Below are 57,508 nucleotides of genomic sequence, written 5' to 3'. Positions count from 1 at the left end.
CGGGATTTAAAGAATATAGGTTTTGACGATATCCAACCTTTTATTGTCAATTCTAGTTCTGATTCAGGAGCAAAAGTAAAAGATGCAGATGGAAATGTAGTATTTACACCATTATCGGGCAAAGCTCAAGAGGAATTACTTACTACTTCTAAGACTCTAGCTACTGAAAGTTTAGAATCGATAGAATGGCATAAAAGAATGGGTAAAAAATTACCTGACCCTGAAGCTACACCAACGGTAACCATTTATGAGAATATAGATTATTTACCAAGCGGATATGATATGGTTTTTACAACCTATAGTCAGGTTCAATCTGCTAGTTATTATAAACGTTCTTGGATAGAAAGTATATGTGAGAGTGGAATCGAAGGAAGTAAACGCTATAAAAAAGTAGTGTTCATTTTGGATGAATCGCATAGTGCTGGAGGATTTGATTCTATCATAGGAAATTGGATGCGTAGGGTACTTCCTAAAACATATTCTTGTTGTTTTTTAAGCGCAACTTTTGCCAAGTATCCAGAAGTAATGCCCTTCTATGGAAAAAAGACAGCTATTTCCGAAACAGGACTAAAGGATGGCGCATTTGTAACCTCTATGCGTACAGGAGGATTAGCCCTTCAAGAAATTGTAGCATCTAACCTTGCAGAAAGTGGTCAACTTATCAGAAGGCAGCGTTCCAACGAAGGTATTAAAGTTGAGTATATCACCTTAGATGAAGAACCAAGCCGAAGTAAGAATAGAGCAAGTGTAAATCGGATTATCAATTTGATGAATGAAGTGGTTCGATTTGAAGAAGAATATGTCGCTCCTGTACTGGCATTAATTCATGCAGATGCAAAAGCTCAAGGGGAGAGAATGGATAATAAACCTAAAGGCTTAGGTGTAAAACAAGCTCCTTATTTCTCAAGAGTATTCAATATAGTAGACCAGATGCTTTTTGCTTTGAAAGTCGAGGAAGTAGCAAAAAAAACAGTATCGCTTTTAAGAGAAGATAAGAAGGTAGTGATTGCTTTTAAATCCACTATGGGTGCTTTTCTAAAAGATTTGAATCTCTCAAGTGGAGATGTCATACCCAAAGAGGAACTGGATTTTGTACGAACCCTGATTAAAGGATTGGATAGTATTTTTTACTACAGCTATACAGCTATCGATGGTAAAAAAAGCAGGCAACGGATAGCCGTTGAGGAATTATCAAGAAAAGGGCAAGAAGAATATACCAGGATTAAAAAAGCGATGCTTTTAGAAAGTTCAGGACTAAGTATTTCACCTATTGACCAACTTATTCAGTTAATAGAGAATGAAAAGAAACCGTCCTATTTAGGAGGTCATGATGATGAGCATTTTAAAGTAGTCGAAGTTACAGGAAGAAATCAAAAAGTGCGCTATAATGGCGATGACGTAGTAGTGTCATCTTTTAGAAGTGATTCAGAGAAATCATTTCGATTGTTCAACTCTGGTGAGTATGATGTACTACTCATTAATCAAAGTGGAAGTACAGGACAATCCGCTCACGCTTCTGAAGATTTTGCAGATCAACGACAACGTGCAATGGTAATTCATCAGTTTGAGTTAGACATAAACATTGAAGTACAAAAGAGAGGGCGCATTAACAGAACTGGTCAGGTAAATTTACCTGAGTACTACTATATTACAAGTGACATCCCAACAGAGCGCAGATTGATGACGATGTTGAAGGCAAAATTAAAGTCTTTGGATGCGAATACTACAGGATCTCAAAATACCAATGATGATACTCTTAAAAGTGCGGATTTCTTAAATAAATACGGAGATAAAGTTGCTTGGCAATGGATCAATGAAAACCCTGAAATGATGTCAAAATTAGGGCATCCTACCTATCATAGAGTAACAGATAGAAAGACAGGCACAAAATACTATGAACGTAATGATGGCAAAGAAGGAGCTATAAGACAGCTTACAGGACGTGCAGGTTTACTGTTAGTAGAAGATCAGGATAATCTATACAATGTTTTATTGGAGCGCTATGATCACCAGATCAAGCTTGAAAAACAACAAGGAACGTATGATTTAGAAACGGAATTTCTTCCTTTAGATGCTGAGATTAAAAAAAGATACTTATTCAAACAAGGAAATGGTGGGAATACTCCATTTGGAAAAGATACCGTTCGAGAGGTAAGTATTGTGAATAATTTAAAACGTCCCTTAACCAAGCAAGATGTAGAAAATCGTATCACTAAAGCATTGGATGGAAGAAAACCGCAACAAGTACGTGCGGAACTTGTGAACGACATCAATGAGAAATTCCCATTACTCATAGAAGAACGCAGAGAGAAACGAATGGAAGTTGTTCATAAGCTTCGGGAAGAATTGAAGGATTTACCTGATATAGGAAGTGGAAAAGATGATGATGAAAATGAAAAAATAGCGAATGACCGAGAAAAGCTGCAAGAATTGATCGAAGAAAAATTAAGTGCAGTAAATGAATACCTACAAAAGTTAGAATATGTCAAAAAACAAATTGTAAAGTATGTAGGGTATTTTGATATCGGACAAGTATTGAAAATACCATTTTTGAATCCTACTAAAGAACCCTCTTGGGGCATGTTTTTAGGTATTTCGTTAGGTACATCTGCCAAAAATCCATACACCTACGGCAACATACAATTACGATTTGCAGTTGCAGATTCCCGTAGACTTATCTCATATTCATTGCAACCTGAAGAACACGCATATATAAGCTTGATTTATACACAGAGTAGTGATATTTCAGAAGAAGAACGTAAACAAATTCCAATAGAATGGAATGAACTGATAAAAAAGGCATCATCCAAACGAGAACAAAGGCACATTCTAACTGAAAATATTGTTGCTGCATCCCAAGCAATTGGAGGAGAAAACAAACTAGTTAAATACAATACAAAAACAGGTATCATTAAAAATGGTATTCTGATGGATAAGGAATTTGGTAAAGATGGTGTGAATAAAGCCTTGTTGCCTATTTCGGAAGCATTTAACATTATTGTTGGTCTTTCTACAGATGAGTTCTTTTCAGATCAAAAGGATCAGCTTCGCTTCAAACGTATTGGTGAGAATTATTTACAGGTATATATCCATAAAGTGGAGAATTATAAGATGGCAATAGATCCCAAATTACGTGAATTAATTCGAAGGGCGGAAGGTCAGACTGAGGATGAATTACCAGACTTTGTTCAAAATGGAGGTGAAATGACGGGAGTACTTCATCTGAAGAACTTAAGCGCATTTCTAAAACAATTGAATACTTATGGTTTACAATTTTTAGGCAAAGCGAAAGAGTTAGAAGATTGGGAAGTTGAAAATCAAAAAGATTGGGATCGAAATACAAAACAATCCGAAGGTAACTATTCCTATGAATTGGGCAGACCATACGGGCAAGGAAGCAATCCAATTACAGGATTCAAAGAGTACAAAGAACCAGGGGACACGAAGTATACTTTTGGTACTGTATCCTATACCCGACCCCTTAGTGATAAAGAGAAATACAACTATTCACTTATTCCCATTTTCAAGAATGTGGTGATTCCGTATAGAGCATGGAAGCAAGCAATTAGTGGTACTCCAGTAGAGAAAGAATTTGAGACTATCGTAGAAGAAGCATCAAAGCAAGCGCTATACGAAGCCAAAGATACTTTGGGATTCTTTATCACTAATAATCCCCACGAAGATGGCAATCCTGAATTTGTTTTTGGAAGGTATAACGAGGAGGATTTAGGTAGAACTGCCTATGAAGATATGATAGAGGAAATTAATGCTATTGATGAAGTACTGGATCAGTTAAGGCTATATCATAGTCTTCAAACCGCTTAAAGATTAGTAGCAAACAACAGTTAATAAAATGATATGAAAAGAAGAACATACACCTTAGATATTCCAGAGATCAAGCAGATCCCAAATTTTATGAAGGTATTGGATGATTTGAGTAGCGGAAACAATGTATTTCTGGTAGGAAGTGCCGGAACAGGTAAAACCACGTTGGGAGAAAAAGTAGCCTATGCCCTATTCGGAAGAACTGAAAATGATAAGAAAGCATTGCCTTTTGTAGTAGTGAATTGTAATCAATGGACATCACCAATTGATATTAAGGGCGGTCAGACAATTTCGGGATATAAAGAGGGTGCGCTTATTGAAGCTTGGAGGGATGGAAAAATAATAATCCTTGATGAGATGCCAAAATTAGATGCTAATACAGCAGGGTTGTTAAATGATGCATTGGCTAAGAGTTCAAAACCTGATGCAATCATTTTTAACGGTCTTAATGAGCCTATTGTAAAACATCATGACTTTGGCTGCATTGCAACTGGAAATGTCATTGGGAAAGGAGCAAGTGGGAATTATGTAGGCAACAATAAACAGGATGCATCCCTTTTAGATCGCTTTAGCGGATGCATCTATAGGATTGGGTTTAATGAAGTGTTAGAACGTCAATTAGTCTATGCTCCAGTAGCAGATATATGTATTAAAATACGTAAAGCCATATTATTCCATGAAGGAAAAGAATTAGGCGATGATGATACTGAAGATATAATGACTTTAAGAACAATGCTCAATATGGAACGAGCTTATGAGCTTGAGATGAAAAGAGCTACTGGACTAAAAGACGAACATGGCAAACCTTATCGCAAAGTCCCAAATGGTAAAACCTTAAAGGATGCTTTAGAAAGCTACTTTATGGTGATGAATCCTGATAAGGCGAAGAAAATCAAACTTGATGTGAATCTGGAAGGTTTTCTAAACTCATACAAAGGGGTTGTGATGTTAAATGAATTTAAGACTGAGTACAAAAAGAGGTTAGGATAAGCTTATGGGTTTAACTAAAATACATACTAAAAAACGAGGAAGAAGAACCACCTATTATTCTTATTTCGATAGCGTACAGGGATTTAATGACTTTGTAGATGCACAAGCTGCTTCCTTGAATGAAGATAATCGTGAGGTGTTGAAAAGGATGAATGAAACAACAGCTTCATCAATTAAAAGAGGTAGTAATTGGTATGGATCTCCAATCCCAAAAGATGTGAGTGAATTGAATGAACATAGATACTTTCTTGGAATGGAACTATTGCGGACAATTCAACCAAAGATCAAAGACAAGTTATCCGAGTACATAAAACTTATGGATAACCAAATCCTTTCAAAACCGAAAGTGGCATATAATGATAGAGGTTTAGGTGTTTTCTCATTTGATCGTGCAGCAATGGGATTATATCGATTACAACCTACGGGATCAAAAATTCCAATTGACAATGCCATTAGCCAACTCCAAATAGAATTAGATACCTCAAATAAAACGACTGCGGTAAAAAGTGTATTTGCCTATTTCAAAGATAGAAAATCTTCTTATCCAGCATTGAGCTTGTATCTAATGGCAGGAGGTAATGCCAACGTAAAAGGAGATGAACTTTTATATGTCGGTTTGGCGTGTGCTGAATTGGTGGAATTTATGGAGATACGAGGAGTGGCAGTAGAAGTGAATGCGCTATTAGGAACCTCATTTAAAGGCAACGTAGCTATGGGTGTCATTCGGATCAAACGATTTCAGGATAGGTTGGATAAAAACCAATTGTTATTGATGACAAGTGACCCAAGATATTTTCGCTATAGAGGATTTAAAGCACTTATAGCATTGAGTGATCATTTTGGTCTAAATATACCCGATGGGTTGGGATCATTAAAGGGGAATATGGGTAAAGATTTTGTAAAAGAAATACGAAAGGAGCAAGACCATTATGCTGTTTTTGAACAGAGTTATTCTATGAATGGAGCAGTTAATGAAGTCACTGAGGTTATAGAGGATTACACCGCACAAATCAATAAGAAATGAAAAAGAAGACCGCTAAGAAAATCCAAAATATTGAGAAACATATCATCAATGCTATTATGAATAGAGCTGTCGTGATTAATAAGGAATGCTTGGAACATTGTAGAGATTTCAGAATTATGGAATCACCAATGCATAAAAAAACCAGAATCCTAAGATGGACAACAATTGATATTAGCAATGTTGATCGCCCAATACAATGTTATCGTTACGAATGTTTTGATATGGATGGTACTCCTCAAAATTGTTCTATTCATTATTCGGATCAGGAAGAAGCGAATGATTTCTTTTTGAGTTTGACAACATTATATAAACAAGAATTTTCAATCGATCATACACTTTAAATTATGTACAAAACAAAAGACACAAAAGTAAAAGACCTGAAAACAGTTGAGATCCAGAATCAGGAAGAAATTTTGGTAAGAACCAAAAAAAAGCTTGATCCGCTTCAAGCCTTTGAAGTAATTAAAAATGAATCCAAAGGCTTTAGTAAAGCTGATGTAAAAGCGCAAGAAGCGGATGAGCTTCTATATCGATTATTGAATCGTGATGCTAAAAGTACTTCAGGAGATACTTCAAAGAAGAAATCGACTGTGAAAAAAGAACTATCCGTAGAAGAAATACGAATTCAGGAAAGAGAACGAGCAAGAGCGATAGAGCTATTAGAAGTAGAGATAGAGCTAGAATTGAATGCAAAAAGTGCGTAACCCTTAAAAACAAGTAAAATGGCAACAATACAGGATTTATTAAAACTAGACCTTTCTAAAGTAAGACCAGAAGCCCTTCAAAAATCGGTAAAAGGAATTATTGATGATTACAATGAGATAGGTGCTAAAGATGCTTTTGAAAAAGCAGCAGGAGATAATATTGATAAAATCTACAAAATGGTCACAAAAGTATCTCCAGATGCTATTGTAGAGACTCCTTGTGGAGATCCCATTGAGGAAGAAACTAAAACAAAATCTGTATCAAACAAAAAAGGAGCTACTACTTCTAAGAAGAGTGAAAAGACATCAAAAAAGAAAGAAAAAGAAACTAAAAAAGAGAGCCCTAAAAGGACAACTAACAAAAAGGATTTAGATGCAGTTCTTAATGAAATCAAACAATGTCGTGTCAAGATTAAAAAGTATAACGAGCAAAAAAGAAAAGAAGAAGGACCAAAACCAAAACCCTCGCCATACATAAAAATAAGAGGACATTTTATTGGGCTTGCAAATTTAATTCCAGAGAAGCTAGAGAATAATCTTGAAGTCCAAAAGGAGTCCAAAAAGTTACTTAAAAAAACGCATCGTAGTCTATTAAAAATATATGGGATGAATGCCTTAAGAGGACAAAATGATAATGATGAATTGCAAGAGAAGTTAGATAAGATAGAAGAAAAGTTGGAATCCTAATATATCCATAAAATAAGCAGAATGAAAATAGATAAAACAGTAGTCATAATTACAGGAGTAGGATTAGCGATTGGTTTTGCAGAAGCCTTAGTGTACTATAATCTAGGTACTAATGCAAATAGAAAAGGATTCAAATTTGGTGTTCCTAAAGGGAAGGAATTGGCAAAAAATTTAGGGGTTGTATTGGCAACATCTGCCTTAACAGCTCTTATTTCTTATCAAATTGAGAAATCAATAGAAGCAAAATCCGCAGGAAAGTTAATCCCTGTAAAATAGTTTTTTAACACTTAAACAGAAACAAAATGAAAAATAAGGTAATTGAATTCAAACAGTTTTTGAAAAATAACAACTTAAAGAAAAAAGAACTTCCGAAACCAATTCAGGAAATGATAGGAATCTATGATCAATTGTATGAATTAGTAGATACTATTGAAGAACCAAACCTTCAGGAGTTAACAGAGCAATTAGAGAAATTGGATATCGAAATCTTAGAGGATATTGAAGAAGAATATGAAGATCAGTTGACCAATAATAAGCGAGCCGAACTTCCAAAAAAACCAGAAGTTACAATCAAAAAATCACCACAAAAAACTGTTCCCACAAAGGAGAAAACGGATGAAATGATTTTGGATGAGTTGGTGAAGATGAAAAGAACTAAAGGTATTAAGAGGTCAAAATTGCGAGATATGGGATTAAAAACCAAGGTTGGAGGTGATACAATAATCGGTAAATATATACTCGAAAGGACTTCATTTTTTTATTATCGATATGACATAGTTTCAATGAAGTAAACTTTTAAAAGGGGATCTAGTATGGAAAAATCAAAAGGGAAAGATTATACCGATTTACAACAAGGTATCGATAGTCTTATTGGAAAGTTTGGAATGCCTAAGGCGATAAAAATTATACGTCAATTGTCGGGAACAGAAATGGTTCGGCAACACAAAAAACAACATTTGGAATTGATAACAGTTTTTGTGGTTTCCGAAGCATTTAAAGTTTTTGGTGTGAAACATAAAGAAATGGAAGGGAAGTTGACAAGAGAATTCAAACAGGCTCGTATGGCAGGATATCATATCCTTAGTCAGTATACAAGGCTGACATATAACGAGATGGGGAAGTATTTTGAGCAAGGAAAATTTGGGGCGTACTATCATATCAAAAAGTGTAAAGAAATCTTATCAGTTCCCCAGTTTAACAAATCCTTTGTTGGACGATACGAAGTTTTGGAAGAGAGCCTTATTCAGTTTATGGCTAAGATAAATTAAGATGATATGAAGAAAGAATTGGAGAAAGAAGTAGTAGATGTATTGAAAAACCCAAATGATATTGGTTTTGAGGATATTCAGGATGAAGTTTTGAGTCCATTAAATCAGGCAGTCATTGAAAAGGAAATAGCGGGTGTTACAAAACCTAACGATTGGAATATTTGGAAACCAGATAGACCAGGACAAAGGAATGATTTTAATGAAGCAGAAAAGAATTCAGGAAAAGCAATGGAACAAGAAACTTTTGATACAAGGGATGAAACACCTTTAGATGCACCAGAACAGGAAATTGGCAGTGGATTTGAAGATGATTCAAATATGAGTGAGGAGGACTCTAATACTAACAATGATAACGAGAAGGAAGAATTTGAGTTGCCAACGGATGCTGCTAAACAGGCTGCTGATAGCATTTTTGGAACGGTTAATAATTTGATCGATTTAGGAGGGGGTTATTTTGTAAAGATCAGAAAGCACAAGGAATTCTATGATTTTGATGAAATAATAGAACTCATTGATGTTCAGAATGACAAGAATGTAAAGCGGATAAAATTAGATAAGGAAGATAAGGCTTTATTAAAACCATTATTAATTCAGATTCTAAAAAGAAAGGCAAAAAAACTTACTCCAGAAAGACAATTGATGGCTGTTGTATTATCAATATTATTTAAAAAAGGTCGGGTGGTAATGGAGATCAAGGCAGAAAATGATCTTTTGGTCGAACGTATTCTGGATATCGTAAGAGAAGAAAAAGGGTATTCAGATATCGATTTAGAGGATGATGATTCAGAAGAAGATGTTCTTGATATGGCTTATGAAGAAATCAATGGGAAACCAGAGCCTAAAAAAGAAGAAATACCCTTAAAGGAAAAGGAAGTAGTAGATCCCGTAATAGTTCAAGAAGAATACGATGAAGAACCAAGAATGGAAAACGCAATTGTCGAAGTGGCAGAAGATCGCACAGAATGATGAAGGTATGTCAACACAATCAAAGACTAAGAAAAAATCTACTAAGGGTAGGAAACCTATTGTATATAGTAATGAAGATTTAGAACGTGATCCGTTTGTGATGCTTATCATTGGGGAAATGGGTGTTGGAAAAACTTTTCGTACCAATTTGGAGATCAAGTATTATATGAAGGATAATCCAGAAAAGGGTAAAAAAGGTAGAAAGGTCTTAGCTTTTGATACTAATGGACATGATTATCCGACATTCCGTACAGTAAGCCCAAATTATATAAAGGCACTAACAAAGGTTGCTGCTAGAAGAATCCTACCGTTTAAGAAAGGAGGTAAGGCAATGAGCAACATAGAAAAGAGAGAAGTGGCAGAAAAAATCGTAAATCACTTTAAGAATGGGCTTATAGTGTTGGATGATACGGATAGTTATATGACGGGTGCAAAAGGACAATCCCTTATAGGAGCTTTGACTACCGTTAGACATAAAGGAATTGATATTCTATTTTCACATCAATCTTTAGGTAAGGTAACAACAACACAGTTTCAAGCTTGCACTTGGATACGATTACACCATCAGGTTGATCCTGTTACAAAATACAAAGAGAGAATCCCTAATTACTCGATTGTTAGAATAGCACAACTCATAGTTAATGAACAATATGATTTATGCTCCAGAGCAATGGATGAAGGTAAGTTTAAAACTGAATCAGAATACAAAAAACAACGAAGCTTTTTTGTGTATATCGATATGCGGAGACGAAAAGTTAGTGGATGTACTAGAGCAGCCTATATTCGAGCGTGCAAACGATTTATTGATCAGGAAGAAAAATCTACTATACGAATGATGCTTAATGAGTTAGATTTTTATAGTAAACCAATTTATAAGGATCGTAATGCAGCAATTATTAAGTTGATTTCGGATTACCTACGTTATCACGATGATAAAATTCTAAGTCCAGTTTTAAATTAGAAGCGATGGAATACAACATTATTTCATTAGGAGCAGGAACACAATCCACGGATTTACTTTTACGAAGTCTTCGAGGAGAATTTGATAAGGTACCTGACCTTGCCATATTTTCTGATACTGGAAATGAACCAAAAGGAGTATACAAATATTTAGAGTGGTTGATAAAATACGTTGATCAGGAATACAATTTTACCATCGATGTGACTACTGGAGGTAACTTGTATCAAGATATGTTAGATTATCTTGATTCGAATCGCAAGCGACCTTCAGGAATACCACTTTTTATTAAGAACCCAACTACGGGAAAAAAATCAATGCTTAAAAGACAATGTACAGGAGATTATAAGATTAGACCTGTACGGAAGTTTATAAGGAGTGTAGTACAGAAAAAGAGCAAAGTGAATTTATGGCTAGGTATTAGTTATGATGAGTTACAGCGTATGAAGGAAGCTGATGTAAAATGGCTTAGTCATCGTTTTCCTTTGATTGAAAAAAGATATAAAAGAATTGATTGTATCAACAATTTTAAAGCACATTCTATCCCTGTTCCAGTTCGTTCCAGTTGCGTAGTATGCCCATATCATTCTGACAATTATTGGTTATGGATTTACGAAAATGACCCTGATAATTTCGAAGCAGCAACAATTTTAGATGAGAAACTTAGGAACTATCCAGGTATCAATGATGAATGTTTTATACATCGTTCCTGCAGACCACTTAAAGAGGTCATTATAGATATTCTAAAAGGTAAAGAATTATCATCAAAACAACTTAATATGTTTCCTGAATTGATTGATGAATGTGAAGGGGTTTGTGGAATTTAAGTTATTCCCACAAACCCCTTCACATTCATCAATTCTATGTTACTTTTTATTTTTCTTGACTTTGTTTTTCATTCTGATCAGAAATACTCACGTTAAAAATTCTATATCCAATCCCAAGACCAAACCATATATTTCCATTATTTTCCCAATCAAACTGCCTCTGATTATTAATATAATCTACTCCAATATAGATACCAAATTGTACTCTGTCATATTCCAGCATTAGACCTGTTAAACCTGTTAAGGTTGCCACATCTTGTGTTTTTGTTGATTCTACTAAGGAAGCATTGTTACTATCTAACCCAACACTACCGATACCAGCACCCATCTGAAAATTTAAACTTGTAGAACCTTCCTTTCCTCCTCCTAATCTAACATTTAGAGTAGAATTTAGGTTAAAATCAGTATCAAAACCCAAACTTCCAGATTGACCTTCTACGGTTGTTACTGGTCGTGCTTTAAATGGCAAAGACAATAGACCTACAGAATAAGCTCCACTTCCCTTTTTTTTCTGTTTTACATATTTGGTTGCATATTTATCAAATTCATCTTTATTAACGGTATATAATATATCATTGTATTTATTACCTATCCAGTCAGCTTTTTTACTACCAAATGTCCTTTTCCTCCAAGACCGTGTAAAATTTTGAGCCTTTAAAATTACCTTTTTATTGGTATCATCAATATCTATAACTTTAAACCTAACCCAAGAGCGTAAATATTTAGTTTCAGATATTTTAGGTCTATTTGTTGTTATGATTTGTTTTTCATAGGTAGTTTCATCACCTTCATTTTTTGGTGGTATTTCAACCAAAATTTCTTCTTGATATTCATAGGAAAGAATTTTGTCAATGAATGGCATATCAATGTTTAAAATAACAATATCGCTTTCTTTGATAACATCTTGTGCATAAAAGTTTACAGAAAAAAAAGTACAGACTAAAAATAGAAATTTGTTCATAATGTAATTTTGTTAAATTAATTAAATAAAAAACCCCATATCCAAGTATTTGGATATGGGGTTTTATGACTGTTTTTCGTTTCCTAAATGTAATAAAAATTCAGGGAATATTTAAACACTATGTTAATAGGTCATATTAATATTCTCATTCGATAGAATTCTCAGAAGACTAAATCTTTATATTCAAGCTTATTTGAAATGTTTTTAGTATTTCCTTTGTATTCTTTACCTCGCAATCGATCTACGGTATATGCATCCAATTCTTCTTCTGGATATTCTCGAATTAACTCTTGAATAGCTTTTTTATCCAACTCATCATTTATTGGGTTAAGCCAATTGTCTTCTAATTCTTCAGGTAGAATGACAGGCATACGAGGTTCTTTTAATTTGGGATTATTATGAATTTTACCCATTAAGGAATTAGCCGTCGTGGTTACAATGGCAAATGTGTAAAGAAGCTCACCAGTTTCTATATCTCTCCATTCACTCCACAAACCTGCAAGTGCGATTGGTTTTAGATCTTTTCTATATATGAAGAATGGATAAGTGTTATTATTATAGTGGTGATGCTCATAAAATCCGTCTATATATATAAGGCATCTTTTATCTTTTGCTGAATCCCGAAATGATGGCTTTTCAAAAATAGTCTCGCCACGAGCATTCAGTGTATTATTCCATAACTTCTTTTTTTGTTCCTGGTCTTTCACCCAATGTGGAACTAATCCCCAAGTAGAAACAATGGGTACATTAGGTGACTCATCAGTATAAATAAGAATTTGAGGGTGTTTAAATCCAGAAGAATGATATAATGGAAGATCCGTAAAAGGAGCTAGTTTTTCCGTGAGTTCAACAATTTTTTGTGAATCATTGTTGAGTTTAGCTCTTTGTAGTTGGGTTTCCAAACTTGTTTTAATATCGTAACACATACTCCAATTTGTTTATTACTAATTTAATGAATTGTTTCTAACAATTAATAAAACATAATTCCGTTTCAATTTTTAGAAGATAATATTGTAATAGGGAAAAATAATATTTATTCATTGTATGAAAAGAATTGGAATTGAAGATACATTACTGGAGTATCATAATGTAACAGGTAAAAATTGGAGTTACTCGATAAAATGTATTGATGCAATTCCTGACGATGCATTTAGTGCAAGAGCTGTTTGTATTAATGGTGCATACATTCAGTTTTATGAACAAATTAATATCAACGAATCAAGTAGTATTATTTTTTGGGCACTAGATTTTATGAAAAAAGAATTATCTATTTAATCACATAACTGCTCAACGATTTTAAGAGCTTTCTTAAAATTATAAGATTCTGATTTTGAAATGACGTGTCTATTTTTTGATTTATCGATCAACAAATTAATATAGAATAAGTCATCTCCAGAATCTTTTAACCTTGTATTAATTCGTTGCAATACACTTTGTACACCTTCGTATCCTTCATCGGAAACAGAAAGATTTGAAATATACGTTTGTGTAAACGTTTTACCAAAATTTCCTTCAAGACCTTCTGTTGGGCTTATATAAAAAACCTCATATAATTCTTCTATAATATCATAACTTTCTACGGCATCATAGTCATTGAATTTATTATCTGATAAAACTCTTAATAACCCTTTATCCACAACTTTTATCAATTCCCTGATAGCATCACTCTCTTTCCAATAAAACAATACTTTAATAGCATTTGATATAAAAATGTCTTTTCCGGAATCAAGGTACTCGTGTGCAAGTTGAATGCAAAGAACCTTTTCCTCTTTTCTTTCCACTAATATTTCTATTGCTGACCAACAAATGCTACTATGAATATTTGTACAACAATCCTTTAATACGCTGCTATCAGATGATCTTTCTAAATACAATTTGAGCTTCTTGCTTTCGTTATGATGGGCATCCAGATTGGTTAAATAGTCACGTATTTTTGGATAAGCTTGTTTCAAACTATTTTCCAAAGCATAGTCAACGTGCCTTGATAAGGCAAAAGAGGTTAGTCTTTTATGTTGAACATTATCAATTACTCTGGCATCAAATAAATCCTTATCATTGATTTTATTATATAGACTCTCAAAATTTTCATTGTCAAAATTTGATATTCCCATATTAAAAAATTGGACACAATCTAATAGAAAGGATTGATCCAGAATAAAACTAAAATGATCCAAATAGAAAAATATTACTTTTAATTTATCGAAATCTTCAGTTAGACCAAAACCTTTTGATTTCCCCCAAATAATAATTTTCTCTAGATCAATACTTTTACTTGTCCTTTCACACCATTCTGAAATAATTAACTTTTGCTTTTTTGAAACTGTATACTTTCGTTGATCTTTCTCATACCTCTGTATTACCGTCATAATTTCATCCATCCTGTAAAACTCATCGGATTCTAATTTTTCTCTTACTAGATCAAATTGATTTATTCCGTGCCTATTGGACAAATCTTGAAGTACAGCTAAAGGTTTAATCAATTCTCCTGCGTGACCATTTTCATTATACCATTTCATCGTCATATCATGAATTAGATTAGAGGTCATAGGAATATGATCGTTATCAATAAAAATTGCTTCAATTTCCGCAATGATTCTATCGGGCTGAAATAAAATATCAAAATTTGATTGTATTCTATTTAGAAAAGCAGTTTCTTGGTTTTGTTTATCTTCTTTAGAGTGTAATTTACTTTGGAAAACTATTCCTTTTTCACCCATTATATCTTCAAACCTTTGAGCTAATTCTCTATTACTATCATAGGCGATATTATTTCTGAAACGCTCAACAGTTTCACCTGTTAAACCTAGTTCAATCATTTTTTCACAAACAATATTCAACGAATCATAGTTCAATATAGAAGTTAAAATAAACGATATTCGATCAAATGTAAAATTATTCAAAAGATGCGAAATTGCTCTTTGATTAGTGCCACTCCTATTTATAATAGATTTTAAAATCGAGCGACGTGAATATAACAATGTATCATTCTTTATATAGGAAAGAATGTTATTAATAAAACTATTATCAATCTCAATTAGATTAATACATTTTTCAACAAAACTTTGTAATAATGAACTATGAGCTGTTAATATATTTTTGGATTCATAACTGAAAAGATGCTTCGCGATGGCTAGAAAATTTTCTGGTGCTTCTAATTTTAAAATAAGTCCTTTTACTTTATAATCATTCCTTCTATCTACTCCATCATCATTTGCTCTTGGTTGAATCCCTTCTGCTCTTAAAAATTCATTATAAATGAATTCAAAAAATCGATCTGGATTTGGATGATCCTCAATTAAATATAGTAAAATGCTATTGATTTCATTTCCAGAATCCTTAGTGAAAATTGCAAAAATGGAGTCAATATATTCATCGTCATTTTCACTTAATTTTTGTTTCGTAATACAATCAATAATTTGGGATTTTATAGAAATGTTATATTCTGGATCTCTAAGGCAGTCAATTAAAAAAGTTTTTAGTTTTGGAATCTCATTTCTTGGTATATCGAAAAATGCCAAAAGATTTATCGCAGAAATAATTACCCTATTATGATTTTTTTTGTCTTCTATTTCACCTAATAGGTATGTAAGGTTATTTGGAACACTCCCAAATATTGCAATTTCTGGGACACTAAAACTCCTTTTAGTACTGATCCAGAGCGTTTTTTCTTTACATTCTTTTTGAAAGTAATTTTTAAAAACCTTTTCCCTTATATCTGGAGATATCCTATCACCTTCCGCTTTAAATAGGAGTTCAGGTTCATTATCCAAAAACCATGTAATTAAAGGAACATATTTTTCATCAGTTTCATCTAATATATTAAGCAAAAAACTAATGGTATTAAATAGGGATGGGTTTGTTTTTCCTGTATTTTCAATCTGAATAATGTCGATAATATCATCGAATTCCATATCAGAAATAGTTAATGCTGCAAAATACTCTTGGATATTACGATGCACAAAATACCAATCTTCAGATGCAGGAACTTTATCCAACAAAGGATTCATCATAAACTCATTGCAATCAGAAGAACTATTCTTGGTTATTTTAAAAAGTTGATCTGGGTTAAAAACGTTGGACTTTCGCAATTCATTTATTAAAGAAATCTTTTTGGAATAACTCTTTATTAATGGTGTATTCAGATCAATTCTCTTAAACTTATTAGATGCATCATAAGATAGCCTGTCATCTATATAACTTTTCCATAATATAGCGGTATTTGATGGTAATTTATTATGAGTATTAATATATTCTGAAAGTCTCTTTATTTGAAACGGATTTCTTAGAAAGTTTAAATGGTTTTGATTAAAACTAAAATCATCTATTATAGACCCACTCCATATTTTTAACAATCTTTTACCTTGCAAATAAACTAACTCTTTTAGATAGAAAATTTTAAAACCAGATATACTCTTAGCAAGGCTTTCATATATATTAGTTCTGCAACTAATCACCATACTAAATATAGCATCTTCTCTTTCTAATGCTATTATAAAGTTTTGCAGTTTGGAAATAAAATCTTTTATGTCTTGTATTTCATCGATACCATCAAAAATAAATATGGCGTTATCAATAAGCTTCCATTTTTTATAAATAAATCCTTCTAATACATTTTGAGTAGTAAAGTTTTTAAAGTTACTATATATAGGTATTCGAGGATCAGACTTATCCTCCCATATCTCTAAAGCTAAATGCTTAAGTTCATGAGTTTTTCCTAGTCCTGCATTACCAAGTATCAATACTTTATTATTCCCTTTTTCTTTTGTAATAGAGGATAAATTTCGAAGACTTTCCTCATCATGGTGAAACCAACTCAACGGGGTCGTACTTGAAGGTTGGATACCGTAATCTCTATTAATATGAGTTTCGTGCGGTTTAAGATTACCTATAAATTTCGATTTATCACTATCGGAGATATTCTCTTTTGATAATTTTTTTTTGGATAAAATGCCCATGAGATCATCTTCCGTTGTAAAATGTAGGTTCTCGATGATTACTACATCCACATCCGAATTTTCAATCTCCTTAATTACTACTGTTGGGGTATTTGATTCGAAGAATTTGTATATCTTTTCTTTCATTTATTTCGTCTATATTTTATTCTGGAATTTCTTGATACTTCGGTGATTTTTACATCGCGCCCATCGCTAACTTCTTCAACATCGACGTCTGAATTATCAATTTTTGAAATAGAGCTACTATTTCGGGATATCCTTTTTTCAAAAAGAATAGTTAGTAATGTTCCTACCTGTGCAATCCCAACTACAATGGGTTCCGCATTCGGGTTTTCCGTATAATACCAAATAAAAATGGCTATCAGTCCAATTATATTTATTCCTATAAGAATGTATTTTATTATGTTTTTCATTATATTTTTAGTTTTATAATTTGTTATTCTTAATTAATATACTAGAATATTATACGATGTAAATAGAAAATGATTTTTTTTGTATAAATTATTTTCTATTTTTCTTTTATTGCCTAATTCAGTGCTTCTGCAAAAGGATGATGTATCGTATTTATGATACCTTTTTTACATTTTTAGTGTACTTACATCCATATTTATATCTAAAATTAGAACAGCCATAAAAAGAACGTGATTTTTCTTTGTTTTCTCTGAGTTGCAAAGTTCCAGATTTACATCTAGGACATTTCTTTACTTTCTTATTGTTGTTTTGATCTATTTCATTAATAAATCTTGATGCCCTATTTTCATTTGCTATACAAATTGTTCTTTCCTTTGCTCTGGTTAATGCTACATAAAATAGTCGACGTTCTTCACTATACGGATAGGGTTCTGAATTACTTAACAGCAACTCTATAATTGGATCATCACTCACTTCTGAAGGAAAGCCATAAAGCCCTGCATTGCAATTTAAGATAAATACAACATTGGCTTGCAATCCTTTAGATCTATGCATAGTCATAAATTCCATTTCAAAAGTTCTATTTAACAAAGAAACTCTTATTTTAATGTTATCTTTTTTATCCTTCTTTGGGATCACTGTTATTTTGTCATCGTCTTTATCAAGCCTATTAACATCGCGATTATTTCGTGCTAATATCAAGAATTTTTTTTGTTGTATTTCTTTTAGAAAATTATCAAATTCACCATTGTCTACTTTGGAAATCAAAGCTTTTGTTGAATACTTATTACCCGTTTTGACGTTCAGTTCATTAAAAATATACTTTAAAAACCCTAGTAAAAAAGCTTCGGTATCATCACTTCCTTCAGTTTTGGAATAACTTATTTTCAAATCGGTTACCTCGGTATTCGAAAAACTCTTTAGTTCCTTTTTTATCTGATTAGGGTTTTTGGATATAAAACCTCCGGAGATTTGTATCATAGGGTTTTTAAAACGATACGTGGTTTCAATTTTACTAGTACTTGTAACTCCGAAGAAGTTTTCATAGTTATTAAATAAACTTATATCACTTCCTGCAAATCGATAGATTGATTGCCAATCATCTCCTACGCAAAATAGTTTACAGCTTGGGTTTGTCGTTTTAAAAGCTTGTAGCAATTCGTAAGGGGCTTTAGAACTATCCTGAAATTCATCTACTATGATGTAATCATAGGTTTTAGTATAATGACCATCATTTATAAATCCAATAGCCTTATTAATCATATCATTAAAATCAAGCTCTTTTCTTTTTTTTAGCATTGCTTGATACTCATCATATACAGGAAAAAAAAGTTTTAGAAACTGGTTACTACGATCTTTAGGTAAGCCAAATTGTTTGTTCAATTTTTTTTCAATTTCATCTTTAGATGTATTATTGGATTTATATAAGGCTAGAAATTGTATTATTAAATCTACGGTGTTATTTATTTCTGTGGAAGCTACACCATTAATAATGTCCCATTTTTCTTTTTCTGTCATTGGATTTAGAAGTACTCCAGCTTTTTTTAACTTTTCGGCTAAGTTCTTCAGAAGTACACCTTCACTTTTTTCGTAACTATAGCTTTCAATGAGTACCGTTCCATTTTCATTATGTAAATTTCGTTTCCATTCAATATCGTTATTGTATTTAGCTTTAGCTTGTTCATAGGTTTGTTTTTCATTGGCAAGAAATGGAGCAACATCTCCGTTTCTTTGTATTCCAAAATGTTCTAAGTAAATTTTTTGATCTCCTGCAAAAATGGTGAAATCTGGTTTATATTGTTGATATTCTATGGAAGACGTATTGAACTCATAAGGATGCTCATATTCATAGTGTACATTATGAAAGAGTAAAAAGTTAGCAATATGCCATTCTTCTCTACTTCTTACAATTTCTCTGTTCATCGTTTCGTTTTTGACCAATTCACCCTTTTTACGATACGTTCTAAAATTTTGCTCTTTGATATATAGGATATAATCTTCCTGATTATCAAAATCAAATTCTGATTTATCTATATTTAGGTAATATGTAAAATATCGTGTAGCATTTTTTAGGTATGTGGGATCTTGTAAAAATGTATTGAAAATCTTTCCAATATCTTTTTTTAGCATATCGCTATTATAAATAGATACTTTGTGACCTTCTACGCTACGAATAATATTTAGTCCTAATGCGTGAAATGTCTTTGCATCAATACCAGGTATTCCAACTCGCTTTATCAAGTCATTAGCAGAAGCAGTCGTAAAAGAAATCAGAATGATTCTATTAGGAGCTATTTTATATCGATCTAAGACATAACTTACTTTTCCAACTATTGTTGTAGTTTTTCCTGATCCTGCACCTGCAATGACTAAGTTATTATCCTCGTCTGTTATGATACAACTACGTTGTTGGTCATCTAAGCTGTTACCTTCTATGTCACTAAAAAATTGATTGTATTTCTCTTTCTCTCTTACAAGAAATTGTTTGTTAAAGGAGGAACGAATAGTTTGACCATTGGTATAGAAATTCTGAAACCCTTTTATCACACTAACAACTTGCTGTTCTAATCCTATATTTTCATAGTTAGGACAATTTATTTCAATAAAAGCACGTAGAATTAAATAGTTCTCTTTCCAAGATTCAAGAGTATGGTTAGAAAAATAGCTATAATCTAGATTCAAAAAACCTTCAAACTCGACAACTGCTTTTTTAATTGCATTTATTTTTGGTCGCAAGAGTGCTAAAGATTTTTTCATTTCTTTTCTTTTTTTAAGATGTTTACGTATAAAATAAATTAGAAGAAATAGACTATAGCCAATACTAAAATATACTAGAAATTTCATAAAATTAAATAGTAGTTTTTTCTGGATATTTTTTATCCGTGTTTATGGCTTCTGTAATTTTTGCAATCCATTTTTTTTGTTTATTGCGATCTGGAGGTAATGGATGATAATAGCCCCATTCTGTTCCTTCTTTTCTCCATCCGTGAGAAGGAGTGTTTCCAGATTTTTCTATTGCCTTTAGAGCCAATTTTCTTAATTTATAACTAACTCCCCAAGCGTACAAAACGGGTACACCATAGACAAATAGGTTTTCAAAGTCTTTTGCTCTGCTTTTATCAAAAATAGAGTGATCTATTTTCTTTTTTTCTAATTCGATTACTTTGAGATAGAATTTTTTACTCTTTGATTCTCTCAGATCAGAAAGATTTAATATTCTGGAATACTCATAGCCAAAATGTAACATAATTCTCATTATTTGGTCTTGTGTATTATCAGGTTTAGCTTCGGATATCTTATTATTATTGTCAATTCCATCTAAAGGTTTAGATGATCCAGGATTCATCATAATTACCATTAAATCCGGATTAGTTTTAGTACACGAAAGATGTTTAATATTTAAGAATTCCCTGAATTTAAAACCTTCTTTTTCATAAAAAAACCCTGTGATATGGAAGTTTTCTTGCATAGATGTTGGTTAATTTTTGTTTTCTAAATGTAGTAATTCTTTGTCTTAAATCCGAAAATTGTCTTTAATGAAGACTGCATATAATAATTTCATATTAGGAATAAATCCAAAAATTAGGAATTATTCCTAAATTAAGATTTTTTTAAGTAGTTTTGTATTTCCTTAACAGGGAAGGGAAAACAAAATGAAAAAGTCGATTTTACACTTAGATTTAGACACTTTTTTTGTGTCGGTAGAGCGTTTACTCAATACCGAACTAATGCGAAAACCAGTATTAGTTGGCGGTACTGGAGATCGTGGTGTAGTTGCTGCTTGTAGTTATGAAACCCGACAATTTGGGATTCATTCAGGTATGTCTATGAAAATGGCGAGACAGTTGTGTCCTGAAGCTATTTGTATTCGTGGGAATTCTGGAACCTATATGAAATACTCCAATGCAATAACAGATATTATCAAGGAAGAAGTCCCTCTTTTCGAGAAAACTAGTATTGATGAGTTCTATGCCGATTTAACAGGAATGGATCGCTTTTTCGGTTGTTATAAATTTTCAAAGGAATTAAGGCAACGGGTAATTAAAGAAACAGGTTTGCCCATTTCCTTTGGACTATCTCAAAATAAGGTGGTTTCTAAAGTAGCTACGGGAGAAGCCAAACCTAATAATCAACTCAAAATCGATCTTGGGTTTGAAAAGAGTTTCCTTGCACCTTTGGCTATACGTAAAATTCCAATGGTTGGTAAAGTATCGGCACAAACCTTAAGAAATCTAGGAGTGCATTCCATTAAGTTATTGCAGGAAATGCCCGTTGAAATGGTTATTTCTGTTTTAGGCAAAAATGGAGAAACTATATGGAAACGTGCTAATGGTATTGACAATTCGTTAGTTGTACCTTATAATGAGCGTAAGTCTATTTCAACCGAACGCACATATAACAAAGACACCATCGATATTCAGAAATTGGAATCTACCATCATTGCAATGGTGGAAAATTTGGCGTTTCAACTCCGAATGGGAGATAAACTGACTTCTTGTGTTTCGGTTAAAATTCGATATTCTGATTTTAGCACGTACTCCAAACAAGCAAAAATCCCATACACAAGTGCGGATCATAAAATACTACCTGTGGTTCAGGAGTTATTTAAAAAGTTATATCAACGCAGAGTATTGATACGTTTGATAGGTGTTAAGTTTTCTCATTTGGCAGGAGGTAATTATCAGATTAATTTGTTTGATGATAACGAAAAACAGTTGAACTTATATGCTGCATTAGATCATCTTAGGAAACGATATGGGGCTGCAAGCGTAATGCGAGCATCAACTATGGAAGTGAAAACAGTAAGGGACAATAGAAACCCTTTCAATGGAGAACCACCAATTTTATTAGCTCACCGTAAACAGTAACTTATGTATACTAATTGTCATACATATTATTCGTTACGATACGGAACATTTTCAGAAGTAGAACTTTTGGAAATGGCTCAAAGAAATGATATCACATATTTAGCATTAACAGATATCAATAGCACTACAGCAATATTAAGTTTTTTACAGCTTTCCAGAAACTATAAAATATACCCGATTGTTGGAGTTGATTTCAGGAATGGTGTAGATCAGCAGTATGTCTTACTAGCGAAAAACAATATCGGATTTCAGACCATTAATTCTTTTCTATCAGAACATCTTCACTCCAAATCTGATTTCCCCGAAGAAGCACCAGAATTGGAAAACACTTTTGTAGTGTATCCTTTTGAGAAAATATTGGAGCTTGAAAAAACAAAATTCAAGGCGAATGAGTTTATTGGTATCTCGATTAAGGATTTGAACAAACTACCATTTTCAGTTTACAAGGGTTATGTAAATAAATTAGTTATCCAACAAACCGTTACCTTCAGGAATCAATCCGATTATAATGCACATCGTTTATTAAGAGCTATTGATCTCAATACATTGTTAAGTAAGCTACCAGAGAGTGAGCAAGGCAATAAAACAGATCAAATGCATACAAAGGATGATTTATTAATCAAGTATGCGAATTATCCTTCTATGATTGAAAATACCAAACGTATACTTCAGCAATGCAAGGTTGATTTTTTCTTTAATGATGATCGAACCAACCAGAATCAAGATAGGTATTTTGAAACTAGGGAACGGGATTTTGACTACCTTAAAAAACTGTGTTATGATAAATTACATTCCCGTTATCCTGAAGCGAACCCAACAATTATAGAAAGAATAGAGAAAGAGTTAGAAGCTATTAGGACAATGGATTTTGTGTCATACTTTCTAATCAACTATGATATAATTCAGTATGCAATATCAAAGGATTATCCTTTCATTGGTCGGGGTTCTGGTGCTAACAGTGTTGTAGCCTATATAATTGGGATCACTAATGTAGATCCAATTGATTTAGATTTATATTTTGAGCGTTTTATAAATGTTTACAGATCCTCACCTCCAGATTTTGATATAGATTTTTCTTGGAAGGATAGAAATGATGTAACACGATATATTTTTGAGCGCTTTCCAAATACTGCTCTTATGGGAACTTATGTTACTTTTCAGTATAAAGCGGTTGTACGTGAACTTGCTAAAGTATTTGGGGTTCCTAAAATGGAAGTAGATAATTTCTTAAAAGGATATACTATTGATCCTAAGAATGATGAGTTTTTTAAACTAATTCATAAATATGGGAAGTTAATACATGGGTTCCCGAATTATATCAGTGTACATTCAGGAGGTATTATAATTACCAAAAAACCAATCCACTACTACACTGCAACCATTTTACCACCAAAAGGTTTTCAGACCATTATGTTTGATATGAATATTGCAGAAGAAGTTGGTATTTACAAATTTGATATTCTAGCGCAACGTGGGTTATCAAAAATTAAAGATGCCATTACGGTGATTAGAGAAAACCAACCTGAAGCTACCCTAGAAAACATTGACGATGTATATAAGTTTAAGTCTGATCCTGAGATTAATAGATTGCTAAAAGTGGGTGATTGTATGGGTGTGTTTTATGTAGAATCTCCTGCTATGAGAACGCTAATGACTAAACTACAAACTCAGGATTATTTAGGACTAGTTGCAGCTAGTTCTATTATTAGACCAGGAGTGACAAATGGAGGTATGAAAAACCAATATATTCTTAGGCATCGATATCCAGAAAAGAAAAAAGAAGCTCATCCAGTTATGTTGAGAATTTTAGAAGACACCTATGGTGTTATGGTGTATCAGGAAGATGTATTAAAAGTAGCTCATAAATTTGCAGGATTATCATTAGCGGAATCCGATATTTTAAGGAGAGGAATGTCAGGTAAAAGTCGTTCCAAAGGAGAATTTCATAGGATAGCTCAAAAGTTTAAGAGTAATTGTAATGAGAAAGGATACACTCCAGAAGACACAGAGAGTGTATGGAATCAAATACAGGCATTTGCAGGGTATGCTTTTGCAAAGGGGCATTCAGCTTCTTACGCAGTAGAAAGTTACCAAAGTCTATATCTTAAAAAGTATTTTCCATTGGAGTTTATGACTGCTGTTTTGAATAATGGTGGTGGATTTTATAGTATACCCACTTACATAAATGAGATCCAAAAGTGTGGAGGGATCGTAGTACCCCCTTGCATTAATAAGAGTGATCATCCCAATCGTATTATTGGAAAAACAGTTTTTTTAGGATTTGGAATGGTTAGGGATTTAGAAGTAAGAACTATTCAGAAGATTTTGAATGAACGTCAATTGTATGGTGGTTTTACTTCTTTTAATGAATTTATTGATCGAATTCATATTAGCTTAGAACAATTGATTTTATTAATTCGTATTGATGCCTTTAGATTTACGACAATAGATAAGCATCACTTGATGTGGCAGGCACATTTGCAATGTAAATCATCCAAAACAGACCTAATACACCCTGTTCTTTTTAAACCAAAAAAAGTAGACTATACCCTTCCTGAAATCTCCAGTAATTTTATCATTGATTCTTATGACCAGATCGAATTGTTAGGCTTTCCTTTAGTGTCTCAATTTGAGTTATTACTGGATGAAACAGAAAGTAACCTGAGAGCAATTGACCTGAAAAGAATGGCAAATCAAAAAGTTGTTATTTACGGAAATCTAATTACCTCGAAACGTACTAAGACTAATAAAAATGAAGTGATGGTATTCGGAACTTTTTTAGATTCAGAAGGTGATATTTTTGATACCGTTCACTTTCCAAAGATAGCCTTAAAATACCCAATGAAAAGTAAAGGAGTGTATAAAATTCGTGGGAGGGTTACAGAGGAATTGGGATATTTTTGTCTCATAGCTGAGAATGTTCAGCGACAAGCCATAGTATCTGATCCAAGGTTTCATTCACCTGAAAATTCTAATAAGAAGGCTCATTATTAATCCTTGACTGATTGTGATATTTTAAATTAATTAAGAAAATATAGAAAATTGACTCCTAAAAATTAAATGGTAACTATTCTTTTGAAATCGTCCCCTGCATTATCCCATTGCTCAATTCTTTGTCTAACCTTCACTAAAATTGGTTTTAGTTGTGTTTCAAGATAATACATTGACAGTACTTTTTGGCTTGTGTCCTTTGCTTCAAAATGATTTATTAGTTCTAACATGAATGGAAATTCTTCTTCAAAATCTCTAAGATTTAGACCCTTAAGATATTTCTTATTCATTAAAGAAGATAATACCAGATAATCTTCAGCCTGCCAATTAGTAATCCCTAAAGTAACTTGCTCAAAATCAAATAAATGAAAAATGGGTGTGTTCCTTGAAAATATGATACTTCCATTATTATAAATAGCTTGATAAAAGTCATTAGGAGATTTAATAAATAACTTTTCTAAAACAGAAGCTTCATCTTTATGCGTAGCTTCTACTTTTTCTTTTAATAACTTTAGTATGAAGTTTTTATACTGAATTACATTAGGATCTTTTTGCCCTTCTGTCATCCTTTCAATATCAAATTTCTCAGATAGATCAAACGAACTGCGATCCCTAAATATTCTTACTCCTTGTTCTAAAGATTTCCTTATGTCATCATTTGATTTAGGGTTTTCAAAATAGTCTTTGTATCCGAATAAATATACACTAACATTTATATAGTCTATGTATTTATTGTAATCTCCTTTCTCAATATAGTTTTGCAATTGTTGTAATTTTTCTGGAAACTCTTTGTCGGAAAATTGACTTTGTTTTACACTCATAAATTCATTTAACAAATCGTAAGCTGGGCTTAGCGTATCGTTAACAATTCTAAATTTGTTATCTAGATCGATAAAAAATTCTTGTTCATTAATATCACTTCCAGAGCAAATGAATTTATAAACCTCTTCAAAAAAGAAAAACCTTTGTGAGATACGAGAAAAGTATTTTTCTATAAATTTTGTTCTATCATCTTTCTCAGGTGTATCTTCTTGATTAACAATAGAATCAATATTTCCAGTAAACAATTCAATATTTTCAATAGAAAGCCATTGAGATCCCATTATATCAAGACCTTTCCTATCTTCTTTCGTGAGTTGCATTCCGTGAGAAGATCTATTTTCAATTATAATACCTAAGATAAAACACCATAAATTTTTAAGTTGGGTATCAAAAACTTTTTCTGTTATATTACGCTTATTGGAAAATATAGTATAGATATCCTTAAAATGCTCTAAGGCTGAATTTAGAAATCTTAAATTGCTAAAGTCTTCTTTTAGCCGTTTGGAATACATATCGGAAATTGATTGAAAATTAGGATCAAAGGAGCTGTCTAAAGTTCGTAAGATAAATTTTTTGTTAGATGATAAGTAACTAAAGAAAGGTTGGTCATCTTTAAATTCTTCAATCACATCATCAAAAAGAGAAAGGAGATCTGGTGTATATTGAATTGTCTTAGAAATTGTTTTTTCTCTATATTTTAAGACATCCATTTCTTTGCTATTTGCAACCAGTATTACCTTACCACCTTTGTTTTCGGATAATTCATTGACATAGCCTAAAAAGTCATTAGTGTTTATTCCTTCACCCAAACGTTCCATGTCATCCAAAAACAAGGCGATATTGTGAGTATGAATTAAATCAAAAACATTGCCCATCACCATTTCCAATAATTCTTCAGTATCTACATATTTGTTTATAATCTTGATAGACTTAAGAATTTTTTTACCATTAGATAATGCACTTGATAACCAAGAGTCTGTTCTTAAAATCTTATCTCCCTTCTTTGCTAAAATTCCTTGAAATATTTTTTTTGTAATATTCTTTATATCGTTCTCTCCATATAGCGAAATGATCACAGGAGTATAACCTGTTTCTTCAATCAAATTTGGAAACAATTTCTGTTTTAAATAATAAGTTTTTCCAGAACCCCAAGCACCTGAAATTAATAAAGCTCCTTGGGTATCCATTCTAAGATGGTTTTTGATGGCTTGTTTTATTTCTTTCATATTTCTAAGATACATAAATGATCAATACAAGTGATGTCAAAAAAGTTTTACTACGCTGTATAAATGCCCATTTACTATCATTCCTGAATCCTTCCTTTTTCTAATGCCCCGTAGCAAAAAAGTTGCGTGTTTTTCCCAAAATACCTGCTGAATTTAGCGGTCAAAGGTTTAGAAACCAAGCCAAATATTCACAAATAATACACTAGAGAAATGGCAAACGAAAAAGATTTGGATTACAAAGCTATAGGAGCAGTAATCCTTGTATCAGCAATAGCTTTTACGGCAATAGGAGCTTTTCAAGTAGCTCCTTGGATGGAAAAAAGAAAAGCTAAAAAACTAGCAGCAGCTAAAAAATCACAAATCGCTAACAAAAAATCATAACCCTTTAGAGAGGTGTGGCATAGCCACTTTGTTATGGTGAGTATTTAGAGAATTGAGATTAAGAAATGTCAAACGCTGTCTATGACAGCACAAACAAATTATTATGAACGATTACGATGAACTAATGAGATATCAAGACGATGCAGAAGATCGTTTTGATGATTATGATGGAGATATGGATATGCATGATGGGTATGATGACTACGACGACGAAGACGAGGATGATTTCGATTCAGGTTTTGAAGGAAATGAGGATGGGTATGACGATTACGATGAGGAATACGAAGATGAGTATGTAGATGATTTTGAGGAAGATGGTTACGATGATTACACCCGTACTTCCATTGGTAAAATAGATCCCAATGATAGAACCCTTACCGTAGTGGTAAAAAACACTTCTGGTGATCAAGCTGAAGCGGTTGTGTTTGGAGGAAATGAGGAAGCAGCGCAGCCTGCTGGTGTAACAGTTACGGTTGAGGAATCGAGTCATAAGGAAGTTCGTGAGGAATCTAAGGCGAATCCTTTTAAGATTTCAGGGATGAAGTATTCTGTATCAAATCCGTTACAATTTGACAACGTATTAAAGTTGACAAAAAGAACGGCAGCAGGATCGAATACTATCCGTGTGTACCAGCCACGTAATGCTACTAGCCCTCAGAATTTTACACAACAATTGATTGATGATGACAACTTCGAATTGAATGTTACAGGACAGGATTCTTTGCGTGTAACTGTTAATCCAGATACTACGGCAGTATTCACTTTTACCATCAAGGCGAGAGCGAATATGGGTAACCTGTTAAAAGGTAATAATGTGGCGGAATTATCAAGAGTTCCAAGAACTACTGGTCTACCACAGATCGATTTGATCCGTAGAAGAAAAAGGCAGACTGCCTTTGGAATCCGTCCACGAAGACGTAGACGAGTTCGTAGAAGACCAGTACGCAGATATAGACCAAGACGTCGATATCCAATATCAAGTCTACGTAGACGTAGATTGAGATAGTTGCTATAAGCAAGCTTACAAAAGTGATACAGCCAAAGCGATAGGAATATTCCAAGGCTTTGGCTGATCTTTTTTTAATCACAAAATACATGCTTATGAAAACATCAAAAAAACATAGAACGAAAGGCTTGGCACAAAATAGTATTGACTATATCGTGCTTAGTAACCCTGATCCGATCCGTAAAATCATTTTTGATTGTGGATACGAAGTTCCAGAGGATTTGCACACACTTGTGAAGGCAACCAAAGAACTGATACAGAAAAATGGTAAATCGGTAATTTCAGAAGTACTACAGCACCATCCAGATAAGAAGGCAATACTAGCCCTAAATACAAAAAAGAAGAAAAAGCCCTGCAATTCTTGTAGTAATGACAACTATAATAGCGAAGACAATTTTTGTGGAGAGTGTGGACATTCGAACTACAATGGATCTGGTGACGAAGATAGTTTCTTGGATCAATTTTCAGATGCAAGCGACAAGGAAGTTAAAAGCTATTATGACCGAATTGTAAAAAAATCTAATGCCAATCCAGAAGATCAGAAGTTGGCATCGGAAGTTCAAATGGTTTGGAATGAAATGCGTCAAAGAAAGCTTACTGAAAAAGATAAAGATACAACACCCGCTGTTTCAGAACCCCAAAAAACATCTGTATTTGGAAAAGATGAACTAGTGCTTTTAAGCGTGGTATTTATCGCAGGGTATCTGGTAGGCGCTACTCGCATTGGTAATTCATAATTAATTTAAAGAGTAAGAGATGAAACAGAGTTTTCAAAAAAAATATAATGATTCTATTAATCTAATCAGTCATTTGATCCTGACCAAACCTAAACCTGTCATTGGTTTATTGGCAAAATATGGAATCACTTTCAAAGGTACACCTAACAGAAATCAAATTATAGATGAAGTGGTGGAATTGCTAAAATCAAATAATCAAAAGTTTGAAGATGATTTAGGCAAACTACTAACGATCCATATTCAATATCAAGGTAAAGAAATGCTTGCCTTGGAGCGAAGCAATTTTAGTTCCTATGATGATGGAGAGGAAGACGAAGATGAATTTTGGGGAGCGCTTGCAAAAGGAGCAATTGGTATTGTTGGTGGACTTTTCAAAAAGAAAAGACGTAGACGAAGTAGAGGTGGTGGTGGAAATGCTGCTGCACTTGCAGCATCACAAGCTGCTGCAAGACGTAGAGCTTCTGCACAAGCTGCGCAGGCTAAACGAGATATGGAACGTAGAATGCGGGAAATGCGACAAGCAGCCGAGCGCAGACGAAGAGAAGCAGAAGCACGTAGGCAAAGAGAAGAAGCCGACCGAAGAAGACGAGAGGAAGAAGCCAAAAGACAAAGGGAAAGAGAAGCAGCAGCCAAGAAAAAGCAAACCAATACGATGTTAATGGCAGGTGGTGGAATTGCACTCTTGGCGATCATTGGTGTCGTAATGGCTAAATCTAACTCAAAGCCTTTATATCCACCTATGCCAGCTCCAGTTCAACCGATATCTGGTAGATAATCTTAACATTCAAAAGAAAAAGATATGATTGAATACCCTATAGATATAGATGAATTTGACACTACCGAATATGATCCGTTTTTGCATCATGTGGTTCGTCATAAACTTCGAAAAAGAAAGAACCGAAGACGATTACGCAAATTGTTTCGTAAACATCCCAAAACAAGGATATTACGTTCCATTGGGATTGGTAGAAGAAGGCGTAGAACCCGTCCAGTAAGAACACTTGATAAGCGATATCGAAGACCTATTGGTCGCCCCTTCAGAAACAGAATGGTTTCAAGATCTGGAACCATTAAAAAGCCATTTCGGATGCCACCAATCAAATTTGGTAATCCGGTTCACAGAGACTTGGAAAGGAATAGAGGGATTTCAAAGATAGGGATTAGAAAGCCAATTTTTAAGGGAACTCCTATTATGCCAGGCGATCCAAGAAAGCGTACAAGACCATCTGTATCTATTCCTAATAAAAGGAAAAAACCGAAAGTATCAAGGGATATAGTCATTCCGTACAAAAGAAGATATGGAAGTCGTAAACGTAGATCTACACCTATTATGCGTAGAAGAACTCCAAAGGGAACTATCCCACTAATGGGGGAAGAACTACCGATAGTAGCAGAAAATATGAGCGCATCAAATATGGAAGTAATGGATAGAAATGAAAAAGAGAAAAAACCAGAGAAACGTAGTGACAAAAGAAAGATGCAAAACATCATTGGAGTTGCTGTTTTAGGGCTTGTGGTAACAGGATTTGTAATGTATAAAATGAAAACTAAAATAGAAGCAAATGGACGTACTAGCTGAAACTATAGAACAAGTTTTTAGTGATGCAGGGGAAATCCCATTAGGGTTTCTATTTGCATCCGTAAAAAACATTGGGAACTCTCCAGTAATGGTGAATGGAATACCACTTGCTGCTGGTGACGCAAAATCGTATCCCTTTGTTGGAAAACCACATAATGCCAAGTCGTTTGACCCGATGGATTCAACCCTACACATTATGTACATCATATAAATACTAAACTTTAAGAAACTTAACTATGATAGCAGGAGAAACAGAAATGTTGTTAGCAGATCATGTAGGTGATGATACCTATGATGAGTTCCTATTTTTTGGGAACAAAGAGAAAAGAGCGAAAAGACGTGCTGCTAGAAAAGCAAGACGAGCCAAAAGGCGATCTAATCCTAAACGAATTGCCAGAAGGCAAAAGAGAAGAAACTTCTTTTCACAATTAGGACAAGCTTATAGGGATTTAGGCGGTGGAGCAGCTATAGGAGGTGCGGTTGATACAATTATCAGTAAGCCTGCACCTATACAAATTCCAGAATTATACGGAGCGCCTAACAATGAGACTCCTTCGGATTTCAGAGTAGGATTTGGAAATGAAAGTACTAAGGAAACTCCTAAAAAGGATAAGACCACAACGACAATACTATATGTTGCATTAGGAGTTGTTGTTGTCGGCGGAATTGGAGTATTAGCCTATCAAGCTCAAAAGAATAAATACGTAAGAATTAATCAAGGTTAAAACGATGATCATTCCAATTCCTTCTCTTAGAAAGCGGTTTACTATTGCCATTACGGTAAATGTAAAAAGGGCGATGAACGTAGGATTTAAAGTATACGATCCTTTAACTCCAAACACGCACTATTTCCGTAGGAAAGCTTACTTGGAAAGAGGACGAAAAAGGAGTATCAAAATTCCTTTACCTGTTTCACCTGAAGAACTGGAGATGGAGGTCTATGATAAAAAGACAGGCGATGATGAGGGTATCGATATTCTTGATTTTAAAGTGATCATGATGGACGAACCTAAGATTTGGACTACTCCAGAACAACAACGGTTTATGGAGTTTGCCATCCAGTTTGCTCAAAAGGCAGGGTATGTCCCTTCGGGATTTTATGATAGTCCAAATAATGAGTTTCTATTCCAATATTTACCTAGCATCGTTGATGCTTTTGGTAAGGAATTGATTACTCCTGCAAGAATACATCGCAAGATGCCAAGAGTTCAGATATCGCAACGATTGTTTAAAACATATACAATTCCTGTGCGAGTAGCTATACTAGCACATGAAGGTTGCCATTGGTTTTTAAATACCCGTAGCGAAACGACAGCAGATTTATGTGGAATCAGACATTATTTAGACTATGGCTTTCCAAAAATAGAAGCGGTGTATGCAGCGACAAAAATTTTTAGTCAACATCCCGAATTAGTGGGTGAAATACAAGTAAGAAGGACAAAAGAGATTGTCCAATTTATAGATAAGTACACATTAGCACAATGAAAAAAAACACCGAAATAGCATTGATAACTACAGGGATTACCCTTGCAGCACTTTGGTGGGTGTTATTGGATGATGATGAGGATCAAGCTGGAGTCTCAAAAACGGATACTACTAAGAAGAAAGATGATGTGTCCTCTGAAGAAAAAGAAGATGCTATGATTGCAGAATTGATACATTCAGATCAGTACGATTCTTTTGTAAAAGTGAATCGCCTTTATACAAGAAGGTTACCAAAAAGAACCTTTAAAGGCTTACATAGAAGTGCTACAAAATTGGGTAATGAAGCCTTTTATAAAAGGCTTCAAGATAGGTATGAGACAACACAATTGACTATTACCAATACTTCTGATGTAGAAAGAGAAGTTCGTTTGTGGGCAGGCAACAAAAAGCCACCACTCAGTCCAACATTACCAGGAGACGTAGCAGATCATATTTTTCGGACGGTTACCGTCAATTCAAATTTAGGAACAGGAATATACCCACAAGGAATTATTGTAAATCCTTTTAATGGATTTACTTATATCGCAAATCAATTATCTCATAATATTAGTGTACTGAATACTGAAGGAGTTATCGTTTCCCTTATTCCTATAACTGCTAATGCTAGCAGCCCCTTTGGGGTTTCGCCCGTAGACCTGACCGTGAATAGCCAACCTAGTTCCCCAAACTTTGGTACGGTCTACGTGGCGAATATTATAGGTGATACCGTAACGGTGATTAATACACAATTGGAAATAGTAAATACCATACAAGTGGGGAAAAGACCCATTAGTATAACTTTCAATCCTTTTAATTCAAATGTATACATAGCTAACATTGCTGATGATACCATTAGTGTAATTGACACTACTACAGAAACAGTAATAGAAACTATTGGTGTAGGGAAAGCACCAAGAAATATTGCCATTGTGCCAAAGACTGGATCGGTCTATGTAGTCAATTCAAATGACAACAGTATATCAGTCATCGATACTAACAATCAAGTAACAAATACTATTGATACTGCGGGTAGTGAACTTACTACAATAGCATATCATCCAGTAAACAATAGCTTGTATATAGTTTCATCTGGAGATAATACAGTAATCCCGATTGATCTGGATACAAATACTACAAGGGCATCAATACCAGTTGGAGCTGATCCGTATCGTATTCTCTATAATCCTAGTAATGAATTGCTATATGTAGGTAACAGAGGGGATAATTCATATTCCATAGTAGATACCACCGATGTAGTAATTGATACGCTTTTTTTAGGTGCTGTAGGTACAGGTGTGGCTATAGATCCTAATAGTGATATGATTTACAGTAGTGATAGCACGAATGGGGCTATCAATATCATTAGTTATAGTCGAGAAAGTAATAAAGTACTCATCAATGATGGGTATAAAGCAAGGCGTGAAGACTTCACATTTAACCCTGCCATTGTCAAGCATGTAAAATTTGTTTTATCGGGTACTGAACGCTTTAAGGTATTGAAGCTTGAAGAAGAAACTGTAACAGGAAAAACAAATATAAAACCTATCTCCTTTTCGAGCTATAACAGCCCTCAAAACTTCGGAAATGTAGCAGAAGTTTTTGAGATGAACGGAGCTATCATTGACGGCAAAAATGGATGGGTATTTAAAATTGCAGGAAAGCAAACCATCACGATACTAACGTATTACAAACAATATGAAACAGAAAACATTTTAGAAGATGCAATACTTAATTAGAAAAAAAGAAAGCTATGAACAATGTATTAGATATAGCATTAGGAGAGTACGGAGTCACAGAGGTTGTTGGTAAGAAACATAACCCTCGTATACTGACGTATTTTAAAGCGATCGGTCACAGATGGGTAACAACAGATGAAACAGCTTGGTGTTCCGCATTTGCGAATTTTGTGGCTTTAAAAGCTGGCTATGCCCTTAGTGGTAAGCTCAACGCTCGATCTTGGTTAAAAGTCGGTACAAAAGTAAAGATTCCACAACAAGGAGATGTAGTTATTTTTTGGAGGGAAAAAAGAAATAGTTGGAAAGGTCATGTAGGATTTTTTATCGGCTATAGCGAAGATAAAAAGTACATCTACGTATTAGGTGGAAATCAAAACAATCAAGTAAACATAAAGCCTTATCCCACGTATCGATTATTAGGATTTCGATCCATCAAAAAAACATTCAGACCCTTATTCGATGCTGCATAGTAGCACAAAATAGAAATGAACATTTAAAATGACAAGAGATGAAAAAAGTAGATTATTTAATTATTCAAAGTACAGAATCAGGGGAAGGAATTCCTGTTACTAAAGAAGATATAATAGACCTACATACCACTGATAAAAAACTAGGTGGCTATGGATTTAATCGCCCTGGTATTGATTACCTAATTCAACCCGATGGATCAATGAAAACTCTAGTCTCAGAAGATAATCCAACTACTGTTGACTTATGGGGGATTTCTGAAGGGAAGAAAGGGGTATTAGGAATCTGTAAGCACATTGCCTATGTAGGTGGACGAACGGAAAAGGAGGTAAAGCCAAAGGATAGCCGTACTACGGCACAGATAAAAAGTTTGGAAGCTATTGTCAAGTTTTACGTTCTCAAATTTCCAAAAATTCAGGTATTAGGACTTGACGAAGCTCCCGCTATGAAAGGCAAAGAAAATCCTGCTTTTAGTGTATCCATTTGGTTAGAGGAAATAGGTGTGCCAGAAATCAACATCTTTAAAAAAATCAAAAAGGAATAGCAATGAAGAACACCATTTTAGCACTTGGCGTGGGTTTTCTTATTGGTAGACATATTTACAAAAAGTATGACAAGAAAGAAGCTGATAGAAAAGAAGCACAAGTCAAGAAAAGGCTTATAGAAACATTAGAAGATTTAGGGTTAACCAAACGAGAAGTCAAGTCACAATCAAATCACATTTTAAGAAGATAAATAAAATAGTATGCCCATTGAAATTAACATACAGAACAAGTCATATATAGTGCCAGAATCTAACGATCCTTGTGAACTATGGGTAGGTTATTTCAATTCGTTAAAAGCTACCGTTGGAACGACAAATGCCCGTACTATTTGGTTGGTGACTTGGAAGACAAACGGATCATCCAGTTGTACCACAAATGGAGATTTCAACAAGTGGCTAAAGAAGAATAAAATTGACGTATCAAGTGCAGCAACAAGAGCCATAGCAGATGCATCTGAAATAGGCAGCAATTTTATGGGGTTAGGAAAGAATTTGTCAAAAGTTGTTTCAATAGCCGTGCCTGTAACCTTGACATTATTATTAGCGGTTATAGGGCTGATTTTGTGGAATACTGCAAAGAAAGCGGATGCAACTGACCTTGCGATGCTTACACCGATGGGTAGATCTATTGGAGGAGGGATTAAATTTTTGAACAAATGAAAAAAGTAGTTGGATTACAGATCACCGCAGGCACAGTAGGACTGATATTGATTGGTACTACTTATATGACTTTGCGTAATAAAAAGCGAAATAAACTTGCTAGTAGTCTATTGGGTGAATTAAGTAAAAGTTTGAATCCAGACAGTAAAGGACTAGAGAGTTCAGCAGCTTTAGATGTTAAATACGTAGACAGGGTTTTTAATTCTCGTTCAGGAAAAATAATAGTATTAAAGAAGTCTACGGCAACACGATATGCCAATGAAATTCATAAAGGCTTTAGACCTTGGTATCGAGGTGGTGACTTAGAGGAAAATATATATGCCGTATTCAGGAACCTAAAGGATAAAGTGCAAGTATCTCAGGTCGCTAAAGCATATCAAAGAGAACACAAATTAAACCTTAGAGATCAATTAAAGGATCACTTTGATAGAAGTGAAATCAAAACAGTATTAGGTATTATCTCAAGATTACCAAAATACAGAACAGTATAAAAGCAAAACAATGGAAATGACGAAAACAATGTGGTGGGTAATTGGAGGTGCAGGAGTAGCTGGATTGGGTGTTGGTATTTACTTTTTTGTAAAGAAACGCAAAACCAATAAAGAGACTTCATTTATGGGAATGGGAAATAAAGGAAAACCCATCAAGGTAACAAGTGGCGGTAAAGCAACACCTGTTACAGAACCGAATTGGAATGCAGCTTTTAATATGAATTATATCAAAGATGTAAAAAAATGGTTAGGAAGAAAACGTATCAAGGAATTGTCTGAATCTGCTGCTAAAAAGTATGCTATTGAATTGAACAATGCCAAAGGTGTATTCAATGATGATGAAAAAGCAGTAGAGCGTGTATTTAGAAGCTTACAAGATAAAACACAGGTCGCTAGTCTATCAAGAGCATTCTATTTTAATCACGGCAAAAAAGATATGTGGCAGCATCTTAGAAGTTTCTTAAGTGATAGCGAGATGAAAAAGCTTGTCAAAGATCCTGTACGAAGACTACCAAATTACAGATTAGCCTAAGAAATGACACATCACAATTTTTTCAATAAAGGACAGTATTATGAAAATTAAGAATAAAAAGCCAACAGGAAAGAAGACTGGAAATAGTGATAAGACCCTATGGATCATTATTGGGGTTACATCCCTAGCTTTAGGAGGGATTGGGTATTGGTACTATAAGAAGCGCAAAAGCAAATTAGAGATGTTACCAAGAGAAGCGGAAGATCTTGATCGAGAAATAGCAAGTACCATTGCAAACAATACAACAAGAAGATCCACTACAACAAGAAGATCAACTACAACAGGAAGATCCACTACAACAAGAAGACCAACAAGGTTTAGATGCAGCAGTAACAAATATCCTCTGCAATATGGTACTTGTCATAGGGACGTAAAAATATTGCAATCCTATTTAAGTAAAATTTATAAGGCAGATTTGGGACGTTCTGGAAGAAGCAGAGATGGCGTTGACGGAATGTTTGGAAATAAAACAAATAAAGCAGCCAAGAAGCATTTACAAAGAACATCATTTAGCAAGCAGGATATCGATGGAATGAGAACGGCAATTAAAACAATAAAACGATGATACGTACAAATGATTTGATTATAGCAGGGGTTGGCATTGGTGTAAGCATTTTAGCGGTATACCTTATAAAAGGTCAAAAAAAGAAACCTGAAAAGGAAGCGCCTGTATTACAGAAAAGACAAAATATAGAGGAAATCATAGAACCTGAACCCATTACAAAAGTAACGTCAGAAGCAAATTACATAAAACCAAAACAGGAAGCAAAGAAACCTTGGTTATTGACTAAAGGAAGTAAGGGCAAGGAGGTTGAACGGCTACAGATTTGGCTATTAAGACACCACGGTTGGAAAGGAACTATTACCAAAGTGTTTGATCAGCAAACTGAAGAATTGGTAAAGAAGATTTTCAAGACGGATGGCATTGATAGAGTTACTTATGATAAACATCAGATGGGAACTCCGATTCACGAACTTATTAAAGCTTAAGATACATGGTACGCAAAAAAAGAAATCTAGGAGGTCTGTTAGATGCATTAGTAGATAAGGATGGATTGAAAACAGAAGTGACAATTACACTTACCAATCAGACCTTGTTAAAAATCATAATAGGAATGCTGTTAGCTGGTGTAGCCATTGTTGTTGTGGCTAATACGGTTAAAAACCTATTTCCAAACACACAATTAGCAGCTATAGAACAAGAAGTAATAAAAATTAAACAAACCCTTTAAATCTAAAAAGTTATGGAAATCGTATTGGAACAGTTTACAAGTTTTTTGAATTCCCTTGATTGGGCATATATCTTCTCTTTTATGCTTATTACATATGTAATAAACTATTATAAAATACCTGAATTTATAGGTAAAGGATTAGGGATTAAACTAAGGAACAGATACCAGGTATTAATCATAGCATTTATATATGCCGTGATTGTCTTCTTTATTCGAGGATATGATCTGTCAAAAGTACTATGTCTTTTTATCTCTTTTCTTTTTGCAACTGCATTTTATAAGTTTCTCCTTCAGGTTGTTGTTGAAAGATTTATGCCAAAGAAGAAAGTAGATACTCCAAAAGATGATCTTTTATGAAACAGTATAAATGGATACTACCCCTTATAGCAATTGCAGGGGTAGTCATTGCACTCTTTTTTATCATTCCTGCAGAGGATGATGTAATCGATCAGATACAGAAGATTGAGATTGAAGAATTGAAGCGAGAAAATAAGACTCTTATTCAAACTAATGAATTATTAGATAGTAAGGTTGAGATTTTGGAATCGATGGCAGATAGCCTAACGGTATTGATTAATGTAGACAGCCGTGTATTAGAAAAATTAAAGGAAAGGAAAGATGAAAAAGTTAGTGCTATTGATGATTTTACTGATGATGAGCTTTATCAGTATTTCGCAAGATTTGACACCAAAAGTAAGGGAAATTGATAAGCTTCCACACTATTGCTTTACGATTGCTCAATCACGTGAGATAGCCAAGTTGTTGGAACTTGGGAAATACAATGATTCGTTGGTGACTAATTTATCCTTGAATATTAAAAGGTTTGAACTAGTTACCCAAAAGAAAGATAGTATTATCTCTTTTCAGTCAGACCAATTAGAGAATTACGCAATGGTGGTAAATAATAATGATAGAACCATTATGCTATTGGAGGAAACTATCAAACGAAAAGAGAAAAAGATCAAAAGAAGTAAGCTACATAAAATACTATTAGGGATAAGTCTGGTAGCACTTGGAACATTAATAATTAGTAAATAAGTAAGAAATGGGAGGATATCAATCAGATTTTAGATTAGAAGATGTAAGAGGAGATGGTAACGTTCCTTTGGAGAACAGTATAGGGGGTTATGGAGTTACTACTGGAGCAGACGATAATGTATATGAATTATCATTAGATCCTAAATTAACAAGACCGTACGAAGCGGGTTTACCTGTAGAAGTCGTATTTCATAGTGCAAATACCGAAGCTGCTACTTTAAATATTGATGAGCAGGGAGCTATTCCATTAAAGAAATTTAACGGTGTGTCATTGACACCTTTAGTAGCCAATGATTTAAAAACAAACCTAGTTTATAAATTGGTTTTCGATGGGAATTGTTTTCAGGTTCTTACAGGAATTCCGTTAAGTACTGGCATTAGTCAAAACCGAGAAGAAATATTTTCAGTACTGGATGAAAACATAAATTCAGATAGTGTTTTTTACACCAGTAATAGAAATAGATATTCTGTAGTTAATGGGAATCTAGTAACACCATTAAATATAAGACTTCGAAGGGTTGGAGGTGCAGGACAAACAGGTGGTACAGGAAGTGGTGGTACGGTTTTAAAAATGCCGGCACTTGCAGAATTTGGTAGTGTGATTGCTTGGACTACTCATTCTTCAGAAGGAAACCTTTTCTTTTGTCAGTTGAGTAGTTTTGGAGTATTAGCTATAGAAGGTGAATTTACTTCAGCACTTGATGAAGTATTAATAATTTTTCCACCATATATCGCAAAATTACCCCTAGAAATTCCTGCAAATCCTGTCTTTAACGTACCACCAGTACCATAAAGAAATGAGGGATGGCAACAAAAAAAGAACAATTTGTAATTCGTTATTATCCTTATGCAAAGAAGGCTTCTGAGAAATCTGGAGTACCCATTTTGTTTGCATTGGCGCAAAGCGCTTTAGAATCTGGTTGGGGGAAATCTGCAAAGGGAAATATGATGTTTGGAATCAAAAAGGGATCTGGAAGAAATTACGGAGGTTGGTCGCAGGGCTACAGCCAGTTAATTACTACTACTGAATATAGCTCTAGTCCGAATCGCAACTTCCCTTTTATTTATCCAGGCTATCCAATTCGACAATCCAATGGAAAATGGAAGTATAGAATAAAAGATGTGTTTAGGGCATACCCTAATCCTTTTTTCTCATTTATAGATTGGGCTGGCTTGTTATTTAAAAATAGGAGATATAGCTACGCGATGCGGTTTAAAAAAGACCCGTATCGATTCGCTGAAGAAGTAGCCAAAGCTGGATACGCTACAGATCCCAATTATGCCAGTAAGATCAAAAGAATAATGAAGGAAGTTGAGCAGATTATTGTTCTGAAGAAATTAGATAAAAAAGAAAGGAGCATTGTGCTTCCAATGGCAATTATGGGGATAAGCGTCATTGCAATAATTATTGCAGTAGTAAAAAGTAATACAAAGTAAAAAGTATATGGAATATTTAAAGTTAGCAGGGATATTTATTGGAGCTTCAGCTTTTTGGAAGGCGTTAGAAGCGTTATTACATTTTGGATTACAAAAGAAGTTGAAGAAAGCTGAATTGCGAAACCTAAATGCCGAAACCAATGAAAAAGTGATTGGAAATTGGATCGCTTGGAGTGATAAAATGGAGGAGCGTATTCAGGGATTGGAAAAAAATAACAAAGAGATGAAGCAGACGATCACTAAACAACGTGAGCGTATTAATGATCTTGAAGTTTATATAGAAGAACTTGAACATAAGTTGAAGAAATACCAAGAGAAAAAATGAAAGCAGATAAAGGGAATATAACGATGAACGTACTTTTCGGAGCTTTTTTAGCAGTAAGTATAGTATTAAAATGTGTTGCTATTCGTGACCGTAATAAAAGGGAGAAAGAGAAGAAACAATGTAATTGTGGTGGAAAAGGATAGAACACATATATGGTTAGGTATAGGTGCTGCTTCTATAGTAATTATAGGAGCTATTACTTTATCTAGACTAAAATCAAAACCTAAAGTTGATCTTACCAAATTTGATAGCCCCGATATTCAAGGATCTGGCAGATGTATGGATAAAGAATTCATTAAAATGCTTCAAAAATTGGCTAAAGTTACCAAACTACCCATTTTCGAAATGATTAACTCCGGTGCAAGATCATCATATTGGAATGCTAAAGTAGGTGGGGTTTCTAATTCATCCCATAAAATACCAAAATGTCAAGCTGCGGATATTAAAGCACCTACTAAGGCTATTCGAAATAAGATAGTAGTAGCTGCAAAATTAGTTGGGTTCAAACGTATTGGAGTGGGTAGAACCTTTGTTCATCTGGATAATGATAGTTCAAAAAAGCAATATGTAGCTTGGGGTTATCCTTCAGGAACGAAACCACCGATTAATCCTTTTGTATAAAAAGAATAGTTATGTTAAGAGATCGAATACAGAAACAGACATATCCAAAAAGAAGAAATACGGCAACAATCCTCAATTATCTGGAGGAATTAGTATTAATCAATGCCAAAGAAGTTGGGCTTGTACCTATAGATCAGGATAATAAAGGCTATCAGGATATTCCACTTCCTTTTGGTAGGATCATTCCATTAGAAGTACCTGAAGAAGCTGTATCGGCAACTATGATGGTAGAACAGGGAGTTGTTAATGTTATTACAGATCCAGACCCAGATGAAACTGTATCAATTATTGCTAGATCAAATAAAAAGAAACGTACACCGCCTATACCTGTGTTGGAACTACCCATTACGAATTCGTCAGCTGTACTAAGGTTTAAAGAAAACGGATCAAACCCTAACATCAATTCAGGGTTTGGATTAGGAAACCAAGATATATTTGAATTGGTAGGATCTGAAAATCTAAAGAAATTTAGGGTAATCGGAGTACAAAAAAATGGAACACCCATTTTAAGAATTCAATTTTATAAAACGGCACAATTTGAGTAAATACTATGAGAGCAATTAGAACACAACGCTTTGTAAGAGGAACACAAACAAATGATAGTGCCGAGGGAAGTACAAGTGGTTTAGCACCATTCATAACCGAAGTATGTGGTGCTAGAATGCGTGTAAAAGGAATACGAAAGGTACAAATTAAAGGATATCACTTTACTCCAAATGTAACTATAGATACTGGTGCGGAAATAGATAGTTCAGAGTTTAAAAGAGCAGGGAGTCTTGTTGTAGTTATTAGTCAGGTAAAGTTTATTGATCCAACCTTATTAGAAGCTGTAGTATTTGCAGGAGATACAGAAGGGAGATTTAATTTGATAGTACGAAATGGAAATCTAAATTCTGGCGATACTGGAAATGAGACAATTGTAGTAATTAATCCTGTTTGGGTAGATTTAAGAACAACATCAGTAATTGATTTAGGTTTAGAAATTAGTCCAGGAGTAATTGTCAACCGTAACTTGGAAAAAGGGTTATGGGGTATTAATAGAAGTTCAGATTTCAATAGTGCTGTAAAATTTAGAGCATTTCCTTGGAAAAGATGTGACGATCTTTCTTTTAGTATTGTATTTACCCTGAGCGAAATAGAAGGGATCAGTCTTTTTGGAATTGGAGGAATTGGCATTGAAGTTGGTAACTTGGGTTCAGAACCATTATTCGAAGCAGAATCTCATCTATTTGTAATTAACGGTACGGCAAATCAGATGTATGGTGGTGGATCAAGATATAGAAGGTGGACACAAGATATAGGAGGAACAGCTTCTTTTGAAGTGTCTAAATTTTATAGACTGAATTATAATTTCAGCACATCGAGAACCTTAATGACTATAGCTGAAGTCGATCCCTTGAATTTTGATAGGAGAGTTAATACTCTCCGACAATGGTTTTTAAATTCTCCTAGTGATAGTGAAGTATTACTTCCTTATTGGACGGTAGGGAGTAACCAGAATTTTTTTCTTACTGCTTTTAAGATCGGGTGAATTTCGGATAGCATTGCATTAAAAATCAAATTTTAAGGAGTGTTTTTTACTTTTTGAACGGTTAACGTTTTGGGATAACCACTTTGATCTAAATATAAATAATGAATAGAATATTTATCATCCCTAAAATCGCCCATATTTACTTTGGACAATATTTGCCCCGTTTTTCTTATTTTATAGTAGGAACATTCATCTATCCATTGAATTTTTATTGGCTTTCCTAGATATTCGTTGTTTATAACCTCATAATCATCTTTACCCCTTTTGAATCTTGTTATTGTGTCTGCTCCATAATGAAATGTTCCATATTTCCATTCTTGACATTTTTTAAAATTAGGTTCTATTTCTGGAGGTTTTATCGGAATAAGCTCTGTAGGTTCATTATGTTCATACCAAACATCTTTTGCTACTTTTTCAAAAAAGCCAAAGAAGGAAATAATTTCTGCGATTATTAAACCAATAACCCAAAATGACAGGAGGTAAGTTTTTTCTTCACCAACTAAGGCATAACAGATCAGATATAATGAAAGTGCGCATGCAATAATTCCTGTCCAAAGGAAATCGTTATCTTTTGAGAAAAAAGCAACATTTTGTCCCATTCTAAAGGCAAAATCCAACATAAATCCAAGAACTATAGCAAAAATAGCTTTAACTAAAAACCAATAAAAATCTAAGCGTTTCATTAATCTAAATTATGAAGATCAAAAAAATATTAACCTAACCTAATCAAAAGGAGTTGGTTTTAATTCTTTGTATATGAATTCTTTTTTATCGGTAAATTGAAGAAATATCTTACCAATAATACTGTCGTTTATTTTTTCTTTCAAGTATTTTTCATCACCTTCATTAAAACTTAAATCATATAGCTTCGAATTTTTATATGTTAAAAAATCCTCACTCAAATTAAAGAGCTTTTCAAAACTCTTTTTATGTTCTTTTATAAAATATCCATAGTAAAAGTCTATTTTTAGTTCTTCACCAATTGGTATATTTCTTTTTTTAGAAGATACCAACTTTCCGGATTGAAATTCTAAAAGTTTATAATCTTTTAGATTCATCCCCGTTTTAAAAGTATTCAAATAAACATTTGTTAGCTTTAATTCTTCAGATGTTTCATTAATAATCTTGATTGATTTTGGAAACATTATGAAAAACTGACAAGAATCTTTATGCTCACCTCTATACAAAATCTTACTTTGTAATTCATTTGGCTGTTCTTCAAGTATAATTTGAGATTTACAACTAACTAAACAAAATAAAAAGAAGGAGTAAACTAATTTTATTTTAAATTTTTTCATAATCTTTCTTAATTTAAGACAAAGCAATCTATTAAATACTTTTCTCTACCATTTTCGGTTTTCTCATAATAGAAACAGGTATAATAATTATTGTCACCAGCATCCAATGGAGCTTCATAATCCCGTAATTCGGGTAGTGTCTTTATTTCTTTACATAGGACTTTTTCATAAGCTTCTTGGCATACGTACTCTATTGCTTTAAGCCCTAACATCTTTGCACCAGCATTTTCAGTTTTAACCCAGGTTAGCGCAGATTTCAACCCTGCCATTTTTCTATGTTCCCATGCAAGTCTACTTTCTTCAGTAAATTCATTAATAATTTCGTTTACTACCTTGGTGGCTATTACATCAGCAGTCATAAACAAAGGACTTAAAGCTCCAAAACCAGAAACAGAACGAATAGCGGAGAAAAGCCCCATAGCACTGATTACAGAAGAAGGTTTAGGAATTTGTAGACCTTTTTCTGGTTCTTTGAAAATACTATGAACAGTTTTAGAAGCATTAATAAAATCTAATATACGCAATGCTTCTCTTCCTTGTTTTATCAAAATATCACTACCGTTTCTTAAATCCCTCCTATTAAAATAATCACTAAACTTTTTAGTTTTCTGTATCTCAAATTGATTAACATTTTTAAAAGTAGCTTCCCCTTTAATTACGTAATTGCCGGACTGAACACTTTTATAGCCATAACGGACACTTTCATTTGTGTCCCAAGAAACTCGTTCATACAATAACGTTTTTTTTACTTTATTTATTTCTGTAAGCGTACTTGTTTCTGTAATTCTTACGGTACTTATAAATAGACTACTAAAATAAGGATTGGGGTTAAGTTCTTTCGAAATTTTAGCAAGCATTTTAAAGCCGAAAATCATTAACTTACCTTTATTGTCATAAAACTCTGGTAATCCGGTTCCTTCTACAATTGGTTTTATGAACAAATCCTGTTCATTATACCCTACACGTAGTCGATCATCATTTTCATCTTTAGGAAATTCTTCTGATAATTTTTTATAAGATATTTTCCAGTATAGTTCGATGGTTTGATCCATAGATACCATATACCCATCATGATCATCATAGATTACAGGTTCCCAACTATCTTCAAGCTTTACCTCTATAGTTACAATCCTTTTATCTCCTACTTGTTTTACTTTTTCTTTTGTAGTAACAGGATCATTGGGAAACTTGGAGTCATCAGGGTCTAGTATATCTGCTTTCCAAAATAACTCATCATAATCAAATAGTTGAAGTTCTATTTCTTCTCCGACTTTTATTCCTTTGACTTCTACGTGAAAAAACATAGTTTCTCCTAATGGAACAGAAACTTTCTGTCTCTCGCTGTTTTCATCTAGCATTTTATATATATAAGGTTGCTCTCCTTTTTCATCATATGTCCACCATCCTTTTACGATTTCTGGTTTTATATAATTAGCCGTTATGGTTCTGGTTTCTCCGTCTTCAAACTTAACTGTAAATCTTGTCATGGTTTTGGTTTTAAGCTTCTTGTTGATCTATCACTTCTAATTTTATAGACTCTTGGTTACTTTTAATAGCATAATCCTTGATTGTGTCGTTTTTTAGAATAGTTCCATTGTATTTAAAATCATGTTCTTTATCATTCAAATTTACTGTAGTTTTATCTCCTATTCTGTTTTGAGTTTCAATATTCAAATAGATAACATCTCCCGTTTGATACTCTTCGATTTCGTTACCATCCGTATCAGTAAGATAGTATCTAGTTATTTCTTTATTACTTTCAATAGTGGTTGGTGCAACATTTAATCTTTCTGGATCAGTTACTTTCCAATGTTTTGACATTATTACTTGACCATCAAATAAAATTGTTGCAGGAGATAAGCTAAATGTAACAGTGAAAGGGTCAACACCTGTACTAGTAAAGTGGTAATTACAATACACACAATAAATATCCAATAACTTAATTTTAGTGCTTTTACTATTACCTAGAGTGGGTGAAAAAATAATTTCGCACTCCCTTTTCATCATTGTTGGATGGATAGACCATTCAAAAAATGTGTTGTCCTTACTCGCTTCAATTACAAAATCGAAGGTTCTGGACTGTGGTTTGGAAATTGGTCTACCTGTATAGTCACTATTTTGCAAGAAACCGAAATAATGCTGTAGAATATTAAATTCCATACCATCTACATATAGTTTTACTTGATAGCTCATTACATTTAGTTTTAGGGTTAATTAGTTAAATTATTCAGTTGGCGAATTGGTCAAATAGATCTAAATTATCTAAGTCATTTATATCAAAGTCAGTGTGACCTAAAAATCGACATTCGCAGGAACTACTATTTTCAAAATCAAAAGTCATTATATTATAATTTCTCTGGCGCTCTACTAAAGAATTCTCGTTTAAAAAATCCACAAATGCCTTTTCATTAAAAGATTCTATTTTCTTAGTATTTGGAGTGAATTTACCATCGGTATAGGCGTACTTTACAATCGATGCTCCGCCATTTTTAATTTGGATATTAAACGTAGATCTATTCGAAACCTCTCCTTCCATATCCATTTGTATCAGAAATAATCGCTCATAAGATTGATATCTATTAAAACCAATAAAACGATTAAGGACACTCTCAACATACGGTTCTTTATTTAATTGAAGAGAATCAATCCAAAACACCTTTTCAAATATTTCACGACAATTAGAGTTTTCTCTAACAATATCGTTCGCACCAAAATCTATTGTAAAAAGCGGTTTTTTTGTTTTAATATTACATTGGGTAAATATTGTAAAACAAAATATAGCGATAACTAATAGAATTTTTCGTGACATACTTTATAAATAGGTTAAATTCAATTTCTTAATGTTACTCAACATAGATTAAAGAAGGGGGGAATCTTGTTAAGGTGTATCTAAAAATTCTCATTATACTCTTTTAATTCTTTTAAAGAGAAATCACTATAAACACTACATTTACAAGAGTCTTTTTTGTCAAAATCAATTACCAAAATATTTTTTCTTCCTTTGATGTCGATTTCACCTTTTTGATTTAAGTAACTATAAAACTTCTCTAGTTCAAATTGTTCAACTTCATTTGATGTTGTATTTAGAGCTTTACCTTTAATATGTTTTGAAATTAAAGTTTTGCCGTTCTGAAAAATTAAAACACTAAAGGAATTCGAGATTACAACTTCTCCTTTGTCGTAGGTTCTTATTAACAAAACTCTTTTTAAATTGTCGTTATTTTCAAGTTCATTGGCAATTCTATATGAAATACCATCAATAAAATTGTAGCTTCTAATGTCCTCTGGATCAATACTAAAATGTTTAGTTAATATTTCATTACACTTGGCATTTTTTGTAATTATCTTAGATACTAATTCTTCAAGTTGAAAATTAGATTTATTTTTAGAAGAATCACAACTAGATAAAATGCATAAAATTATTGTTGCTATAATATATCTCATTATCTTGGATTTAGAATTTGCCTTTATATTTGAATTTACTTCTCTTGACCATTTTCCTTCTCGGAATTCCACGTTCATTCCTAATAGGGTTTTCAATATTTTTTCGAACTCTAGCTTCTGTTTTATCTAATGGCACAAAATTATTAGGAGCATACCAAACTCCATCGTTAGGGTTGTCTTCATATGGGTTTACATAATTTGAGTCACTTAAATCATCAGTTCTATTTGCAAAAATTTTAGAATGACCAAGTTCATGAGCCAGACCTATTTCAGAAGGTCTATCCTTATTCCCATTTACATCAACACCTCCAGTTGTCTTATTCAAATTTATTTCAATAGTTGAATTACCTCCTTCCGTTTCAGTTGTTCTATTTTGTCCATCTGAAGAATTTGTAATTGTAACCACTTCATCACCATTTATCAAACCATCTACTAAATTTTGCCCTTCATCACAACCACTATTGCAACCAGTTTCGGATATAGTAACTTGTCCATTACTATCTATTTCTAACGTACTATCAGTTAAGGATTGAAGGTTAGCCAACGCTTCTTGCCTGAACTGTTCATCTCCATCAATAATAATATCAAAAGGAGCTAATCCTTCAGGGTCTATATATCTCATAGGATTATTATTTACAAAGTTATAAGGGGATTTATCAGGAAACTCATCAGATAGTGGGTCAGGATTCATCCAACGACTAGAAATAGATGGTTCTAAAGTTGATTCAGAATAAGTTATAGTTTCTTCAACAAAACCTACAATTTGCTTTGACTTTGTATTTAACAAGATAGTTCCAATTTGAACTATGCTGTCATTGTCGAAATGTTCGATATATTTTCCCTTACTAAGTGTCCCTATTTTTGGTTTATAGTCAAACTTCTCAAAAGGGATTTGAGCAGTTACAATTCCAAAACTCATAAAGAATAGGGAGTATAGATATACTTTTTTCATTCTAATCGATTTAGTGTTTTTTCTTTTTGGTTGATTCGTTTTTCTTCTTATTCTCTCTAGTTCTAAGAAGCTTTAAAGTATAGTCAAAGGTGCATTCTTCATCAGTAGTGTTATTTGCTTTTAAACTTAAAACTTCAAAAGTCTCAAAAATCCCATTGTTGTTATAAAGGCATAAATAAGTCATACCATCTTGCTCTTTGATTTTTAAATCCATAAAGTCTTCCTCTTTGGAAGCAACTTTAGTCGGGGGTTCATCACAATGAATAATCTTTTCCAATATGATTTTTTCATTTTCGTAAAAACTCCAGTCTATACCACTACAATAATCTCCATTACCACATCTAGCACTATTTAAAGTAATTGTATCCTTTTTGAAGTAATCATTATTTGAATTATCAAATGACCATATATTTGTTGCTTCTGGTACAAAATTTCGAGATTTGGCAAGTGTTTCTTTGAAAACAGATTGCATTTCTTTTGGTGTAATTTGATTTTGAGCATTGATTATCCCAAATATGTTTAAATACAGTATTAACAATAATGGTAAAATCATATTTTTCATATTCCATGATGTTTTGTTTCTATAAACTCCCATTTATTCGTGCTACAGGAATATTCAAAAACAGTCGTACTACCACCACCATTAGCCATATTGTAGTTTTTATTTTTGTAAGTTATTTGAAAATCGATTAAATCGATTTCTATCCTACCTCCTTTTATTTTGATAGGCTGAATTTGAAAAGCATAAATCCCTTTTTTTAAAAGTCTTTTATTTTTTCTACCGTAGATATTTATATAGTTAATTTTATACCCTTCGATATTTTCAGGCAAATAATCATTCATCGAATCGTCTTTAAAGACAAAATAATAATCATTAATATTTCTGGCAGAGACTCCGCTTTTAATCATTTCTTTTTCATAATCAATTTTATTTTTGATAGCGGTATTGTAAAATGTTTTTAAGTCGATATTCTTCTCTTTTTGAGAAAAACATAAAACGCTAAAAAACAAGAATGATATTAATACAAGATTCTTCATTTTTTTATCTTTTTGGTCTAACAAATCTTTTTTGAGGAAGTGTTGCTATAACCCCTTTACCACTATAAATATACACTCTTCCACCACCACCTCTATAAAACGTGTAATTTGTTCTAGTAGATCCACTCACATCAGGTTTTGAAGGAGCGTTTTGGAAACTGCTTGTTGTTGTACTACCTCCGATGCTTGAAGAAGCAGATGTACTATTTCTATTCGCTGCGCCTGCGCCTGTTACTTTTGTGCCACTTGGATGGCTATGAAAAGTTGATTTAGTGTTACCACGTATTACGTGTTCTATACTTGCATGCGAATTTACCGATGGATCAGAAACTGCTCCTGCTGGAGATTGGGTAACAGTTCCATCGTTTGAAATTGTTCCACCGTATTCTCTGTTATTCGCATCAGAAGTTCCTCCTCGTCCGTTGTCCTGGTTAACAATATCAACCATTGCTTGCCTAGTATCAGCACTTCCTTCGATCTCTACACTATTGTCATAAGCAATACTATTTTCTTGAAAGGCTGCGGTATTACCACTATTATCCTTTATAAACTTTTCTGTTGCTCTAGCTTCTTTACCAGATATACCAGCCGAAGCAACACCACTATCAAAGTTTTTCTTAGAAGTTTTTACAACATAAACTTTGTCGTCATCTATACCATCATCACCAATTTGTCTACCAGCTTCATTTACAAAAATTCCAAATAATCCGTCTGGATCAATGACATTTATGGGATTATCCCATGCATAATTATACGGAGAAAACCGTCTCATACCTTCTGCTAATGGGTCAGGGTTCATCCATCGACTAGATATTGAAGGTTCTAAAGTCGCTTCAGATAATGTTATCGTTTTCATTTCAAATCCGATTATAGATTTAGAACGGACATTAAGTAATACCGTTCCAATTTGAACAATACTATCATTATCGAAATGCTCAATAAATTTTCCTTTGGTTAGTGTTCCTATCTTCGGTTCATACCCAAATTTTTCAAATGGATTTTGTGCTGTCATAATAGTAGTACACATAATTAACAACAATATAATATAACTTTTTTTCATTTTGCTAATTGGATTTGTCAGGGTTAGTTATTTTTTTATTCTCATACTTTTTACGTTCTTCTTTCAAGGAATTGAGCCAATCCATATACATTTCTTCTGGCATTCTGCGATAACCAGATTCGTGAATTGATACATATTCGTGTTGAATCTCAAGGAATTGTAATCTTAAAAAGTCATCTTCGTATACTTCCTTGGTAAAAACATCAAAATCTTTCTTTACTTCTTTCTCAAAAACCTTCTTTTTGGTTTCTGCTTGAAGAATTCTGCCATTTATATAATGGGGGTAGTATTGTAAAGCCACTTGACAAGCTTTCATTACAAATTCACCGTCATTATCAGGAAAAACTTTATTATATCCTTGCGCCAAATCTATTATACACATAGCAATACTTTGTTTGTCACTTAGAGCTTCCATATACATTTTATTTGTTATTGCATCCAAATGGATATAACCAGAAGCCATCAACCAAGCATCATTAGGAAAAATACCAGAAGTAAGCTCAGTATTGTACCAACCATCTATTTCATTTCTATGTTTAATATAAATATGATTTGGAGCTATTGATAAATGAGCATCTGTTCCAATTTCTTCAGCAAGTATTTTATATAAATAGGGCATGGAGTGACAATTTCCTTTGCCAGTTTCTAATAATTTAGAAACAAACATACTGTCCCAATTTTTCAAGCCCCAAATATCCTCAAAATCGTATACATAAGGAATATACTCGTACATCACTCCGTTTTTATCAACAATAGGTATCGTATCTGTTACTACCGAGAACAAAGCAGCATACTTTTTCACTTTTAAACTATCTTTACCCTGGTATTTTAATTTTATATGCTTTACCATAGATTTAGTAAAAGAGGTAAGTCTTTTTATTTCAAAATTGAACCCTACGGTGTCAAGTACGTTATTGTAATAAGCATTTTCAACGCTCATTACAGCCTTTTTAAAACTTAATTGACAAGAATCTTTAAGCATGCAGTTTAGTTGCTCTAAGGTGTCATTATATACTTTTTCCTGATCTTGAGACCAAAGCGAAATACTTATAAGTAGTGTAAATAGAAATATTCTTTTTTGCATCATTATTGCTTAACAGGTATTATGGTGTTTAGTTTGGTTTTAAGTTGAATATTTTGTTGTTTGTTGCTTTCTTCTTTTACCGAAGCCAACCACCTTTGATACTCGTCAGGTGGCATTTCTTGATGCCCTAGTTTATCAACCATATTGTATTGAGCAATCATATTTTTGTATAACTGAATTGCTCTTGGGTGTTGTTTTATTTCATCAAAGTTTTCTTTGCCAATACCTAGCCTATCCAGAGCATATTTAACCTTGATAGTGGTGTAATTAGATTTTATTAGATATGCTTGAACATTGGAAGGGTTGAGTTCCAAAGCTTTTGAGATGATTTCATTAACAAACTCATCATACCCATATTTACCAATATACCCCAAAGCTAAATTCATATAAAGGTGAGATTGTAGTTGTTGTTTAGAAAGGGGATGCATATATACTTTATTCTGGAGAGCTTCAGCTTTCACATATCCCGATTGAAGTATAAAGGCATCAGTAGTTAGCATTCCATTAGTTAATTCAACATTATACCATTTCCACTTTTCATCGTCTTGAAATTTTATATAAGAGTGATTAGGTGAAAGGGCTAAATTAGCTTCAGCTCCAATTTCTTCTGCCAGTATTAAATATAGCTGTGGTAATGAATTACATTGCCCTTTACCTGTTTCTAGTAACTTTTTCACAAACATCTTGCTCCAATCATCCTTACCCATATAGTCTTCAAAATCATAAGTTAAGGGGAGGTGTTTAAGATTTTTAGATTTTATCTTTAGAGTATCTGAGAAAAATTGGAAAAGCAGAAAATTCTTTGCTAAGTTACTTTTAGAATCATAACCTAATTCGTTCATTTTTTCTCTTAGAAAATCTCCTGTTTGTTTGATAGTATTTTCAAACTCATCGTAGTTCTCTGTTTCCTCATAAAATGCATTTTCAATTGCAAATATTGCTTTCTTTACAGAAAAGTCAGCGCTAGACATGTTTCGTAGCTTCTCAAACGCCTTACGGTAATAATTAGCTCCTTCTTCATTTCCATAAGAAGGTAAACTATAGGTTTCAGGAAAAGAGTGCAAAGCATCGTTAATTAATGCTTGCGCTTGTTTTTCTCTCATTTGTTGCTCTTGCTGATTTCTTTCAACTTCTGCAATTAAAAGTTGATTTCTCACATTTTGATTTGTAGTATTCAATGGAGAAATAGTAGGGCTACCAAAGTTATTCTTAGAATAATTAGTAAACTGGCTTGCATTTGGTGTTTTTGGCATCAAATCAGGAAGTACTTGAGCATTCAACAAGGGAAATACTCCAAGTAATAATATGGAGACTATTTTATTCAATTTGACATTGGTTTTAAGTTTCACAAACATAGCTTTATATTAATTAGTAACCTAAAAGTGTATAGGGGTGTTTTCCCCCCATGTGGTTGAGTTTTCGATAAGTAGATTGATATTGTCGATAAAGAACTCATACATTTAGATTTTAACTATTTGTTAATTCAATTTTTTCTTGTTTAAGATCTGCATTGTTATAGACAAAAGGATATATGAAAGGTTTTTCTGGATCATTTCTTTCAAAATTTATCAATACTTTTTTCCCAATAGAGAAAACACTTTTTTTTATTTTAGAGTTTGTTGTTAATGGCAATGGTGGTTCAAGCCAAGGTGTACTTTGTTTTGATTCTTTTTGCCATTCAAACTGAACTTTAATTCTATCATGTCCTTTAGGGTCTTTGTTGTCAACTACGGTAGCCCATTGGAAGCCATCTGTACATATTCTCGGCTTCTCAGTATCTATGTAAAAATCACTATCTGCTCCGACTGCGATGAAATGATTGTAGTATTCTCCATCAGGTCTAATAATGTGTTGTACTTGTATCACTCTATATTTTCCATAACTTGAATGTCCATTTTTAATATCCACAATTCGCCCGATACTAATGTCATGATTTGTACTTGCTCCAACTATTTTAATGTGATTGTTGTCATTGATTTTTTCATATTCAGAATGTACTTGTTGAATAGGATTGTTTATCTCATTTTCTGGTTTTGGTGATCGTGTGCTAAAATTGAAATGTAATAGACTTCCAGAGTAGTTTAATCTAATGTCTGCTCTTGATTTGAGTTTTCCAAAGTATAAAGTATCTGTGTTGTAGATTAAAAATTCATTCCGATTAATTGCTTGTCTTTGGATAAATTGAAAAGCGTTTTCGCCATACTGTACACAATATGGAATGCTATCATTAAATTCTGGAGATAATTTTACATTCAGTTTATCTCGATTATATCCCTCAATTGATTTGCGTATTATACTAGAGAGTTTGAGGTTTTCGAATGATCTAAATTTGGAAATTGTATCAAGTAATATACTTGAGCCATAGCCTTGAATACTTATAATGTCTCCTGGACTCAAATATCCCTTTGAAATATCCATTGCATTAATAATTCCTTTGAATTCAAATGAGCTATACCCTTTAGATGATCCAGTTGAATCCATTTTTACCCTGATACTATTATTAATTGCTCTATTAATACCTAGAAATGGAGAAAGACTTGTAAAAGTTTTTTCGATTTCGGCATAACTGGTTGATAATCTAAATATAGAATGCTCTCCAGCTTTTTCCAATAGTGAAAACTCATTAATGGATTTAATTTGGTGATTACCAATTAATATTTCATAAACATTTTTTACTACCATTTATCTATAAGCAATTAACAATTCGAATAGGTTTAATATCCATCATTCAACATTCCATTTTGTGTAAAAAGTCCAAAATCAGAAAACGCTTTGTTTCGGGATTCCATTTTTTTAACTTATTCCTTTTTAGAAATTCGGATACAGAAATTTCCATACTTGTATTTTTGAATGACTTAAGTACATTTTTCTTTGTAAACTTTTTAGGGGTGCTACTATAAGCTGTCTGGAAATAATAATTATTTCGGAAAGCAGATAAGAAGGTAACTGGATGGGATGCGATAAATAATCTAAGATTAAAAGTGTAATCAATTAATAGATAAAAAGAACCATCAAAAGGTATATCATGTGGATTATCCCAAGAATACAGTATAGCATCAATTATTTTGGGATCAGGATCTTCAATTGTTCCGAATAATTGTTCCGTTTTAAATAGAATATCAAAAATCTCAACTTTTGGCAAGCCAACAAGATGTTTTGCTACTTTCTGTATAATCCTTCTTTCTTTTACACTATTCATCGGTTTGTAAATATTATTAGCTGAAACTTCCGTTTGTATTTGTGGTTGTCTTGCTTTGCAATTACTTTGTCTCTAAAGTTTTCAGACAGGGCTTTATTTATGCTTATACTGAAACTAATTCCTTATAAATAGGATCTTTTTGTATCATTTTCATAAGATCTTTTTTTGAAGTACATTTCTTTTTTTTTGCATAGTTTTCTGTATATCCAGTTATTTTTGAAATTTCCTTTGTACTCTTTCCTTCCAAAGAGAGATGTAATAATTGCCTTTTAGAATCATTCAATTTTAAAAAATATTTCTGATAGATATCTTTTCGGTCTTTTCCTTCTATATTCTGTGGATCAGATACATATAATCGATCAAGGAGGTCTTCAAGAAGAGCGGTGTCGTGTATTATTTTATGTTTTCTGCGTAGACGATTTCTCCACAAGTTTTTACAAATCCCATAGAAGTAAGCTTCTAATGAACTATTAAAATGTAATAGATTCAGAACTGATTTTTGATATATAATAATCATTGCATCTTGAAATATGTCCTTTACATCTTCTTCATTCCCATAATGAGTCATAATATGTTTACGTATACAACTAAGGTTTTCTTGATAAAAAGATTTGATTACAAATGGGTTTCCAGAAATTATTCCTTCTAAAATTTTGTCGTCTCTTTGGCTTTTCATGATTCTATGCTTGGTTCTTAGATGACCTTTTAAACCTCTTTTAATTCTTTTCTATTAGTAATGGACTATTCCCTAGTAACCCTTCTTTTTCTAGTTTGGTAAGCTTAGAAAATTCTTCTTTGGAGATTGCTTTATAACCATTTGGGCATAGCTTCTTAAATTGTTCATAAACAAGTGCGCCTTTTTTCTTTTCAATAGTCTCTATGCTAATTTTTAACTCTTTTAATCGGTCTTCGGAATTATTGTCTTGAAACATTAAACCAGTAGCGATTTGGATTGCTTTTTCTTTATTTGGATGAATACCAAAAATTCGATCACCAGAGTAGGTAATTCCATTAAAACGAAAAATCTCGGTGAACTCATTTGAAGATTGGTTTTGAGCTGTCTGTGATTGAATAGAGATAGTTGTGAAAAGTAAAAAGAATAAAGTTGTTAGTGTCGTTTTAATATTCATATCGATTTATGGTTTAATTAGTTTTAGTTGTTCAGTGTTGAGTTTACAAAGACATCAAGATGTTTGCTCAAAACTATGGGGCTACATAGAAAAAACACTTGGCATAAAATTCAAAATGTTGGAATTTTTACTGTGTTTAATTTTAAAGCAAACACTCGACATCTTTGTTCTACACAAACTCAAAACCCACTCTTAACTCTTAATTTTTTTTAAGCTTTTATTTGATGAAATTGATCTGATTTTTTTTTAAAATGTTTAGTGGATTAAACCTTTGAAAAACATTTTTATCAGATTCAATATATAGTATGTTCGATCCTTCAAAAACTCCTAATGAAAGCAACTTTTCAAGTAGTTCATCTGCTAATTGTTTAGAGATTTCTATAGGAGTATTCATATCAACAATGGTGTCTATTGTTTTTAAAATAGATAACTTTTCTTTTTTGCTCAGTTTGTCATAAATATCATTTGCAAAAGCCATATATCTTGAAGTTATTTTTAATACTAGAATTCAAATAGGCTATGGAGTTGCTATATTTTCAAAGTTGATTGTCTTATTTAGGGGTCTACTAATGCGTAACTTTTGTATATTCTCGGCTTGATTGTTACGAAATAATTTTGTTGAATAAAATCCAAATCTAAAGTATACGACGGCTTCTTTATATACATAATTCCGGCTGACATCGTCATATTCAACAGGAGCGTTTAAATCTCTCATATTTTTTAAAATGCGGTACAATTTAGTTTTTGAGATTCCCAATTTCGAAACCAATTCTTCTGGTGTTCCTGTAGCCTGCAAACGAATTAGTTGATCTATTCGATTTATGATTTGAACTCGTTCAATGAATGCACTCATAATTATTTAGATTATTGGTATAGAAAACCTTGATAGTATGTAAGAAAATTGATTATACTGGAGATTCCTATGAAATTGACCCGGGTATTCCTGTTTAAATAGAGCATAGCAAAACAGTTCCCAAAAGCGTGTTTATTTCAGTGTTAAAATTACGATTTTTTTCTTTTTCTTCTCATCGACTCTCC

At 33.1% G+C, this 57,508-nt stretch carries 67 protein-coding genes (1 of these 67 cut by a window edge); 42 read left to right on the top strand and 25 right to left on the bottom strand.

The window, feature by feature from the left end:
- The 12 genes in view from FOF46_RS14550 to FOF46_RS14495 are tightly spaced (at most 33 nt apart) and all read left to right on the top strand, a layout consistent with a single transcriptional unit that may run on beyond the window.
- On the top strand, positions 1-3,825 hold the 3' portion of the coding sequence (locus FOF46_RS14550; RefSeq protein ID WP_143916956.1) for a strawberry notch C-terminal domain-containing protein. 456 nt of this gene lie to the left of the window's left edge; 3,825 of the gene's 4,281 nt are visible here — the last part of the coding sequence; its start codon lies beyond the left edge, outside the window; the stop codon is at positions 3,823-3,825.
- A gap of 33 nt (positions 3,826-3,858) precedes the next feature.
- Positions 3,859-4,815: an AAA family ATPase gene (locus FOF46_RS14545; RefSeq protein ID WP_143916955.1), complete on the top strand. Its 957-nt coding sequence runs from the start codon at positions 3,859-3,861 to the stop codon at positions 4,813-4,815.
- Between the two features lie 4 nt (positions 4,816-4,819).
- Entirely contained in the window at positions 4,820-5,839 is a 1,020-nt protein-coding gene (locus FOF46_RS14540; protein WP_143916954.1) for a DUF7192 family protein, read from the top strand.
- Positions 5,836-6,180, top strand: a complete 345-nt coding sequence (locus FOF46_RS14535) for a hypothetical protein (protein ID WP_143916953.1) — start codon at positions 5,836-5,838, stop codon at positions 6,178-6,180. The genes FOF46_RS14540 and FOF46_RS14535 overlap by 4 nt, the downstream gene beginning before the upstream one ends.
- Before the next feature lie 3 nt (positions 6,181-6,183).
- The gene (locus FOF46_RS14530) at positions 6,184-6,543 is read left to right on the top strand and encodes a hypothetical protein (protein WP_143916952.1); all 360 of its coding nucleotides are present in this window, start codon (positions 6,184-6,186) and stop codon (positions 6,541-6,543) included.
- A gap of 18 nt (positions 6,544-6,561) precedes the next feature.
- Entirely contained in the window at positions 6,562-7,230 is a 669-nt protein-coding gene (locus FOF46_RS14525; RefSeq protein ID WP_143916951.1) for a hypothetical protein, read from the top strand.
- Between the two features lie 21 nt (positions 7,231-7,251).
- Positions 7,252-7,506 (top strand): hypothetical protein, encoded by a 255-nt coding sequence (locus FOF46_RS14520; protein ID WP_333968236.1) that lies wholly within the window; start codon positions 7,252-7,254, stop codon positions 7,504-7,506.
- A gap of 26 nt (positions 7,507-7,532) precedes the next feature.
- A complete protein-coding gene (locus FOF46_RS14515; protein WP_143916950.1) occupies positions 7,533-8,021 on the top strand; it encodes a hypothetical protein in 489 nt (162 codons plus the stop codon).
- Positions 8,022-8,042: 21 nt separating this feature from the next.
- The gene (locus FOF46_RS14510) at positions 8,043-8,498 is read left to right on the top strand and encodes a hypothetical protein (RefSeq protein ID WP_143916949.1); all 456 of its coding nucleotides are present in this window, start codon (positions 8,043-8,045) and stop codon (positions 8,496-8,498) included.
- 6 nt (positions 8,499-8,504) lie between these two features.
- Positions 8,505-9,464 (top strand): hypothetical protein, encoded by a 960-nt coding sequence (locus tag FOF46_RS14505; protein WP_143916948.1) that lies wholly within the window; start codon positions 8,505-8,507, stop codon positions 9,462-9,464.
- A complete protein-coding gene (locus tag FOF46_RS14500) occupies positions 9,406-10,425 on the top strand; it encodes a zonular occludens toxin domain-containing protein (RefSeq protein ID WP_244299623.1) in 1,020 nt (339 codons plus the stop codon). The genes FOF46_RS14505 and FOF46_RS14500 overlap by 59 nt, the downstream gene beginning before the upstream one ends.
- Before the next feature lie 5 nt (positions 10,426-10,430).
- Entirely contained in the window at positions 10,431-11,249 is an 819-nt protein-coding gene (locus FOF46_RS14495; RefSeq protein ID WP_143916947.1) for an adenine nucleotide alpha hydrolase family protein, read from the top strand.
- A 46-nt stretch (positions 11,250-11,295) separates the two neighbouring features.
- On the opposite strand, the gene FOF46_RS14490 is transcribed toward FOF46_RS14495, so the two are convergent.
- Both FOF46_RS14490 and FOF46_RS14485 read right to left on the bottom strand, forming a co-directional pair.
- A complete protein-coding gene (locus tag FOF46_RS14490; protein ID WP_143916946.1) occupies positions 11,296-12,210 on the bottom strand; it encodes a hypothetical protein in 915 nt (304 codons plus the stop codon).
- Between the two features lie 161 nt (positions 12,211-12,371).
- Positions 12,372-13,136, bottom strand: a complete 765-nt coding sequence (locus tag FOF46_RS14485) for an SOS response-associated peptidase (protein WP_143916945.1) — start codon at positions 13,134-13,136, stop codon at positions 12,372-12,374.
- Between the two features lie 118 nt (positions 13,137-13,254).
- On the opposite strand from FOF46_RS14485, the gene FOF46_RS14480 reads away from it, so the two are divergent.
- The gene (locus tag FOF46_RS14480) at positions 13,255-13,485 is read left to right on the top strand and encodes a hypothetical protein (RefSeq protein ID WP_143916944.1); all 231 of its coding nucleotides are present in this window, start codon (positions 13,255-13,257) and stop codon (positions 13,483-13,485) included.
- Here the strand turns inward: FOF46_RS14480 and FOF46_RS14475 are convergent.
- The 4 genes from FOF46_RS14475 to FOF46_RS14460 all read right to left on the bottom strand — a co-directional run bounded on the left by FOF46_RS14475 (position 13,482) and on the right by FOF46_RS14460 (position 21,045).
- Positions 13,482-17,291 (bottom strand): NACHT domain-containing protein, encoded by a 3,810-nt coding sequence (locus FOF46_RS14475; protein ID WP_143916943.1) that lies wholly within the window; start codon positions 17,289-17,291, stop codon positions 13,482-13,484. The genes FOF46_RS14480 and FOF46_RS14475 overlap by 4 nt on opposite strands.
- A complete protein-coding gene (locus tag FOF46_RS14470) occupies positions 17,288-17,578 on the bottom strand; it encodes a hypothetical protein (protein WP_143916942.1) in 291 nt (96 codons plus the stop codon). Before FOF46_RS14470 ends, FOF46_RS14475 begins: the two co-directional genes overlap by 4 nt.
- 151 nt (positions 17,579-17,729) lie before the next feature.
- Positions 17,730-20,333 (bottom strand): UvrD-helicase domain-containing protein, encoded by a 2,604-nt coding sequence (locus FOF46_RS14465; RefSeq protein WP_167571849.1) that lies wholly within the window; start codon positions 20,331-20,333, stop codon positions 17,730-17,732.
- A gap of 91 nt (positions 20,334-20,424) precedes the next feature.
- Entirely contained in the window at positions 20,425-21,045 is a 621-nt protein-coding gene (locus tag FOF46_RS14460; RefSeq protein WP_143916940.1) for a DUF1643 domain-containing protein, read from the bottom strand.
- A gap of 184 nt (positions 21,046-21,229) precedes the next feature.
- Between FOF46_RS14460 and dinB the strand changes: the two genes are divergently transcribed.
- Complete coding sequence (gene dinB / locus FOF46_RS14455) at positions 21,230-22,444, top strand: DNA polymerase IV (RefSeq protein WP_143916939.1); 1,215 nt, start codon at positions 21,230-21,232, stop codon at positions 22,442-22,444.
- A gap of 3 nt (positions 22,445-22,447) precedes the next feature.
- Positions 22,448-25,438, top strand: coding sequence for a DNA polymerase III subunit alpha (locus FOF46_RS14450; protein WP_143916938.1), 2,991 nt, complete (start codon positions 22,448-22,450; stop codon positions 25,436-25,438).
- Between the two features lie 62 nt (positions 25,439-25,500).
- On the opposite strand, the gene FOF46_RS14445 is transcribed toward FOF46_RS14450, so the two are convergent.
- Positions 25,501-27,483: a P-loop NTPase family protein gene (locus FOF46_RS14445; RefSeq protein ID WP_143916937.1), complete on the bottom strand. Its 1,983-nt coding sequence runs from the start codon at positions 27,481-27,483 to the stop codon at positions 25,501-25,503.
- Positions 27,484-27,693: 210 nt separating this feature from the next.
- Between FOF46_RS14445 and FOF46_RS31580 the strand changes: the two genes are divergently transcribed.
- The 27 genes from FOF46_RS31580 (at position 27,694) to FOF46_RS14315 (ending at position 43,265) form a co-directional block, all read left to right on the top strand.
- Positions 27,694-27,864, top strand: coding sequence for a hypothetical protein (locus tag FOF46_RS31580; RefSeq protein WP_167571847.1), 171 nt, complete (start codon positions 27,694-27,696; stop codon positions 27,862-27,864).
- 103 nt (positions 27,865-27,967) lie between these two features.
- Entirely contained in the window at positions 27,968-28,870 is a 903-nt protein-coding gene (locus FOF46_RS14440) for a hypothetical protein (protein ID WP_143916936.1), read from the top strand.
- Between the two features lie 128 nt (positions 28,871-28,998).
- Positions 28,999-29,607, top strand: coding sequence for a hypothetical protein (locus tag FOF46_RS14435; RefSeq protein WP_244299622.1), 609 nt, complete (start codon positions 28,999-29,001; stop codon positions 29,605-29,607).
- Between the two features lie 19 nt (positions 29,608-29,626).
- On the top strand, positions 29,627-30,382 hold the full coding sequence (locus FOF46_RS14430) for a hypothetical protein (RefSeq protein ID WP_143916935.1): 756 nt from the start codon (positions 29,627-29,629) through the stop codon (positions 30,380-30,382).
- A 24-nt stretch (positions 30,383-30,406) separates the two neighbouring features.
- Entirely contained in the window at positions 30,407-31,186 is a 780-nt protein-coding gene (locus FOF46_RS14425; protein WP_143916934.1) for a hypothetical protein, read from the top strand.
- A complete protein-coding gene (locus FOF46_RS14420; protein WP_140591381.1) occupies positions 31,170-31,397 on the top strand; it encodes a hypothetical protein in 228 nt (75 codons plus the stop codon). The genes FOF46_RS14425 and FOF46_RS14420 overlap by 17 nt, the downstream gene beginning before the upstream one ends.
- Before the next feature lie 25 nt (positions 31,398-31,422).
- Complete coding sequence (locus FOF46_RS14415) at positions 31,423-31,911, top strand: hypothetical protein (protein WP_143916933.1); 489 nt, start codon at positions 31,423-31,425, stop codon at positions 31,909-31,911.
- A gap of 4 nt (positions 31,912-31,915) precedes the next feature.
- Positions 31,916-32,671, top strand: coding sequence for a hypothetical protein (locus tag FOF46_RS14410; RefSeq protein WP_143916932.1), 756 nt, complete (start codon positions 31,916-31,918; stop codon positions 32,669-32,671).
- A complete protein-coding gene (locus FOF46_RS14405) occupies positions 32,668-34,386 on the top strand; it encodes a YncE family protein (RefSeq protein WP_143916931.1) in 1,719 nt (572 codons plus the stop codon). Before FOF46_RS14410 ends, FOF46_RS14405 begins: the two co-directional genes overlap by 4 nt.
- 14 nt (positions 34,387-34,400) lie before the next feature.
- Positions 34,401-34,856 (top strand): TIGR02594 family protein, encoded by a 456-nt coding sequence (locus FOF46_RS14400; protein WP_143916930.1) that lies wholly within the window; start codon positions 34,401-34,403, stop codon positions 34,854-34,856.
- 38 nt (positions 34,857-34,894) lie between these two features.
- Positions 34,895-35,398, top strand: coding sequence for an N-acetylmuramoyl-L-alanine amidase (locus FOF46_RS14395; RefSeq protein WP_143916929.1), 504 nt, complete (start codon positions 34,895-34,897; stop codon positions 35,396-35,398).
- A 2-nt stretch (positions 35,399-35,400) separates the two neighbouring features.
- Positions 35,401-35,589: a hypothetical protein gene (locus FOF46_RS14390; RefSeq protein WP_143916928.1), complete on the top strand. Its 189-nt coding sequence runs from the start codon at positions 35,401-35,403 to the stop codon at positions 35,587-35,589.
- 10 nt (positions 35,590-35,599) lie between these two features.
- Entirely contained in the window at positions 35,600-36,058 is a 459-nt protein-coding gene (locus tag FOF46_RS14385; protein ID WP_143916927.1) for a hypothetical protein, read from the top strand.
- A complete protein-coding gene (locus tag FOF46_RS14380; protein ID WP_143916926.1) occupies positions 36,055-36,549 on the top strand; it encodes a hypothetical protein in 495 nt (164 codons plus the stop codon). The genes FOF46_RS14385 and FOF46_RS14380 overlap by 4 nt, the downstream gene beginning before the upstream one ends.
- 16 nt (positions 36,550-36,565) lie before the next feature.
- On the top strand, positions 36,566-37,081 hold the full coding sequence (locus FOF46_RS14375) for a hypothetical protein (RefSeq protein WP_244299621.1): 516 nt from the start codon (positions 36,566-36,568) through the stop codon (positions 37,079-37,081).
- Between the two features lie 40 nt (positions 37,082-37,121).
- Positions 37,122-37,646: a peptidoglycan-binding domain-containing protein gene (locus tag FOF46_RS14370; RefSeq protein ID WP_143916924.1), complete on the top strand. Its 525-nt coding sequence runs from the start codon at positions 37,122-37,124 to the stop codon at positions 37,644-37,646.
- Positions 37,643-38,071 carry a hypothetical protein gene (locus tag FOF46_RS14365; protein WP_143916923.1) on the top strand — a complete coding sequence of 143 codons (429 nt, stop codon included), beginning with the start codon at positions 37,643-37,645 and terminating at the stop codon, positions 38,069-38,071. Before FOF46_RS14370 ends, FOF46_RS14365 begins: the two co-directional genes overlap by 4 nt.
- Before the next feature lie 5 nt (positions 38,072-38,076).
- Entirely contained in the window at positions 38,077-38,313 is a 237-nt protein-coding gene (locus tag FOF46_RS14360; protein ID WP_140591338.1) for a hypothetical protein, read from the top strand.
- A gap of 12 nt (positions 38,314-38,325) precedes the next feature.
- Positions 38,326-38,670 (top strand): hypothetical protein, encoded by a 345-nt coding sequence (locus FOF46_RS14355; protein WP_140591334.1) that lies wholly within the window; start codon positions 38,326-38,328, stop codon positions 38,668-38,670.
- A complete protein-coding gene (locus tag FOF46_RS14350) occupies positions 38,667-39,020 on the top strand; it encodes a hypothetical protein (protein WP_143916922.1) in 354 nt (117 codons plus the stop codon). The genes FOF46_RS14355 and FOF46_RS14350 overlap by 4 nt, the downstream gene beginning before the upstream one ends.
- Entirely contained in the window at positions 38,965-39,351 is a 387-nt protein-coding gene (locus tag FOF46_RS31575; protein WP_208746780.1) for a hypothetical protein, read from the top strand. The genes FOF46_RS14350 and FOF46_RS31575 overlap by 56 nt, the downstream gene beginning before the upstream one ends.
- Positions 39,352-39,358: 7 nt before the next feature.
- Positions 39,359-40,144: a hypothetical protein gene (locus tag FOF46_RS14340; protein WP_143916920.1), complete on the top strand. Its 786-nt coding sequence runs from the start codon at positions 39,359-39,361 to the stop codon at positions 40,142-40,144.
- Positions 40,145-40,155: 11 nt separating this feature from the next.
- Positions 40,156-40,788 carry a glycoside hydrolase family 73 protein gene (locus FOF46_RS14335; protein ID WP_143916919.1) on the top strand — a complete coding sequence of 211 codons (633 nt, stop codon included), beginning with the start codon at positions 40,156-40,158 and terminating at the stop codon, positions 40,786-40,788.
- 7 nt (positions 40,789-40,795) lie between these two features.
- Positions 40,796-41,113 (top strand): Atg14 domain-containing protein, encoded by a 318-nt coding sequence (locus FOF46_RS14330; protein WP_143916918.1) that lies wholly within the window; start codon positions 40,796-40,798, stop codon positions 41,111-41,113.
- A 129-nt stretch (positions 41,114-41,242) separates the two neighbouring features.
- Positions 41,243-41,734, top strand: coding sequence for a D-Ala-D-Ala carboxypeptidase family metallohydrolase (locus FOF46_RS14325; protein ID WP_244299620.1), 492 nt, complete (start codon positions 41,243-41,245; stop codon positions 41,732-41,734).
- Between the two features lie 11 nt (positions 41,735-41,745).
- The gene (locus tag FOF46_RS14320; protein ID WP_143916917.1) at positions 41,746-42,279 is read left to right on the top strand and encodes a hypothetical protein; all 534 of its coding nucleotides are present in this window, start codon (positions 41,746-41,748) and stop codon (positions 42,277-42,279) included.
- Between the two features lie 5 nt (positions 42,280-42,284).
- Positions 42,285-43,265 carry a hypothetical protein gene (locus tag FOF46_RS14315; RefSeq protein WP_143916916.1) on the top strand — a complete coding sequence of 327 codons (981 nt, stop codon included), beginning with the start codon at positions 42,285-42,287 and terminating at the stop codon, positions 43,263-43,265.
- A gap of 32 nt (positions 43,266-43,297) precedes the next feature.
- Here the strand turns inward: FOF46_RS14315 and FOF46_RS14310 are convergent, their stop codons facing one another.
- The 18 genes from FOF46_RS14310 to FOF46_RS14225 all read right to left on the bottom strand — a co-directional run bounded on the left by FOF46_RS14310 (position 43,298) and on the right by FOF46_RS14225 (position 57,323).
- Complete coding sequence (locus tag FOF46_RS14310; RefSeq protein ID WP_143916915.1) at positions 43,298-43,948, bottom strand: hypothetical protein; 651 nt, start codon at positions 43,946-43,948, stop codon at positions 43,298-43,300.
- A gap of 39 nt (positions 43,949-43,987) precedes the next feature.
- Positions 43,988-44,563: a hypothetical protein gene (locus tag FOF46_RS14305; protein WP_143916914.1), complete on the bottom strand. Its 576-nt coding sequence runs from the start codon at positions 44,561-44,563 to the stop codon at positions 43,988-43,990.
- 8 nt (positions 44,564-44,571) lie between these two features.
- Positions 44,572-46,050, bottom strand: a complete 1,479-nt coding sequence (locus FOF46_RS14300; RefSeq protein ID WP_143916913.1) for a hypothetical protein — start codon at positions 46,048-46,050, stop codon at positions 44,572-44,574.
- A 10-nt stretch (positions 46,051-46,060) separates the two neighbouring features.
- Positions 46,061-46,756 carry a type VI secretion system tube protein TssD gene (gene tssD, locus FOF46_RS14295; protein ID WP_143916912.1) on the bottom strand — a complete coding sequence of 232 codons (696 nt, stop codon included), beginning with the start codon at positions 46,754-46,756 and terminating at the stop codon, positions 46,061-46,063.
- A gap of 34 nt (positions 46,757-46,790) precedes the next feature.
- Positions 46,791-47,372, bottom strand: a complete 582-nt coding sequence (locus FOF46_RS14290; protein ID WP_143916911.1) for a hypothetical protein — start codon at positions 47,370-47,372, stop codon at positions 46,791-46,793.
- Between the two features lie 80 nt (positions 47,373-47,452).
- Positions 47,453-48,007, bottom strand: a complete 555-nt coding sequence (locus FOF46_RS14285; RefSeq protein WP_143916910.1) for a hypothetical protein — start codon at positions 48,005-48,007, stop codon at positions 47,453-47,455.
- A gap of 10 nt (positions 48,008-48,017) precedes the next feature.
- Positions 48,018-48,959, bottom strand: a complete 942-nt coding sequence (locus FOF46_RS14280) for a M91 family zinc metallopeptidase (protein WP_143916909.1) — start codon at positions 48,957-48,959, stop codon at positions 48,018-48,020.
- 10 nt (positions 48,960-48,969) lie between these two features.
- Positions 48,970-49,521: a hypothetical protein gene (locus FOF46_RS14275; RefSeq protein ID WP_143916908.1), complete on the bottom strand. Its 552-nt coding sequence runs from the start codon at positions 49,519-49,521 to the stop codon at positions 48,970-48,972.
- On the bottom strand, positions 49,518-49,997 hold the full coding sequence (locus tag FOF46_RS14270) for a hypothetical protein (RefSeq protein ID WP_143916907.1): 480 nt from the start codon (positions 49,995-49,997) through the stop codon (positions 49,518-49,520). Before FOF46_RS14270 ends, FOF46_RS14275 begins: the two co-directional genes overlap by 4 nt.
- A 4-nt stretch (positions 49,998-50,001) precedes the next feature.
- A complete protein-coding gene (locus FOF46_RS14265; RefSeq protein WP_143916906.1) occupies positions 50,002-51,057 on the bottom strand; it encodes an RHS repeat-associated core domain-containing protein in 1,056 nt (351 codons plus the stop codon).
- Positions 51,058-51,061: 4 nt separating this feature from the next.
- Positions 51,062-52,141 carry a hypothetical protein gene (locus FOF46_RS14260; RefSeq protein WP_143916905.1) on the bottom strand — a complete coding sequence of 360 codons (1,080 nt, stop codon included), beginning with the start codon at positions 52,139-52,141 and terminating at the stop codon, positions 51,062-51,064.
- A 2-nt stretch (positions 52,142-52,143) separates the two neighbouring features.
- Positions 52,144-53,466 (bottom strand): hypothetical protein, encoded by a 1,323-nt coding sequence (locus FOF46_RS14255; protein WP_143916904.1) that lies wholly within the window; start codon positions 53,464-53,466, stop codon positions 52,144-52,146.
- A 142-nt stretch (positions 53,467-53,608) separates the two neighbouring features.
- A complete protein-coding gene (locus FOF46_RS14250; protein ID WP_143916903.1) occupies positions 53,609-54,823 on the bottom strand; it encodes a phage baseplate assembly protein V in 1,215 nt (404 codons plus the stop codon).
- A 46-nt stretch (positions 54,824-54,869) separates the two neighbouring features.
- Positions 54,870-55,340 (bottom strand): hypothetical protein, encoded by a 471-nt coding sequence (locus tag FOF46_RS14245; RefSeq protein WP_143916902.1) that lies wholly within the window; start codon positions 55,338-55,340, stop codon positions 54,870-54,872.
- Positions 55,341-55,443: 103 nt separating this feature from the next.
- Positions 55,444-56,016, bottom strand: a complete 573-nt coding sequence (locus FOF46_RS14240; RefSeq protein ID WP_143916901.1) for an RNA polymerase sigma factor — start codon at positions 56,014-56,016, stop codon at positions 55,444-55,446.
- Between the two features lie 40 nt (positions 56,017-56,056).
- Positions 56,057-56,470, bottom strand: a complete 414-nt coding sequence (locus FOF46_RS14235) for a hypothetical protein (protein ID WP_143916900.1) — start codon at positions 56,468-56,470, stop codon at positions 56,057-56,059.
- A 217-nt stretch (positions 56,471-56,687) separates the two neighbouring features.
- Complete coding sequence (locus tag FOF46_RS14230) at positions 56,688-56,948, bottom strand: hypothetical protein (RefSeq protein WP_143916899.1); 261 nt, start codon at positions 56,946-56,948, stop codon at positions 56,688-56,690.
- Between the two features lie 39 nt (positions 56,949-56,987).
- Positions 56,988-57,323, bottom strand: a complete 336-nt coding sequence (locus FOF46_RS14225; protein WP_143916898.1) for a hypothetical protein — start codon at positions 57,321-57,323, stop codon at positions 56,988-56,990.
- Positions 57,324-57,508 lie beyond the last annotated feature (185 nt).

It is taken from the genome of Aquimarina algiphila, from assembly GCF_007489275.1.
In the GTDB taxonomy this organism is placed as follows: domain Bacteria; phylum Bacteroidota; class Bacteroidia; order Flavobacteriales; family Flavobacteriaceae; genus Aquimarina; species Aquimarina algiphila.
Note: the sequence above shows the minus strand (reverse complement) of the source record. Positions and strands in the feature narration are given on the sequence as shown.

Excerpts from the sequence above, each read along its gene's own strand:
- FOF46_RS14400 (WP_143916930.1), top strand. The coding sequence starts at position 34,401 with ATGAACAATGTATTAGATATAGCATTAGGAGAGTACGGAGTCACAGAG.
- FOF46_RS14335 (WP_143916919.1), top strand. The coding sequence starts at position 40,156 with ATGGCAACAAAAAAAGAACAATTTGTAATTCGTTATTATCCTTATGCA.
- FOF46_RS14460 (WP_143916940.1), bottom strand. The coding sequence starts at position 21,045 with ATGCAAGAAAACTTCCATATCACAGGGTTTTTTTATGAAAAAGAAGGT.
- dinB (WP_143916939.1), top strand. The coding sequence starts at position 21,230 with ATGAAAAAGTCGATTTTACACTTAGATTTAGACACTTTTTTTGTGTCG.
- FOF46_RS14260 (WP_143916905.1), bottom strand. The coding sequence starts at position 52,141 with ATGCAAAAAAGAATATTTCTATTTACACTACTTATAAGTATTTCGCTT.
- FOF46_RS14425 (WP_143916934.1), top strand. The coding sequence starts at position 30,407 with ATGATTGAATACCCTATAGATATAGATGAATTTGACACTACCGAATAT.
- FOF46_RS14245 (WP_143916902.1), bottom strand. The coding sequence starts at position 55,340 with ATGAATAGTGTAAAAGAAAGAAGGATTATACAGAAAGTAGCAAAACAT.
- FOF46_RS14365 (WP_143916923.1), top strand. The coding sequence starts at position 37,643 with ATGATACGTACAAATGATTTGATTATAGCAGGGGTTGGCATTGGTGTA.
- FOF46_RS14380 (WP_143916926.1), top strand. The coding sequence starts at position 36,055 with ATGAAAAAAGTAGTTGGATTACAGATCACCGCAGGCACAGTAGGACTG.
- FOF46_RS14315 (WP_143916916.1), top strand. The coding sequence starts at position 42,285 with ATGAGAGCAATTAGAACACAACGCTTTGTAAGAGGAACACAAACAAAT.
- FOF46_RS31580 (WP_167571847.1), top strand. The coding sequence starts at position 27,694 with ATGGCAAACGAAAAAGATTTGGATTACAAAGCTATAGGAGCAGTAATC.
- FOF46_RS14415 (WP_143916933.1), top strand. The coding sequence starts at position 31,423 with ATGATAGCAGGAGAAACAGAAATGTTGTTAGCAGATCATGTAGGTGAT.
- FOF46_RS14340 (WP_143916920.1), top strand. The coding sequence starts at position 39,359 with ATGGGAGGATATCAATCAGATTTTAGATTAGAAGATGTAAGAGGAGAT.
- FOF46_RS14285 (WP_143916910.1), bottom strand. The coding sequence starts at position 48,007 with ATGAGATATATTATAGCAACAATAATTTTATGCATTTTATCTAGTTGT.
- FOF46_RS14530 (WP_143916952.1), top strand. The coding sequence starts at position 6,184 with ATGTACAAAACAAAAGACACAAAAGTAAAAGACCTGAAAACAGTTGAG.
- FOF46_RS14250 (WP_143916903.1), bottom strand. The coding sequence starts at position 54,823 with ATGGTAGTAAAAAATGTTTATGAAATATTAATTGGTAATCACCAAATT.
- FOF46_RS14275 (WP_143916908.1), bottom strand. The coding sequence starts at position 49,521 with ATGAAAAATATGATTTTACCATTATTGTTAATACTGTATTTAAACATA.
- FOF46_RS14525 (WP_143916951.1), top strand. The coding sequence starts at position 6,562 with ATGGCAACAATACAGGATTTATTAAAACTAGACCTTTCTAAAGTAAGA.
- FOF46_RS14495 (WP_143916947.1), top strand. The coding sequence starts at position 10,431 with ATGGAATACAACATTATTTCATTAGGAGCAGGAACACAATCCACGGAT.
- FOF46_RS14390 (WP_143916928.1), top strand. The coding sequence starts at position 35,401 with ATGAAGAACACCATTTTAGCACTTGGCGTGGGTTTTCTTATTGGTAGA.
- FOF46_RS14240 (WP_143916901.1), bottom strand. The coding sequence starts at position 56,016 with ATGAAAAGCCAAAGAGACGACAAAATTTTAGAAGGAATAATTTCTGGA.
- FOF46_RS14225 (WP_143916898.1), bottom strand. The coding sequence starts at position 57,323 with ATGAGTGCATTCATTGAACGAGTTCAAATCATAAATCGAATAGATCAA.
- FOF46_RS14430 (WP_143916935.1), top strand. The coding sequence starts at position 29,627 with ATGAAACAGAGTTTTCAAAAAAAATATAATGATTCTATTAATCTAATC.
- FOF46_RS14445 (WP_143916937.1), bottom strand. The coding sequence starts at position 27,483 with ATGAAAGAAATAAAACAAGCCATCAAAAACCATCTTAGAATGGATACC.
- FOF46_RS14480 (WP_143916944.1), top strand. The coding sequence starts at position 13,255 with ATGAAAAGAATTGGAATTGAAGATACATTACTGGAGTATCATAATGTA.
- FOF46_RS14300 (WP_143916913.1), bottom strand. The coding sequence starts at position 46,050 with ATGACAAGATTTACAGTTAAGTTTGAAGACGGAGAAACCAGAACCATA.
- FOF46_RS14310 (WP_143916915.1), bottom strand. The coding sequence starts at position 43,948 with ATGAAACGCTTAGATTTTTATTGGTTTTTAGTTAAAGCTATTTTTGCT.
- FOF46_RS14420 (WP_140591381.1), top strand. The coding sequence starts at position 31,170 with ATGGACGTACTAGCTGAAACTATAGAACAAGTTTTTAGTGATGCAGGG.
- FOF46_RS14515 (WP_143916950.1), top strand. The coding sequence starts at position 7,533 with ATGAAAAATAAGGTAATTGAATTCAAACAGTTTTTGAAAAATAACAAC.
- FOF46_RS14290 (WP_143916911.1), bottom strand. The coding sequence starts at position 47,372 with ATGTCACGAAAAATTCTATTAGTTATCGCTATATTTTGTTTTACAATA.
- FOF46_RS14385 (WP_143916927.1), top strand. The coding sequence starts at position 35,600 with ATGCCCATTGAAATTAACATACAGAACAAGTCATATATAGTGCCAGAA.
- FOF46_RS14235 (WP_143916900.1), bottom strand. The coding sequence starts at position 56,470 with ATGAATATTAAAACGACACTAACAACTTTATTCTTTTTACTTTTCACA.
- FOF46_RS14465 (WP_167571849.1), bottom strand. The coding sequence starts at position 20,333 with ATGAAAAAATCTTTAGCACTCTTGCGACCAAAAATAAATGCAATTAAA.
- FOF46_RS14510 (WP_143916949.1), top strand. The coding sequence starts at position 8,043 with ATGGAAAAATCAAAAGGGAAAGATTATACCGATTTACAACAAGGTATC.
- FOF46_RS14440 (WP_143916936.1), top strand. The coding sequence starts at position 27,968 with ATGAACGATTACGATGAACTAATGAGATATCAAGACGATGCAGAAGAT.
- FOF46_RS14540 (WP_143916954.1), top strand. The coding sequence starts at position 4,820 with ATGGGTTTAACTAAAATACATACTAAAAAACGAGGAAGAAGAACCACC.
- FOF46_RS14545 (WP_143916955.1), top strand. The coding sequence starts at position 3,859 with ATGAAAAGAAGAACATACACCTTAGATATTCCAGAGATCAAGCAGATC.
- FOF46_RS14280 (WP_143916909.1), bottom strand. The coding sequence starts at position 48,959 with ATGAAAAAAGTATATCTATACTCCCTATTCTTTATGAGTTTTGGAATT.
- FOF46_RS14535 (WP_143916953.1), top strand. The coding sequence starts at position 5,836 with ATGAAAAAGAAGACCGCTAAGAAAATCCAAAATATTGAGAAACATATC.
- FOF46_RS14305 (WP_143916914.1), bottom strand. The coding sequence starts at position 44,563 with ATGAAAAAATTTAAAATAAAATTAGTTTACTCCTTCTTTTTATTTTGT.
- FOF46_RS14375 (WP_244299621.1), top strand. The coding sequence starts at position 36,566 with ATGACGAAAACAATGTGGTGGGTAATTGGAGGTGCAGGAGTAGCTGGA.
- FOF46_RS14360 (WP_140591338.1), top strand. The coding sequence starts at position 38,077 with ATGGTACGCAAAAAAAGAAATCTAGGAGGTCTGTTAGATGCATTAGTA.
- FOF46_RS31575 (WP_208746780.1), top strand. The coding sequence starts at position 38,965 with ATGATGAGCTTTATCAGTATTTCGCAAGATTTGACACCAAAAGTAAGG.
- FOF46_RS14405 (WP_143916931.1), top strand. The coding sequence starts at position 32,668 with ATGAAAAAAAACACCGAAATAGCATTGATAACTACAGGGATTACCCTT.
- FOF46_RS14370 (WP_143916924.1), top strand. The coding sequence starts at position 37,122 with ATGAAAATTAAGAATAAAAAGCCAACAGGAAAGAAGACTGGAAATAGT.
- FOF46_RS14500 (WP_244299623.1), top strand. The coding sequence starts at position 9,406 with ATGAAGAACCAAGAATGGAAAACGCAATTGTCGAAGTGGCAGAAGATC.
- FOF46_RS14230 (WP_143916899.1), bottom strand. The coding sequence starts at position 56,948 with ATGGCTTTTGCAAATGATATTTATGACAAACTGAGCAAAAAAGAAAAG.
- FOF46_RS14505 (WP_143916948.1), top strand. The coding sequence starts at position 8,505 with ATGAAGAAAGAATTGGAGAAAGAAGTAGTAGATGTATTGAAAAACCCA.
- tssD (WP_143916912.1), bottom strand. The coding sequence starts at position 46,756 with ATGAGCTATCAAGTAAAACTATATGTAGATGGTATGGAATTTAATATT.
- FOF46_RS14270 (WP_143916907.1), bottom strand. The coding sequence starts at position 49,997 with ATGAAGAATCTTGTATTAATATCATTCTTGTTTTTTAGCGTTTTATGT.
- FOF46_RS14320 (WP_143916917.1), top strand. The coding sequence starts at position 41,746 with ATGTTAAGAGATCGAATACAGAAACAGACATATCCAAAAAGAAGAAAT.
- FOF46_RS14470 (WP_143916942.1), bottom strand. The coding sequence starts at position 17,578 with ATGAAAAACATAATAAAATACATTCTTATAGGAATAAATATAATTGGA.
- FOF46_RS14350 (WP_143916922.1), top strand. The coding sequence starts at position 38,667 with ATGAAACAGTATAAATGGATACTACCCCTTATAGCAATTGCAGGGGTA.
- FOF46_RS14355 (WP_140591334.1), top strand. The coding sequence starts at position 38,326 with ATGGAAATCGTATTGGAACAGTTTACAAGTTTTTTGAATTCCCTTGAT.
- FOF46_RS14475 (WP_143916943.1), bottom strand. The coding sequence starts at position 17,291 with ATGAAAGAAAAGATATACAAATTCTTCGAATCAAATACCCCAACAGTA.
- FOF46_RS14520 (WP_333968236.1), top strand. The coding sequence starts at position 7,252 with ATGAAAATAGATAAAACAGTAGTCATAATTACAGGAGTAGGATTAGCG.
- FOF46_RS14395 (WP_143916929.1), top strand. The coding sequence starts at position 34,895 with ATGAAAAAAGTAGATTATTTAATTATTCAAAGTACAGAATCAGGGGAA.
- FOF46_RS14485 (WP_143916945.1), bottom strand. The coding sequence starts at position 13,136 with ATGTGTTACGATATTAAAACAAGTTTGGAAACCCAACTACAAAGAGCT.
- FOF46_RS14490 (WP_143916946.1), bottom strand. The coding sequence starts at position 12,210 with ATGAACAAATTTCTATTTTTAGTCTGTACTTTTTTTTCTGTAAACTTT.
- FOF46_RS14410 (WP_143916932.1), top strand. The coding sequence starts at position 31,916 with ATGATCATTCCAATTCCTTCTCTTAGAAAGCGGTTTACTATTGCCATT.
- FOF46_RS14450 (WP_143916938.1), top strand. The coding sequence starts at position 22,448 with ATGTATACTAATTGTCATACATATTATTCGTTACGATACGGAACATTT.
- FOF46_RS14265 (WP_143916906.1), bottom strand. The coding sequence starts at position 51,057 with ATGAAAAAAAGTTATATTATATTGTTGTTAATTATGTGTACTACTATT.
- FOF46_RS14330 (WP_143916918.1), top strand. The coding sequence starts at position 40,796 with ATGGAATATTTAAAGTTAGCAGGGATATTTATTGGAGCTTCAGCTTTT.